General features: G+C 70.1%; 55 protein-coding genes (1 of these 55 cut by a window edge). 38 read left to right on the plus strand and 17 right to left on the minus strand.

Annotated features, from left to right (window positions below; all coding sequences use genetic code 11):
• Nucleotides 1-30 precede the first annotated feature (30 nt).
• Nucleotides 31-1,389 carry an HNH endonuclease signature motif containing protein gene (locus B3S45_RS07780; protein ID WP_286718712.1) on the minus strand — a complete coding sequence of 453 codons (1,359 nt, stop codon included), beginning with the start codon at nt 1,387-1,389 and terminating at the stop codon, nt 31-33.
• Between the two features lie 194 nt (nt 1,390-1,583).
• Between B3S45_RS07780 and B3S45_RS07785 the strand changes: the two genes are divergently transcribed.
• The 4 genes from B3S45_RS07785 (at nt 1,584) to B3S45_RS07800 (ending at nt 4,617) form a co-directional block, all read left to right on the plus strand.
• The gene (locus B3S45_RS07785; RefSeq protein WP_071043972.1) at nt 1,584-2,171 is read left to right on the plus strand and encodes a phosphoribosyltransferase family protein; all 588 of its coding nucleotides are present in this window, start codon (nt 1,584-1,586) and stop codon (nt 2,169-2,171) included.
• Nucleotides 2,168-3,463, plus strand: coding sequence for an amidohydrolase family protein (locus tag B3S45_RS07790; RefSeq protein ID WP_286718717.1), 1,296 nt, complete (start codon nt 2,168-2,170; stop codon nt 3,461-3,463). Before B3S45_RS07785 ends, B3S45_RS07790 begins: the two co-directional genes overlap by 4 nt.
• Before the next feature lie 84 nt (nt 3,464-3,547).
• Nucleotides 3,548-3,763 (plus strand): hypothetical protein, encoded by a 216-nt coding sequence (locus B3S45_RS07795; protein WP_071043970.1) that lies wholly within the window; start codon nt 3,548-3,550, stop codon nt 3,761-3,763.
• Nucleotides 3,764-3,783: 20 nt separating this feature from the next.
• On the plus strand, nt 3,784-4,617 hold the full coding sequence (locus B3S45_RS07800) for an aldo/keto reductase (protein ID WP_143003666.1): 834 nt from the start codon (nt 3,784-3,786) through the stop codon (nt 4,615-4,617).
• A gap of 20 nt (nt 4,618-4,637) precedes the next feature.
• On the opposite strand, the gene B3S45_RS07805 is transcribed toward B3S45_RS07800, so the two are convergent.
• The 3 genes from B3S45_RS07805 to B3S45_RS07815 form a co-directional block, all read right to left on the minus strand.
• Nucleotides 4,638-5,081 carry a hypothetical protein gene (locus B3S45_RS07805; protein WP_414683077.1) on the minus strand — a complete coding sequence of 148 codons (444 nt, stop codon included), beginning with the start codon at nt 5,079-5,081 and terminating at the stop codon, nt 4,638-4,640.
• Between the two features lie 100 nt (nt 5,082-5,181).
• Nucleotides 5,182-5,973 carry a siderophore-interacting protein gene (locus B3S45_RS07810; protein ID WP_286718720.1) on the minus strand — a complete coding sequence of 264 codons (792 nt, stop codon included), beginning with the start codon at nt 5,971-5,973 and terminating at the stop codon, nt 5,182-5,184.
• Nucleotides 5,974-6,025: 52 nt separating this feature from the next.
• Nucleotides 6,026-6,250 (minus strand): hypothetical protein, encoded by a 225-nt coding sequence (locus B3S45_RS07815; protein WP_071043967.1) that lies wholly within the window; start codon nt 6,248-6,250, stop codon nt 6,026-6,028.
• A 96-nt stretch (nt 6,251-6,346) separates the two neighbouring features.
• Between B3S45_RS07815 and B3S45_RS07820 the strand changes: the two genes are divergently transcribed.
• Complete coding sequence (locus tag B3S45_RS07820; RefSeq protein WP_286718724.1) at nt 6,347-7,279, plus strand: aldo/keto reductase; 933 nt, start codon at nt 6,347-6,349, stop codon at nt 7,277-7,279.
• A gap of 2 nt (nt 7,280-7,281) precedes the next feature.
• Here B3S45_RS07820 and B3S45_RS07825 read toward each other — a convergent pair whose 3' ends face one another.
• From B3S45_RS07825 to B3S45_RS07835, 3 genes are read right to left on the minus strand one after another with little or no spacing between them, the layout of a single operon-like run.
• The gene (locus B3S45_RS07825; protein WP_286718727.1) at nt 7,282-7,653 is read right to left on the minus strand and encodes an STAS/SEC14 domain-containing protein; all 372 of its coding nucleotides are present in this window, start codon (nt 7,651-7,653) and stop codon (nt 7,282-7,284) included.
• 53 nt (nt 7,654-7,706) lie between these two features.
• Nucleotides 7,707-8,690 (minus strand): DNA-3-methyladenine glycosylase family protein, encoded by a 984-nt coding sequence (locus tag B3S45_RS07830; RefSeq protein ID WP_414683078.1) that lies wholly within the window; start codon nt 8,688-8,690, stop codon nt 7,707-7,709.
• Nucleotides 8,691-8,748: 58 nt separating this feature from the next.
• On the minus strand, nt 8,749-9,486 hold the full coding sequence (locus tag B3S45_RS07835; protein WP_071043965.1) for a winged helix-turn-helix domain-containing protein: 738 nt from the start codon (nt 9,484-9,486) through the stop codon (nt 8,749-8,751).
• A gap of 525 nt (nt 9,487-10,011) precedes the next feature.
• On the opposite strand from B3S45_RS07835, the gene B3S45_RS07840 reads away from it, so the two are divergent.
• The 15 genes from B3S45_RS07840 (at nt 10,012) to B3S45_RS07910 (ending at nt 28,260) form a co-directional block, all read left to right on the plus strand.
• Entirely contained in the window at nt 10,012-11,034 is a 1,023-nt protein-coding gene (locus B3S45_RS07840; RefSeq protein WP_286718730.1) for a LacI family DNA-binding transcriptional regulator, read from the plus strand.
• Nucleotides 11,035-11,036: 2 nt separating this feature from the next.
• Nucleotides 11,037-13,100 carry a beta-galactosidase gene (locus tag B3S45_RS07845; RefSeq protein ID WP_286718732.1) on the plus strand — a complete coding sequence of 688 codons (2,064 nt, stop codon included), beginning with the start codon at nt 11,037-11,039 and terminating at the stop codon, nt 13,098-13,100.
• A gap of 20 nt (nt 13,101-13,120) precedes the next feature.
• Complete coding sequence (locus tag B3S45_RS07850; RefSeq protein ID WP_071043962.1) at nt 13,121-14,431, plus strand: ABC transporter substrate-binding protein; 1,311 nt, start codon at nt 13,121-13,123, stop codon at nt 14,429-14,431.
• Entirely contained in the window at nt 14,428-15,369 is a 942-nt protein-coding gene (locus B3S45_RS07855; protein WP_071043961.1) for a carbohydrate ABC transporter permease, read from the plus strand. Before B3S45_RS07850 ends, B3S45_RS07855 begins: the two co-directional genes overlap by 4 nt.
• Complete coding sequence (locus B3S45_RS07860; protein WP_286718736.1) at nt 15,366-16,301, plus strand: carbohydrate ABC transporter permease; 936 nt, start codon at nt 15,366-15,368, stop codon at nt 16,299-16,301. Before B3S45_RS07855 ends, B3S45_RS07860 begins: the two co-directional genes overlap by 4 nt.
• A gap of 4 nt (nt 16,302-16,305) precedes the next feature.
• Nucleotides 16,306-18,645: a glycosyl hydrolase family 95 catalytic domain-containing protein gene (locus B3S45_RS07865; protein WP_286718738.1), complete on the plus strand. Its 2,340-nt coding sequence runs from the start codon at nt 16,306-16,308 to the stop codon at nt 18,643-18,645.
• A complete protein-coding gene (gene yicI, locus B3S45_RS07870) occupies nt 18,642-20,873 on the plus strand; it encodes an alpha-xylosidase (protein WP_286718740.1) in 2,232 nt (743 codons plus the stop codon). The genes B3S45_RS07865 and yicI overlap by 4 nt, the downstream gene beginning before the upstream one ends.
• On the plus strand, nt 20,870-22,303 hold the full coding sequence (locus B3S45_RS07875; protein ID WP_286718742.1) for a GH1 family beta-glucosidase: 1,434 nt from the start codon (nt 20,870-20,872) through the stop codon (nt 22,301-22,303). The genes yicI and B3S45_RS07875 overlap by 4 nt, the downstream gene beginning before the upstream one ends.
• A 99-nt stretch (nt 22,304-22,402) precedes the next feature.
• Nucleotides 22,403-22,720 carry a hypothetical protein gene (locus tag B3S45_RS07880; protein WP_071043957.1) on the plus strand — a complete coding sequence of 106 codons (318 nt, stop codon included), beginning with the start codon at nt 22,403-22,405 and terminating at the stop codon, nt 22,718-22,720.
• A gap of 82 nt (nt 22,721-22,802) precedes the next feature.
• Nucleotides 22,803-23,093: a GNAT family N-acetyltransferase gene (locus B3S45_RS07885; RefSeq protein WP_071043956.1), complete on the plus strand. Its 291-nt coding sequence runs from the start codon at nt 22,803-22,805 to the stop codon at nt 23,091-23,093.
• Nucleotides 23,094-23,179: 86 nt separating this feature from the next.
• Nucleotides 23,180-23,419 (plus strand): hypothetical protein, encoded by a 240-nt coding sequence (locus B3S45_RS07890; RefSeq protein ID WP_286718747.1) that lies wholly within the window; start codon nt 23,180-23,182, stop codon nt 23,417-23,419.
• Nucleotides 23,416-23,862, plus strand: coding sequence for a hypothetical protein (locus B3S45_RS07895; protein ID WP_286718749.1), 447 nt, complete (start codon nt 23,416-23,418; stop codon nt 23,860-23,862). The genes B3S45_RS07890 and B3S45_RS07895 overlap by 4 nt, the downstream gene beginning before the upstream one ends.
• 48 nt (nt 23,863-23,910) lie before the next feature.
• Nucleotides 23,911-25,065 carry an exonuclease SbcCD subunit D gene (locus tag B3S45_RS07900; RefSeq protein ID WP_286718751.1) on the plus strand — a complete coding sequence of 385 codons (1,155 nt, stop codon included), beginning with the start codon at nt 23,911-23,913 and terminating at the stop codon, nt 25,063-25,065.
• Nucleotides 25,062-28,058 (plus strand): AAA family ATPase, encoded by a 2,997-nt coding sequence (locus tag B3S45_RS07905; protein WP_286718753.1) that lies wholly within the window; start codon nt 25,062-25,064, stop codon nt 28,056-28,058. Before B3S45_RS07900 ends, B3S45_RS07905 begins: the two co-directional genes overlap by 4 nt.
• 28 nt (nt 28,059-28,086) lie before the next feature.
• Nucleotides 28,087-28,260, plus strand: coding sequence for a hypothetical protein (locus tag B3S45_RS07910; protein WP_176759383.1), 174 nt, complete (start codon nt 28,087-28,089; stop codon nt 28,258-28,260).
• Nucleotides 28,261-28,270: 10 nt separating this feature from the next.
• Here B3S45_RS07910 and B3S45_RS07915 read toward each other — a convergent pair whose 3' ends face one another.
• The gene (locus tag B3S45_RS07915; RefSeq protein WP_286718756.1) at nt 28,271-29,728 is read right to left on the minus strand and encodes a phytoene desaturase family protein; all 1,458 of its coding nucleotides are present in this window, start codon (nt 29,726-29,728) and stop codon (nt 28,271-28,273) included.
• A 108-nt stretch (nt 29,729-29,836) separates the two neighbouring features.
• Between B3S45_RS07915 and B3S45_RS07920 the strand changes: the two genes are divergently transcribed.
• Nucleotides 29,837-30,415 (plus strand): hypothetical protein, encoded by a 579-nt coding sequence (locus tag B3S45_RS07920; protein WP_286718759.1) that lies wholly within the window; start codon nt 29,837-29,839, stop codon nt 30,413-30,415.
• Between the two features lie 146 nt (nt 30,416-30,561).
• Here B3S45_RS07920 and B3S45_RS07925 read toward each other — a convergent pair whose 3' ends face one another.
• The gene (locus tag B3S45_RS07925; RefSeq protein ID WP_286718762.1) at nt 30,562-31,902 is read right to left on the minus strand and encodes a D-alanyl-D-alanine carboxypeptidase family protein; all 1,341 of its coding nucleotides are present in this window, start codon (nt 31,900-31,902) and stop codon (nt 30,562-30,564) included.
• A 240-nt stretch (nt 31,903-32,142) separates the two neighbouring features.
• Here B3S45_RS07925 and B3S45_RS07930 point away from each other — a divergent pair, with 240 nt between their 5' ends.
• Nucleotides 32,143-32,709, plus strand: a complete 567-nt coding sequence (locus B3S45_RS07930) for a hypothetical protein (protein WP_071043949.1) — start codon at nt 32,143-32,145, stop codon at nt 32,707-32,709.
• Here B3S45_RS07930 and B3S45_RS07935 read toward each other — a convergent pair whose 3' ends face one another.
• Nucleotides 32,710-34,767, minus strand: a complete 2,058-nt coding sequence (locus tag B3S45_RS07935; RefSeq protein WP_286718767.1) for an NAD(+) synthase — start codon at nt 34,765-34,767, stop codon at nt 32,710-32,712. It abuts the gene before it with no gap.
• A 69-nt stretch (nt 34,768-34,836) separates the two neighbouring features.
• Here B3S45_RS07935 and B3S45_RS07940 point away from each other — a divergent pair, with 69 nt between their 5' ends.
• Nucleotides 34,837-38,433 carry a TM0106 family RecB-like putative nuclease gene (locus B3S45_RS07940; RefSeq protein WP_286718769.1) on the plus strand — a complete coding sequence of 1,199 codons (3,597 nt, stop codon included), beginning with the start codon at nt 34,837-34,839 and terminating at the stop codon, nt 38,431-38,433.
• 166 nt (nt 38,434-38,599) lie between these two features.
• Here the strand turns inward: B3S45_RS07940 and upp are convergent, their stop codons facing one another.
• On the minus strand, nt 38,600-39,232 hold the full coding sequence (gene upp / locus B3S45_RS07945; RefSeq protein ID WP_071043947.1) for a uracil phosphoribosyltransferase: 633 nt from the start codon (nt 39,230-39,232) through the stop codon (nt 38,600-38,602).
• 46 nt (nt 39,233-39,278) lie between these two features.
• Here upp and B3S45_RS07950 point away from each other — a divergent pair, with 46 nt between their 5' ends.
• A complete protein-coding gene (locus tag B3S45_RS07950) occupies nt 39,279-39,749 on the plus strand; it encodes a nucleoside deaminase (RefSeq protein ID WP_349675988.1) in 471 nt (156 codons plus the stop codon).
• Nucleotides 39,750-39,875: 126 nt separating this feature from the next.
• Here the strand turns inward: B3S45_RS07950 and B3S45_RS07955 are convergent, their stop codons facing one another.
• Nucleotides 39,876-40,802 (minus strand): LLM class F420-dependent oxidoreductase, encoded by a 927-nt coding sequence (locus B3S45_RS07955; protein WP_286718772.1) that lies wholly within the window; start codon nt 40,800-40,802, stop codon nt 39,876-39,878.
• 23 nt (nt 40,803-40,825) lie between these two features.
• Nucleotides 40,826-41,938: an alpha/beta fold hydrolase gene (locus B3S45_RS07960; protein ID WP_286718775.1), complete on the minus strand. Its 1,113-nt coding sequence runs from the start codon at nt 41,936-41,938 to the stop codon at nt 40,826-40,828.
• A 112-nt stretch (nt 41,939-42,050) separates the two neighbouring features.
• Here B3S45_RS07960 and proC point away from each other — a divergent pair, with 112 nt between their 5' ends.
• Genes proC through B3S45_RS07975 form a run of 3 tightly spaced genes read left to right on the plus strand, consistent with a single transcriptional unit; the run spans nt 42,051 to nt 45,010 of the window.
• Nucleotides 42,051-42,896, plus strand: a complete 846-nt coding sequence (gene proC / locus B3S45_RS07965; protein ID WP_286718778.1) for a pyrroline-5-carboxylate reductase — start codon at nt 42,051-42,053, stop codon at nt 42,894-42,896.
• Nucleotides 42,897-42,939: 43 nt separating this feature from the next.
• The gene (locus B3S45_RS07970) at nt 42,940-44,319 is read left to right on the plus strand and encodes a TrkH family potassium uptake protein (RefSeq protein WP_071043943.1); all 1,380 of its coding nucleotides are present in this window, start codon (nt 42,940-42,942) and stop codon (nt 44,317-44,319) included.
• Nucleotides 44,312-45,010, plus strand: a complete 699-nt coding sequence (locus B3S45_RS07975) for a potassium channel family protein (RefSeq protein WP_286718782.1) — start codon at nt 44,312-44,314, stop codon at nt 45,008-45,010. The genes B3S45_RS07970 and B3S45_RS07975 overlap by 8 nt, the downstream gene beginning before the upstream one ends.
• Before the next feature lie 9 nt (nt 45,011-45,019).
• On the opposite strand, the gene B3S45_RS07980 is transcribed toward B3S45_RS07975, so the two are convergent.
• Together B3S45_RS07980 and B3S45_RS07985 are read right to left on the minus strand one after the other, a co-directional pair.
• Nucleotides 45,020-45,691, minus strand: coding sequence for a potassium channel family protein (locus tag B3S45_RS07980; RefSeq protein WP_071043942.1), 672 nt, complete (start codon nt 45,689-45,691; stop codon nt 45,020-45,022).
• Nucleotides 45,684-47,138 (minus strand): TrkH family potassium uptake protein, encoded by a 1,455-nt coding sequence (locus tag B3S45_RS07985; RefSeq protein WP_194384664.1) that lies wholly within the window; start codon nt 47,136-47,138, stop codon nt 45,684-45,686. Before B3S45_RS07985 ends, B3S45_RS07980 begins: the two co-directional genes overlap by 8 nt.
• 84 nt (nt 47,139-47,222) lie before the next feature.
• On the opposite strand from B3S45_RS07985, the gene B3S45_RS07990 reads away from it, so the two are divergent.
• From B3S45_RS07990 to B3S45_RS08005, 4 genes are all read left to right on the plus strand, one after another.
• Complete coding sequence (locus B3S45_RS07990; protein WP_071043940.1) at nt 47,223-47,630, plus strand: ArsR/SmtB family transcription factor; 408 nt, start codon at nt 47,223-47,225, stop codon at nt 47,628-47,630.
• 115 nt (nt 47,631-47,745) lie between these two features.
• A complete protein-coding gene (locus B3S45_RS07995; RefSeq protein ID WP_071043939.1) occupies nt 47,746-47,937 on the plus strand; it encodes a helix-turn-helix domain-containing protein in 192 nt (63 codons plus the stop codon).
• A 131-nt stretch (nt 47,938-48,068) separates the two neighbouring features.
• Complete coding sequence (locus B3S45_RS08000; RefSeq protein ID WP_003792170.1) at nt 48,069-48,167, plus strand: 30S ribosomal protein bS22; 99 nt, start codon at nt 48,069-48,071, stop codon at nt 48,165-48,167.
• A 106-nt stretch (nt 48,168-48,273) separates the two neighbouring features.
• Complete coding sequence (locus tag B3S45_RS08005) at nt 48,274-48,567, plus strand: rhodanese-like domain-containing protein (protein ID WP_071043938.1); 294 nt, start codon at nt 48,274-48,276, stop codon at nt 48,565-48,567.
• Here the strand turns inward: B3S45_RS08005 and B3S45_RS08010 are convergent.
• Nucleotides 48,549-49,763 carry a mechanosensitive ion channel family protein gene (locus B3S45_RS08010; protein WP_286719603.1) on the minus strand — a complete coding sequence of 405 codons (1,215 nt, stop codon included), beginning with the start codon at nt 49,761-49,763 and terminating at the stop codon, nt 48,549-48,551. The genes B3S45_RS08005 and B3S45_RS08010 overlap by 19 nt on opposite strands.
• 117 nt (nt 49,764-49,880) lie before the next feature.
• Between B3S45_RS08010 and B3S45_RS08015 the strand changes: the two genes are divergently transcribed.
• Nucleotides 49,881-50,123 (plus strand): glutaredoxin family protein, encoded by a 243-nt coding sequence (locus B3S45_RS08015; protein ID WP_286719604.1) that lies wholly within the window; start codon nt 49,881-49,883, stop codon nt 50,121-50,123.
• Between the two features lie 7 nt (nt 50,124-50,130).
• Here the strand turns inward: B3S45_RS08015 and aspS are convergent, their stop codons facing one another.
• Complete coding sequence (aspS, locus tag B3S45_RS08020) at nt 50,131-51,474, minus strand: aspartate--tRNA(Asn) ligase (RefSeq protein ID WP_286719606.1); 1,344 nt, start codon at nt 51,472-51,474, stop codon at nt 50,131-50,133.
• A 126-nt stretch (nt 51,475-51,600) separates the two neighbouring features.
• On the opposite strand from aspS, the gene B3S45_RS08025 reads away from it, so the two are divergent.
• The 6 genes in view from B3S45_RS08025 to ccsB are tightly spaced (at most 24 nt apart) and all read left to right on the plus strand, a layout consistent with a single transcriptional unit that may run on beyond the window.
• Nucleotides 51,601-52,581, plus strand: a complete 981-nt coding sequence (locus B3S45_RS08025; protein WP_286719608.1) for a DUF368 domain-containing protein — start codon at nt 51,601-51,603, stop codon at nt 52,579-52,581.
• A gap of 24 nt (nt 52,582-52,605) precedes the next feature.
• Entirely contained in the window at nt 52,606-53,235 is a 630-nt protein-coding gene (locus tag B3S45_RS08030; protein ID WP_194384670.1) for a histidine phosphatase family protein, read from the plus strand.
• A complete protein-coding gene (locus B3S45_RS08035) occupies nt 53,232-53,852 on the plus strand; it encodes a TlpA family protein disulfide reductase (protein WP_286719612.1) in 621 nt (206 codons plus the stop codon). The genes B3S45_RS08030 and B3S45_RS08035 overlap by 4 nt, the downstream gene beginning before the upstream one ends.
• A 23-nt stretch (nt 53,853-53,875) precedes the next feature.
• On the plus strand, nt 53,876-54,673 hold the full coding sequence (locus B3S45_RS08040) for a cytochrome c biogenesis CcdA family protein (protein ID WP_286719963.1): 798 nt from the start codon (nt 53,876-53,878) through the stop codon (nt 54,671-54,673).
• Nucleotides 54,654-56,396: a cytochrome c biogenesis protein ResB gene (gene resB / locus B3S45_RS08045; protein ID WP_286719614.1), complete on the plus strand. Its 1,743-nt coding sequence runs from the start codon at nt 54,654-54,656 to the stop codon at nt 56,394-56,396. The genes B3S45_RS08040 and resB overlap by 20 nt, the downstream gene beginning before the upstream one ends.
• Before the next feature lie 4 nt (nt 56,397-56,400).
• On the plus strand, nt 56,401-56,410 hold the 5' end (the start) of the coding sequence (ccsB, locus tag B3S45_RS08050; protein WP_194384672.1) for a c-type cytochrome biogenesis protein CcsB. The gene runs 1,016 nt beyond the window's last position; 10 of the gene's 1,026 nt are visible here — the first part of the coding sequence; it begins with the start codon at nt 56,401-56,403; the stop codon falls past the right edge of the window.

A 56,410-nucleotide genomic window follows, 5' to 3' on the forward strand; every position in this document is an offset into this window, starting at 1 on the left:
CATTCACGACCATACTTAATCATCACCTGATCAGGCATAAACCCGCCTCAGGCGCGCCCAATCACCTGCAGATTCATGCGACAGCCTCAGCAGCACGCCGTTGTCGGTGTGGGTAGGTCCGCCGCGAGAGTGTTCGGTGACGTGATGGATCTCGCACCATGCTGCCGGCACGTCGCAGCCGGAAATGATGCAGTTCCCGTCACGGAGCGTGATGGCTCGGCGTTGATGCTGATCGAAGACGCGCTCGACGGTGTGGATCGCGCGGATGCGACCGTTGTCGTCGGAGAACACGCGCTGGACAGCGCCGGTGCACGCCGTGTGCCGCGCGACGCCGAGCGGAACGGGCTCCGCGCCGAGGCTCGGGATGTGGGCGGAGCCCGTGCCGGTGCGGAGGTCGTCGGCACTCACCGCGACCACGAGGGTCGGAGCCGCACCCCCGATGGTCGGCAGGTCTCCCGACCGGGCCGCGACGCCGAGGATCGAGGCGAATGCGTCGTGTTGCCGCTGCACGCGGCTGCGCAGATCCGGTCGTGACGACTCGAGAGCATCCGTCACCTGCTCCTCCAGCGATTCGCCGCCGAAGCGGGTGGTGTCTTCGTCCGGGGTGAACCTCGGCCCGTCAGGCAGCGCTGGGCCGTCGGTCTTCGGGTTGAGAATTGCATCGAAGAGCGTTCCGAGTTGGCCGGCGACCTCGGGGAGCAGGCTCCCGGAGATCGGAACGAGTCCGTCGCGACAGGCACCGAGAGTGACGCCGCGCTTGCGCATCGCCCGCGCCTCGCGTGGTTCGGCGCCGTCCTGGTCGAGCCAGATGGCCCACACCTGCGCCTGCAGCCGCAGCTCGTCGACCCCGGCCGCGGGGGCGCCGTCTGCGCCCGTGCCGCACGCGGAGGCTGCGAGCTCCTCATCCGCCGCCCATCGGGCCTCTGCCGCGCAACCGGCCGCATCGATCGTGCCCGCGACGGTCGCGACCGCGTCGATGCCGACGTCACCGCGGCTGAGCGCGGCCCGAAGTGCCGGATAGCGCGCCGGCAGTGCCTCACCGGAGGCGAGCGCGGTGGGGCGGCTGACGGCTTTCGCTGCCCGCAGCAGCTCCGTCGTCGAGCGGGAGGATCCGCGTGTGAGGCGCTGAACGAGCTCCTTCGTCGACCGGCATCCGCGCACGGTCGTGAGTCGCTCGCTCGGCACCGCGGAGTCGACGCGATCCTGTACCTCTCCCGCGGCATCGACGAGCAGCGCCTCGGCCAGCCGCGCCACGTGCGCGACCTGTTTGACGATACCCAGCAGGTCCTCATCGTCAAGCTCGCGGCATGTGCCGTCGACGAACGCATCCGCGGTGGCTTCCGCCAGCGCGATCTGCGCTCGATCGAGGCGACTCGCGAACTGTTCCATGCCCCCATTGTGCCCGGGGCCTCCGACATTCCCGCGGGGCTAAAAAGCCTCTCTGACCGGCATATACCTGTGGATAAAGCGAGGCACGGACGCGCCTGTGGAGGGCAAGACGCTGCCGCATCGACATGAGCGCGCGGTCATGCCCGCAGCGCTCCGAAACGTGTGCGACATCCCGCCTGCGTACCGTGCATTCCATGGACGAGACCCCCGGCATCCCCGAGACCTACACGGCACAGATGGGCAGCCAGCACGTGACGCTGCCGGTGATCCCGGTCTCCGAGGACCTGTCGATCGCGCTCATGATGGTGATCGACCAGCCTGTGTCGGTCATCGAGACAGCGGGACGCGAGCTGGCCGCGCACTTCGCCGGTGCCGCGCCCGATATCGTCGTCGCGCCGGCGACCCTCGGCATCCCCGTGGCGATCGAGGTCACCCGCGCCCTCGGTCTCGACGACTACGTCATCCTGCAGAAGACCCGCAAGGTGCACCTCGGCGACGCCCTCGAAGCACCCGTTCACGCCATCACGAGCACGTCGAGTGCATCGCTGCTGCTCGACCGTGCCCGGCTCGATGACATCCGCGGCCGTCGCGTGCTGTTCGTCGACGACGTGATCTCGACGGGATCGTCGTCGGGTGCGGCGCTCGCTCTCCTCGAACAGGCGGGAGCCGACATCGTCGGCGTCGGGGCGCTCCTGGCCGAGGGCGACGGGTGGCCGGATGCCCTCGCGTCCTACGCCGATCGGCTGTTCGCGCTGGGCCGCATCCCGCTCTTCCCGCGGTGACCGCCGTGCACGACCTCGTCGTCGACGACGCCGTCATCGTGACGATGAATGCGCGACGCGATGTCGTGCATGGCTGGATCGCCGTCGACGACGGTGCCGTCACCGCTGTCGGTTCCGGGCGGGCGCCGACGGCGCGGGAGAGAGTGGATGCGCGCGGCGGCATCGTTCATCCGGGATTCCTCAGCACGCATCAGCACGCGATGGACGCGCTCGGTCGGGGCGCGCGCGATGAGGCGCCGGACTTCTTCGACTGGCTGTTCGGCACCTACTACGGCACCGTGCTCGGCTACGGCGGCGCGGACGCCGGCCGGGCCGTTGCGCTCACCGGCGCCGACCTGGCGCGGGCCGGGATCACCACCGTGGTCGACTGCTGGGGTGTCGGGGGCGTGGGCAGCCGCCGCGCGGACGCCTGTCTCGTCGCCTCCGTGGCGGCGGCCGTTCGCACGGGTCTGCGGTGGATCGTCGCTCCCATGGTCTCGGACCGGCTCCCGCCGGGGTGGGATGCGCTCCTCGACCATCACGCGGTCGAACCGGCCGACCTCGTCGCGCCGACCGACGTCGCGCGGCGGTTCGCGGATGCCGCGTGCGACCTCGCGACCGGTCGTGTCGCGGTGTGGACCAGCGTGGAACTGCCCGAGATGGCGAGCGACGCGCTTCTCGCCGGCCTCGGTGACGTGGCACGCGCGCGCTCCGTCGGATTCACCACGCACGTGTGCGCATCCGAGGCGGGTGCCGTCGACGTCGGCGGTGAGCGCGCGGTCGCACGGCTCGACCGCCTCGGTCTGGTCCGACCCGGCACCGTCGCGGCACACGCCGTCTTCGCCGACGCGAGCGACCGGGAACTCCTCGCGGACCGCGGCATGGGCGCGGCCCACTGCGCTGCCGCGACGATGCTGCTCGGCGGCACGTCGAGTCCGCTCGGCGCGCTTCGCGATGCGGGTGTCGCCGTCGGACTCGGTCTCGACAACGCCACGCTGAACGCGACCGCCGACATGGGCGCCGAGATGCGCCAAGCGCTCATGTTCGACCGGGTCGCCGGTACGGGTCATGCGCGCGCGACCGCGCACGAGATCTTCGCGCACGCGACCATCGACGGCGCTCGAGCTCTCGGACGGGAGGTGGACCTCGGCTCCATCGAGCCGGGAAAGCGTGCCGACCTCGTGCTCGTCGAAACGGGCGGGTCGCACCTCCAGCCGCCGCGCGACCCCGTGCTCGCGCTGGTGTGGCAGGCGACGCGTGCCGACATCCGCCTGGTCCTGGTCGACGGTGAACCCGTGCACGATCGCCGCTAGCTCCCGTCGCTGTCGCACGCAACCCCGTCGCGCGGTCCGCGCCTCCCCTCCTACGGTGGAGGTCCGCACGGAAAGGAGACCACCATGTCCAACCTCCCGATTCCCCCGGCCCCCGGCTTCTACGGCGACGGGCATGCGCAGGACGCCGACCACGAGCGCACCGAAGACCGCGAACGACTCGAACGAGACCGGGATGCCGTGCTCGATCCCGATGTCGACGAGGACACCCAGAACTCGGCGGACGCCGATGAGCGCGCCGCTCGAGAAGGCGTGGCCGACGGCGACGTGCCGAACGAATGACTCCGCAGGACAAGCCTTCGGTGATGCAGATCCCGACGGTCACGCTCAACGACGACACGCTCTTCCCGCAGCTGGGCCTCGGCACTTACGGGCTGAACGGCGACGATGGCATCGAGGCGGTCGTGGCCGCCATCGCTTCGGGCTACCGACTGCTGGACACCGCGGTGAACTACGAGAACGAGCGGGAGATCGGGGAAGCGGTGCGCCGGAGCGGCGTGGACCGTGACGAGCTCGTCGTGGCGACGAAGATCCCGGGACGACATCACGGCTACGACCAGGCGATCGAATCGACCAACGGTTCGCTGAATGTGCTCGGTCTGGACCGCATCGATCTCAGCCTCATCCACTGGCCCAATCCGAGCGTCGACGCGTACGTCGACACGTGGAAGGCGATGATCGACCTCCGCGACGAGGGCAAGTTCAGGTCGATCGGGGTGTCGAACTTCACCCAGCCGATGCTCGAGCGCCTCATCGAGGAGACGGGCGTCGTGCCCGCGGTGAATCAGGTCGAACTGCACCCGTACTTTCCGCAGGCGGCCCTGCGCGCGTTCCACGCCGAGCACGGCATCCGCACCGAGTCCTGGAGCCCGCTGGCCAAGCGCAGCGAGCTGCTCACGGAGCCGATCCTGCGCGAACTCGCCGAGATCCACGGGAAGTCGCCGTCGCAGATCGCGCTGCGGTGGCACGTGGAGCTCGGCTCGACGCCCATCCCCAAGTCCGCCGCCCCCGATCGCCAGCGCGACAACGCCGACGTGTTCGACGTCGAGCTCACCGACGACGAGGTCGCGGCGATCTCCGCGCTCGAACGGGGACGTCTGTGGGGCGGCGACCCCGACACCCACGAGGAGATGTAGCCCTGTCGTCGCGTCGGGGGTCAGGCCACGGCGCGGCGCACGAGGTCGCGCAGGCGCGACTCGACGTCGGATGTGACCTCGACGACCGCGAATGACGTCGGCCACATCGCGCCGTCGTCGAGGTGCGCGGGCTCGTCGAAGTTGACGGTCGGGTATCGCGTGTCGAACTTCGACTTCGGCTGCACGAACATGACGACCTTGCCCTCGCCGTTGGCGTACGCGGGGAAGCCGTAGAACGTCTTCGGCGCGAGGTCCGGGGCCTCCTCGGACACGAGCCGGTGGAACATCGTCGCGACCTCGGAGTCGATTCCCTCGAGCTCGTCGATGGCGCTCACGCACGCCTCCATCTCGCGCGCCAGCTTCGCCGCGCCCTTCAGGCCCTTCGTCGATCGCAATTCCTCGGCCCGCTGCTTCATCGCGGCCTTCTCGTCGTCGGAGAATCCGCCGTTCCCGTCGTTGCTCACCACCGGCTCCCTTCGCTCACCGCTGCCTTCGGACCTTACTCCGACGATGCGCAGCGTGCCCACTCGCGGAGGGATCTCCGGAACGGTATCGACAGCCGGTTCAGTGGGGCGCGTGGTACTCGGCTTCGCCGCGCTTCCAGTAGCCCTTGACGACGATCTGCTCCGCCGGAAGCGCCCAGCGCTCGCGCAGAAGCGCCCGTCCGCTCTTCACGATCGCCTGCTCGGCGGCGACGAACCCGAACACCGCGCCATCTGGTCGCTCGTCCGCACCGATCCCCTCGAGCGTCGCGGCGAGAGCCGTGCCGGAGGGACCGTCGCCCCGATGGACGAACGAGACCGACACTCCCGCGGGCAGGTTCTGCAGCGGCAGCTCACGGTCTGGCCCCGCCACTTCGATCAGGATGCGGCCGACCGCGTCGGCATCCATCAGTCCCACGAAGCGGCGCATCGCGGGAACGGCCGTCTCGTCGCCGGCGAGGAACCAGGCGTCGGGTCGTCCGGCCATGACCGCGGAGCCGCGCGGTCCGCCCACGCCCGCCGGAGAGCCGAGGGGAGCGTGGGCCGCCCAGGGCGCGCCGACGCCCTGATCGCCGTGGACGGCGAACTCCAGGTCGAGCCATCCCTCGTCGGCGTCCCATGCGAGGGGGGTGTACTCCCGGCTCGGCGCGGCACGGAGCTCTTCCACCGTCGAGGTCTCGCCGTCGGGGAAGAAGACGCGGATGTGGTCGTCGGCGCCCAGCGAGGCGAACCCGACCAAGTCGTCGCCGGTCAGTCGCACGCGCACGTAATCGGGAGTGACCCACTCCCGGGCGGTCAGCGTCGTCCACCGGAACCGGAGCTCGAGTGGCCGGCGTTCGATGCGGAAAGTGGGTGTCTCAGTCGAGGAATTCATTGCGACTTAGGCTAGCCTAAGTCGGCTCGCGCGCGCCTCTCCGGGGGAGAACTCAGACCTGTGCGCCGTCGTCATCGGGATCGTCGAGGCCGACCCGGCGACCGCGCCAGGATTCGTACGCGATGAGCCATCCGATCGAGATCGCCCCGGCGAGGATCACGCCCAGCCACACGTTCTGCAGGATCAGCCCGATCAGCACGCCGACGACGAACAGCAGAACGGTGCCGAGCAGCCACTGGAGCCGGCCGCGCGGAAACCCGGTGCGAGGTTCAGACATGTCGCCAGCCTACGGGCACGCCGGCCACGGAATGCCGGCCGTGGGATGCCGGCCGCGGGGTGACGGGCCGCCGGCATCCGTGGGAGTGTGGAGCGCATGAGCGCCGTGATCACTCCCGCACCGTCCGCACTGACCCTGGGCACATCCGGACTCGGGCGAGACACGGAGGTCGGCTCCGTCGAGGAGGCGACCGCGGTCGACCTCGTGGTGGCCCTGCTGCGGAGCGACCACGCGCTCCTCGACACCTCCAACGCCTACGCCGGGGGCCGCTCGGAAGCCGTGATCGGCAAGGCGCTGGCCACGCTCAGCCCGGACGAGGTCGGCTCGGCCGGGCAGCCACCGTTGGTCACGAAGGTCGATTGCGATCCCGAGACCGGAGTCTTCGACCGTGACCGCGTGCTGCGCTCCTATGAGGAATCCCTCGCGCGGCTCGGCGTGGATCGCGTCTCCCTGGTGCACCTGCACGACCCGTTCACGATCACCTTCGAGCAGGCGGTCGCCCCGGGCGGTGCACTCGACGGGATGCGGCATCTGCGCGACACCGGTGCCGTCGATGCGATCGGCATCGCCGCCGCGCCCGCATCCCTCGTCCAGCAGTACGTCGATACCGGCGCCTTCGACGCTGTGCTGTGCCACAACCGCTTCACGCTCGTCGACCAGACCGGGCGCGCCCTGTTCGAGGACGCGAAGTCGCGGGGGATGACGGTCTTCAACGCTGCGCCCTTCGGCGCCGGGCTGCTCGCCAAGGGGTCGGCCTCCGGGGCTCGCTACGGCTATCGCGAGGTGCCCGACGACCTGCGGCGCTGGGTGCAGGCGGCCGAAGAGGTGTGTGCGTCGAACGGGGTCTCGCTGCGGGCTGCGGCGCTCCACTTCTCGCTGCGGTCACCGCTGGTCGATTCGACCGTCGTCGGGGTCTCGTCTGCGTCGCGCCTCGCCGAGCTCGACGAGCTCGCGGCGACGCCCGTGCCCGATGACGTCTGGGGCGCGCTCGAAGACCTCGGGCCCGCGCCGTCGAACGTGGACGCCTGAGGTCAGTCGTCGCCTCCGGCCGCCCACGCGATCGCCGCTTCCTCACGGTCGACGGCGAAGAAGCGCAGGTCGCCGGGGAAGAGGAACGCGAGGCTGTGGATGATCTCGGCGATCACGGAGTGTCCCGTGACGACGGCGCAGCGCCCCCACACGCGGCGCGGCTTGCCGGAGAGAAGCGTGTCCTGCCACATCGCGCCGAGCGAGTAGCGCTCGAACCGGTCACCCAGCACCATCACGAGGTTCACCTTCTCGTGGGAGGCCAGCGCTCGGTCCAGGGCCGGATCCAGCACCTTCTCGTAGTCTTCGGCCGTCACGTCGCCGACGGCGCGAAAGCCGAGGACGCCGTCGGGAACATCGTCGATCGTCTCGATCATGACCTCATCGTCGCGCGGACGAGGCGCCGCGTCCACCCCTCCTGCGTCAGCCGTCAGCGGTCGCGATGGTCTTCCGGATGCAGCCGGGGCGCGCGACGCGGCTCACGGACCCCGCCGGCGGCGAGGAGCCGGATGACGCGCTGCCGGTGGCCCGGCCATGCGGACAGCAGCTGCAGCATCCCGTCGTCGTCGGTGCGCGAACCCGTGAGGGCGTAGCCGACGTGGTGAGCGAGGTGATAATCGCCCACGCTCACCGCATCGGAGTCGCCGAGCGCGCGGATGCGCGTCTCCGCCGAAGTCCACGGCCCGATACCCGGCTGTGAGATGAGGATGCGGTCGACCGCCTCGCCGTCGGCGGCGTCGGCGATCGCGTGCTCGAGGGCATCGCCGCGGCGCGCGGCTCGGACCACCGTCTGCGACTGCGGCGGCTCCAGTCCCGCACGGTGCCATGCCCACGACGGGATGCGCCGCCAGCCGTCGGTCGACGGCGGCGCGAACATCGGCACCGGTGTCGGTCCGGGGGCGCGCTCGCCGTACCAGGTGACGATGCGACGCCAGGCCGCGAAGGCCTGCATGCCGGTGACCTTCTGCTCGAAGATGGCGCTCGCCAGGGCTTCGAAGACGAGATCGGTGCGGCCGAGCCGCAGCCCCGGATGGCGATGATGCACGGCGGCGACCAGTGGGTGGGGGGACGGATCGAAGCCGTCGGTGGTGTCGTGCTCCCCGCACAGTCCGGGCACCTGCGCCAGCGCCCACGATGAGCCGGGGCCCCATGCTGCCGCACGGATCGTCCCGGGGGAGGTTTCCCGGAGCGCGAGTGTCGCGATGCCGATCGGGGTGCGGCTCGCGCGCCAGATGACGGTGCCGGCGAGGACCATCGTCGGGTCGTTGGCGCCGTGGCGCTGGAACAGCACCGTGCGACGCAGATCGAGGGGACGCCGGGGGCGGTACTCGGTCTCGATGGGGCGGCCGCCGTGAGCGACGCGCAGGCCACGCACCGGTGTGCGCGACGTCGTCGCGCGGACCGGCATGCTCATGGTGCACACCCTATGTCGTCACGCCGACACGCAGCCGGATGCGCGAGGCGCGAAGGTGTCAGAAGCGGTCGGGCGAGGGGGTGCCGTGGCTGTAGCGGATGACGACGTCGGCGTGTCGGTCGAAGCGATAACCGACGCCGCGCACGGTGCGGACGATGTCTTCGTAGCGACCGAGCTTGGCGCGAAGGCGACGCACGTGCACGTCGATGGTGCGCTCGCCGGGTGCTTCCTCGTCGGATGACGCGCGCCACAGCGACGACACGAGCTCGGCACGCTCGATCGTCGATCCCTCGCGCAGCACGAGGTACTGGAGGAGCTCGAACTCCTTGAAGGTGAACGCGGCCGACTCGCCGTCGATGAGCACACGCTTGCGGGAGATGTCCACGACGACGCCGCGCACGGCATCCTTCTCGGCTTCTTCTTCGTCGCGCTTCGTGCGGGCGACGGCGGCCGGCTCGTGCAGGGCGAGGCGCACGACGTCGACGTCGCGGCCACCCGCGCCGATGGGGGAGAGGGCGACGGTCGCGTAGGTCTCCGCCGACGGCGCGAGGTTGGCGACGGTGCGGCGGAGCGCATCCACGAGCACGCCGAGGTCGACCCCCGCGGCCGCAGCCTTCGCCTCGTCGAGTCCGACGTAGAGGGCGAATCCGCGCGGCTCGGTGCCCGGCGGGAGGGTGCGCGCGGCCGGTGCGGCCGGCGCCGGTTCGGGATCGGCGACGGTGGGGACGGGCCCGGTCACGGCGCGCAGGTGGCGGGCGGGAGGGGTTGGGCGGTCGAGGAGAGCGGTGGTCGACATGATGGGTCCTCAGCGGTGGGAATCCGGCCGGGTGCGGCTCAGGGGATTCACGTGTGTGTTGCGATGCGGCCCGTCGAATGGGCCGGAAGCGACGCCTTCGAGTACCCGGGGTCGGGGTACGCAGTGGTGCGTCGGGGACTCGGGTCGGAGCGAGAGAAGACCGTCGAGTCCAGCGGGGGTCACCGAATCAGCGACACATTCGACAACACATGACAGCGCGACCGGCAACCATCATGCCGGCAGTCCCGTTCGCCTCCAAGGCGGACAGAGAGCGTGCGTCGTCAGTCATGCGCCCGATTATGACCGAACGTGTCGGTATGCGTCAAATCGCGAAGGACGACGACGCTCCGCACGGATGTATGTGGCAGATCGCTCAGTCCCGCAGCGGCAGGGAGGCGGGGCGAGGGCCCACACGTTTGTTGTTTATGGCGCGAAACTACTTGCGAGAAGCCGTCACATGTGTTTCGATGTCGTCGAAGCGTTTAGCGAAGCGCTTCGATAAGCAATGTGGACGACGGAGTCGGAATGGCGAACATCAACGAGGTGGCGAAGGCTGCCGGTGTGTCGATCAGCACCGTCTCGTATGCGCTGAGCGGAAAGAGGGCGGTCTCTCCCGACACGCGCCGTCGCATCGAGAAAGCCGTCCAGGATCTCAACTATCTTCCGAACGCCGGGGCTCGCATGCTCGCCGGGCGGCGCACGCAGATCTTCGCCCTCACCGAGCCTCTTCGCAAAGACACTCACGCACCGACGCACATGGCGTTCGTACTCGCAGCCAGCGTCGCCGCACGCCGTCACGACTACGACGTGCTCCTCCTGACCGAGGAGGAGGCTCAGCAGGGGATGCGGCGCGTCGCCACCAATCGACTGGTCGACGCTATTCTGGTGCTCGACGTCGCACCCGACGATCCACGGGTGGGGCTCGCGCGATCCATCTCGTCGCCGACGGTGTTCATCGGCGTTCCTCGCGACCATGCGGGTCTTATTTGCGTCGACCTCGACTTCGAGGCGGCAGCCGCTCGCGCGGTCGACCTTCTCGCAGACGCCGGCCACACGTCGATCGGCCTCGTCGGGCAAGCCGAAGCCGCCTACGAGAAGTCAAATTTCCCGCCACGCGTGAGGGGAGCCTTCCTTCGCCGCGCCGAGGAGCGGGATGTCGAGGCTGTGCATGGCACGTCGGGCGGGGCGCGGGCGAGTCGCACGGCGGCACGGCGGACCGTAGCCGACATGATCTCCCGTGGCGCGACGGCTCTCGTGCTCCATACGGCGGAGGAAGCGCACGGCTCCATCCTGGCGGAGCTGTCCGAGCGCGGCCTGCGGGTGCCGGAAGACATATCGGTGGTGTCGGTGGGGGCGTCGTTCGACACCGCCGCCCTCGAAACGCCGATCGACTCGTTCCCGCTCGATCCGCAGGCGTCCTGCGATGCGGCCGTCGACCTCGCACTCGCCGCTGTCGACGGTCACCCGGAGCCAGCAGTGCACCTGATAGCGCCGCGGTACCACGCGCACGGGTCCATCGGCCCGCGACACGAGAAGGCGGTGGCCTGATCATGGTGGAGCGGAAGACGCCCACGCCCGCAATCGAAGCGCTTCGACGATCGACCTCCCACGTATGGTTCGGCGGCGATTACAACCCGGAGCAGTGGCCGGAGGCGGTGCTGCTGGAAGACATCGATCTCATGCTGCAGGCTGCGGTGAACACCGCGACGGTCGGCGTCTTCTCCTGGGCTGCCCTCGAGCCGCAGCCGGGGGAATACGACTTCGGCTGGCTCGACGCCGCGCTCGACCGCCTGCACTCCGCGGGCGTCAAGGTCATCCTCGCGACGCCGACCGCGTCTCCTCCGCCGTGGTTCTCCCGGCTGCACCCTGAGGCGTTGCCCGTTACGCCCGACGGCGTGCGGCTCATCCACGGCAGCCGCGACACCTACAATCCCGCCGCTCCGGCGTATCGAGACGCTGCCCGCCGCATCACCCGAGTGCTGGCCGAGCGCTACGGCGACCACCCGGCGCTGGCGATGTGGCACCTGCACAACGAGTACGGCACAGTCTCCTATGGCCCGGTCACCGACGTCGCCTTCCGTGAGTGGCTGCAGGATGCCTACGGAGACCTCGACCGTGTGAACGCGACCTGGAACACGGCCTTCTGGTCACAGGTGTACTCCTCGTGGGAGGACATCCACGCCCCGCAGAGGACGCAGTACATTCCGAACCCCTCGCACCTCCTCGATTTCAAGCGCTTCAGTTCGGACATGCTGCTGCGCTGCCTGCGCGACCAGCTCGAGATCGTGCGAGAGGTGACGCCCGGGATACCGACGACCACGAACTTCATGCTTCCGACGTGGCATCACTACGACGAATGGGACTTCGCGCGCGAGCTGGATGTCGTCTCGATCGACCACTACCCGGAAGACGGCCCCTCGGGCGACGCGCAGGTGGCATTCGCGGCGGATCTGGCCCGGTCCTTCGCGGGCGGTCGGCCGTGGCTCCTGATGGAACAGGCGACATCGTTGGTCTATGACTACGCCGGCGGTCGCATGCTCGCCAAGGCGCCCGGGCGCATGCGCCGCAACACGTATCAGTACCTGGCGCGCGGATCCTTCGGATCGCTGTTCTTCCAATGGCGTGCGCCGCGCGTCGGGGCGGAGTTCTTCCACTCGGCGATGGTGCCTCACGTCGGTCCTGACTCTCGCATCTTCCGAGAGATCAGCGACCTCGGCGCCGAGCTCGCAGGCGTCCCCGAACTGTCGGCCGGTCCGATCGAGGGGTGCGTCGTCGAGGCGCGCACGGCGATCGTGTGGGACTCGACGGCGTGGTGGGCCACCGAGACGCGGATGCTGCCCTCTGCCGACGTCGCTTATCTCCCGGCGCTTCGCCGCGTGCACGAGGCGCTGTGGCGGTCCGGCGTGACGGCCGACTTCGTCGACCCGAACGGCGACCTCTCGCAGTACGACCTCGTCCTGGTACCCAGCATGATCGCCGTGAGCGACTCCCAACGGGGGGCGTTCGACCGTTTCGTCGCGAACGGCGGCCACCTGGCTGTCTGGTACCTCTCCGGATCGACCGACGAGCACCTGCGCGTGCGTGAGGGAAGCTATTCGGCGGCGTTCGCCGAACTCGCCGGCGTGCGAGTGGAAGAGCATGCGCCGCTCCGGGACGGCGAAAACCTCACTCTCAGCGAGGGAACATGCGCGTCGGCCTGGAGTGAGGTCCTCCACGTACGCGGGGCCGAGGTGGTCGCGTCCTATGGCGCCGACGCGCCGGCGGTCATCGCACCGGGCTCGGCAGCCATCACCCGCAACGTCCGCGGCTTGGGAGTCGTGCACTACTTCTCCACGCGTCTGGAGGGCGACGATCTGCAACGCCATCTTGCACGCATCGTCGCCGACGCGGGCATCGAGACCGCAGTGCTTCCCGACGGCGTCGAGCACGTCGTGCGACGCACGAAGACTGGCGCGCTGCGCATCTTCATCAATCACACCGAGCGGGCGCAGACCGTTCGGGCCGCCGGCAGGAACGTCCTGTCGAACACGGATGTCGACGGCGACGTCGCCGTCGCACCGGGCGATCTCCTCATCGTCCGGATCGAGACCTCACCCGAGGGTTCACGCAAGTGAGTGAGAAAGGAGTGCCGACGATGGCACACAGCAGTACCTGGAGAAAGCGCGGCCTGACCGCGACCGGACTGGCGGCGGCAGCTGCGCTCGCGCTCGCGGGATGTTCCGGAGGAAGTGATGGCGGTTCCGGCGACGACGGCGCCGCGGAAGACGTGACGATCGAGTTCTGGGGCTGGGTCCCGGGCCTCGAGGACGCGGTCGCCGAATGGAACGAGAACAACCCCGCCATCCAGGTGGAGTTCTTCCGGATGACCGGCGACGACGGCGACAAGATCCCCGCCGCGATCGACGCAGGCACGGCCCCCGACGTCGTCCAGATGTCCGCGCACTCGCTGCCGGGTCACATCATCAACAATCGGCTCACCGACCTGACCCCGTACGTCGACGGCCTGGCTGAGGACTTCACCGCCAGCTCGTGGGGCACGGTCTCCTTCGGAGACGCGGTGTACGGCATCCCACAGGATTCCGGCCCGACCGGTCTGATGTACCGCACCGACATCTTCGAGGAGTATGGCATCGAGGTTCCCACCACGTGGGAGGAGTACGTGCAGGCAGGCCGCGATCTGAAGGCTGCCAACCCCGACATCTACATCGCTCAGTTCTCGCCCAATGAGGCGGGCCTGTGGATGGAGACCGTGTGGCAGAACGAAGGCAGCTTCTTCCAGATCGAAGACGACGCCTGGGACGTCACCGTCAACGGGCCGGAGAGCCTGGAGGTCGCCGAGCTCTGGCAGACGCTCCTCGACGAAGACCTCGTGAAGGTCGTCGAGATGTGGACGCCCGAGTACTGGGCCGAGGTGAACGCGGGCACGATCGCCACCATCAACTACGCGGCATGGTTCCCGGTGCTGCTCGAGGAGAGTGCTGAGTCGACCAGCGGGAACTGGGCGGTCGCGGACACCCCGCTGTTCTCCGGCAAGAACACCGCCGGTGAATCGGGCGGAAGCGTGAACGTGGTCACGGCGAACTCCGACCACCCGGAGCAGGCCGTCGAGTTCATCACGTGGCTGAACTCCAGTGAGTCCGGAGTCGAGTACCTCATCGACGGCGGGGTCTTCCCGTCGGCGGTCACCGGCCTGTCGAGCGAGTCGCTCCTGCAGCCGTCGGAGTTCTACGGCGGTCAGGTCATCAACGAGGTCTTCGCGGATGCCGCGGAGCGCGTGCCCGGCACGTGGACGGCCGGTCCGACCCATGACCTCACGGTCAACGCCCTCAAGGACGAGTTCGGGCGCGTCGCCAACGGCGAGATCACCTTCGAAGAGGCTCTCGACAACGTTCAGGACATGACGGTCGAGGAGCTCGAGGCGATGGGCCTCAACGTCGCATCATGACCTCGACAGCCGTCCCGACGCGCACGTCCCCCCGCCGCATCCGCGGCGGGTGGGGCGTGCGCCTCGCCCCGTACCTCTTCCTCGCGCCGTTCATCATCCTGTTCGTCGTCTTCCTCATCCTCCCGATCCTGACGGCGCTGTGGATGAGCTTCTTCTCGGTGCAGCGCGGCGGACTCGGTTTCGACAACAGCAACGACCTGGCCTTCGTCGGCCTGGACAACTACATCCGCGCGTTCCAGGACCAGGGATTCCTCGAGAGCTTCGGGCGTGTGCTCCTGTTCGGCGTGGTGCAGGTTCCGGTCATGATGATCCTCGCGATCACCCTGGCGCTCCTGTTCGATTCCGCCGTCGTTCGCGCCAAGCGCTTCTTCCAGCTCAGCGTCTTCCTGCCGTATGCGGTCCCATCCGTCGTCGCTGCGCTCGTGTGGGGCTTCCTCTATCAGCCGCGCGTGAGCCCGATCGTCGAGGGACTGGCCTCCATCGGCATCTCGGTCGACTTCCTGGCGCCGGGAACGGTGCTGTGGTCGATCGCGAACGTCACGATCTGGACCGTCACGGGCGTGAATGTCATCATCATCTTCGCCGCCCTGCAGACCGTTCCGCGCGAGATGTACGAAGCCGCGCGCATGGACGGTGCGGGTGAATTCCGCACGGCTCTGCAGATCAAGCTCCCGATGGTGCTGCCGGCCGTCGTGCTGACCACTCTGTTCTCGATCATCGGCACGCTGCAGCTGTTCAACGAGCCGATGACCCTGCGCTCGATCACCTCGAACGTCACCGGCGACTACACGCCGAACATGGCGATCTTCCAGGCGACGACACTCGGCGGCAACATCAACCTCGGCTCGGCGATGGCCATCATCCTGGGCATCGCGACCTTCATCCTCTCGATCGTCCTGTCGGTGTTCCAGAACCGCAAGAAGGGAGCGTCGGCATGACCACGCAGATCGCTCCTGCGCCCGAGACGGCCGCGCACCCCTCGGTCGCACCCTCGCCCCACAGACGTCGGCAGGTGTATGCCGAGGGCGAGCGACCGAGCCGCACAGCCCGCACCGTGGGCTGGATCTTCATGATCGCCGTGACGCTCTATTTCCTGGTGCCCGTCTACTGGCTCATCGTGGCGTCCACCAAGTCCACCGGAGACCTCTTCTCCACCCCGGGCTTCCTCTTCGCCGAGTTCAACCTGTGGCAGAACCTGGTCGATCTCACCGAGCAGGCCGACGGCATTTACTGGCGGTGGATGTTCAACTCGCTCATCTACTCCGGCCTCGGCAGCGTGCTCATGACCTTCATCAGCGTCATCTCCGGATACGCGCTGGCGATGTACCGCTTCCGCGGTCGGACCGTGATCCTCGCGGCGGCACTGGGCAGCATGCTCGTGCCGCAGACCGTTCTCGCGCAGCCGACCTACGTGCTCCTGGTCGAGATGGGGTTGAACAACACCATGTGGGGCGTGCTGCTGCCAAGCCTCGTGTACCCGTTCGGGGTCATGCTCGGCTTCATCTACGCCCAGACGAGTGTGCCGATGGAGCTGCTCGAGGCGGCCCGTCTCGACGGGGCGAGCGAGTGGCGAGCGTTCTGGTCGATCGCGCTGAAGCTCCTGACGCCCGGCGCGGTGACTATCCTGCTGTTCGCGTTCATCGGCAGCTGGAACAACTTCATGCTGCCGCTGCTGGTGCTCAGCGATGCGCGGCTGCAGCCGGTGACCGTGGGTCTCTCGGGATGGAGCCAGGCGGCGATCACGATCCCGGGACTGCAGACCCTGGTGATCGTCGGCTCGCTGCTGTCGATCATCCCGATCATCATCGTGTTCGTGTCGCTGCAGCGCTACTGGCGCTCGGGGCTCGCCGCGGGCGGGATGAAGTTCTGACCCGATGACGGTGCTGAGATACACCACGGCGAGCGATACCTGGCTCGACCGTCTCCCGCTGGGGGACGGTCGAGTCGGCGTGATGGTCGGTGCCGACGCGTCCGCGCGTCGCCTCGGTCTGAACGAGGCGACCGCGTGGTCCGGAGGCCTCGCCAGTGCTGACCGCGACCTCGTCGACCCGGCGTCGGCGGCAGAAGCGCTCGCCGCGGCGAGGGCTGCCGTCTCGGCGGAAGATCCACAGCGCGCGGAGACCGCGATGCGGGCACTCCAGCACGGCTACGCTCAGGCGTTCCTGCCTGTTGGAGAAGTGACGATCACGACCGCCGGGCATCCTGATCGGTCCCCGGAGATCATCCGCGAGCTGGACCTCGACACCGCCGTGCACGTATGCCGCGCCGAGGGCGTCACCGCGACGTCCATCGTGTCGTGGCACAGCGGCCTCATCGTTCACCGGGAGTCGTACGCGCGGCCGACGGACGCCGTGGTCTCCTTCGACACGCCACTTCGCCGCGTCGAAGAGGAAAGCGCGGGCGCCCGCGCCGTCGTCGTGCTGGACCTTCCCGCCGATGTCGCCCCCACGCACGAGCCCGACGCGCCGGCCGTCACCTGGGAGGCCGATGACGTGTCGACGGGCACCGTCGTTGTGATCGTCGACGTCGAACATGACGGGGCCGCCCGTTGGTCCGGCGGCGATCTCGTCGTGTCCGGTGCGAACCGTCTTGACATCCGCATCGCGTTGACCACGACGATCCGAGGCGTCGCGGCCCCTCCGGAACCTCGCGAGAAGGCCCGATCGCGCGCGGAGGTTCTCCTCGCTGTCGCCGACTCGCGTGAGGCGATCGACCGGCACGAACATGCGTTCCGCGCCTCCGCTTCGAACTTCGACTTTGAGCTCGCCGGCGACCTCAAAGTCATCGGCGACCCGCACCGGGCCATCATCGAAGCCGAGCGACGCGACGTACTCCCAACGGGCGTCCTGTCGGCCCTCATCTCCTACGGTGTGTATCTGCTTCGGTGCGCGAGCACCGAGACGGGGCCCCCGGCCAATCTCCAGGGCATCTGGAATGCCCAGATGCAGCCGCCGTGGTCCTCGGCATACACCCTCAACATCAATCTGCCGATGAACTACTGGGCGGCCGAGAGTGTGGGGCTCTCGGGTCCCCATACGGCGCTCCTCAACCTCATCGAAGGCCTCGCGAACCGCGGACGTGACACCGCCCGGCGGCTCTACGGGATCGAGGGCTGGGTCTCCCACCACAACACGGATCTGTGGGCGTACACGCTGCCGACGGCAGGTGATGCGGCCTGGTCGCACTGGCCCCTCGGCGGGGCCTGGCTGGTGCGGCAGTTCGATGAACAGCGTCGCCACGGGGCCATGACGCCCGAGGTTCGCGCCCGTTTCCGGCCGATCGCGCGCGAGTGCGCCAGATTCCTCCTCGGATGGCTCCGCACCGATGCGACCGGAGCGGCGACCACGTCGCCCTCGACGTCGCCGGAGAACCGCTACCTCGTGGAAGGCAGGCCGGCCGCGCTGACCGAAGGCTCGGCCCTGGACCTCGCCCTCATCCGAGAGGTGCTCCGCCTCGTGATCGATCTCGCCGACGACGCCGGTGAGCCGGAAGATCCGGTGGCAGCCGCCGCCCGGGAGGCCCTCCCGCGGCTGGCTCCCGCGCGTGTGCAGGCCGACGGACGCATCCTCGAATGGGGGTCGGAGGTGGAAGACGAGGACCGCGCCCACCGCCACCTCTCTCACCTCTACGAGTGGTACCCCGGCGACGGGGGCAGGGACGACCTCCATGCCGCCGTGGCGCACACGCTGGACACGCGCGGCGACGATTCCACGGGGTGGTCCCTCGCATGGAAGATCGCGCTCCGCGCACGACTGGGTGACGCCGCGGCCGTCTCGCGCCTCCTGCGATTGGCCATGCGTGCCGCTTCGCCCGAGGGCGGGCACCGCGGCGGTCTCTATCCCAATCTCTTCGCCGCGCACCCGCCGTACCAGATCGACGGCAACTTCGGTCTGGTCAGCGGCGTGCTGGAGGCACTCGTGCAGAGTCACCGCCTCGGCCGGATCGACCTCCTGCCCGCCCTGCCGGCCGAGATGGGTACCGGCCGGGTGCGCGGCTTGATCGCCCGGCCGGGCATCCGTCTCGACCTCGACTGGTGCGATGGCGAGCCCGTCGCTCTGACCCTGGAGGCGGTCAAGCCGTCAACGGCCGGTCCGGTCACGATCGCGCACGGCAGTCGTCGCGCGGTAATTGATGTGCCCGCCCGTGGGGTGATCGAGGTCCCCCTCCCCCTTCCCCTTCCCCCGACGACACCCATCGACAGGAGTACCGCGTGAAGTTCACCGACGGGTTCTGGCAGCTGCGACCCGGCGTCACCGCCCTGTACGCCCAGGAGGCGTACGACATCTGGCACACGGCCGACACGGCCGACGGCGAGGGATTGGTGGTCACTGCGCCGACGGCGCGCATCGCCAAGCGCGGCGACACGCTCAACCGGGCGGTGCTCACGACCACCCTGTCCTCGCCGATGGAGGGTGTCGTACGGGTACGCATCGCCCACCATGACGGCGGCGCCTGGCACGGCGGATTCGAGCTTCCCGGCGCGACCGGCGCCGGGAAGGCATCCCTCGACGAGTCGGGCGGCGTGCTGGAAACGGGCGCGCTGACGGCCCGCATCACCTCTGGTGCGCCGTGGGACCTCTCCTTCGAGGTCGACGGACGCCGCGTGACCGGCAGCGGACACAAGGCGCAGGGATACGTGCAGCTGAGCGAGGATGCACAGGTCGATCCCGGGATCGTCGGCGACGCGCGCACGGGCACGACCGTGCCCCGCGGCGGCGCTTATGTACACGAGCAGCTCGACCTCGGCGTCGGTGAGCTCGTCTACGGGCTCGGAGAGCGGTTCGGTCCGCTCGTGAAGAACGGGCAGAGCGTCGACGTGTGGAACGCCGACGGCGGCACCTCGAGCGAGCAGGCCTACAAGAACGTCCCGTTCCACCTCTCCAGTCGTGGCTACGGCGTTCTCGTGAACGACTCCGGACACGTCTCCTACGAGATCGGCTCGGAGGCCGTCGAGCGCGTGCAGTTCTCCGTCGCGGGGGAGGTGCTGGAGTACTTCGTCATCGCCGGTCCGACCCCGAAAGACGTGCTCTCGCGCTACACCGCGCTCACCGGGCGGCCCCCCGTGGTGCCCGCGTGGTCTTACGGGCTCTGGCTGTCGACGAGCTTCACCACCGACTACGACGAGGCGACGGTGACGTCGTTCATCGACGAGATGTCCCGGCGCGACCTGCCGGTGTCGGTGTTCCACTTCGACTGCTTCTGGATGCGCGAATTCAACTGGTGCGACTTCGAATGGGACCCGCGCGTGTTCCCCGAGCCCGACGCCATGCTGCAGCGCCTCCACGAGAAGGACCTGCGCGTGAGCGTGTGGATCAACCCCTACATCGGCCAGCGCTCACCGCTGTTCCGCGAGGCCGCCGACCAGGGATTCCTGGTCACACGGCCGGATGGGTCGGTGTGGCAGTGGGACATGTGGCAGGCAGGCATGGCGCTGGTCGACTTCACGAACCCCCATGCGACCGCGTGGTACCAGTCGCACCTGCGCCGACTCGTCGAGCAGGGAGTCGACTGCTTCAAGACCGACTTCGGCGAGCGCATCCCCACCGACGTGGTGTACTTCGACGGCTCCGACCCGTCGCGCATGCACAACCTCTACACCCACCTGTTCAACGCCGCGGTCCACGAAGTGCTCGTCGATGCTCGGGGAGAGGGTGACGCCGTGCTGTTCGCCCGTTCGGCGACGGCCGGCGGGCAGACCATGCCGGTGCACTGGGGCGGCGACTCCACCTCGACGTATGCGTCGATGGCCGAGACCCTCCGCGGCGGCCTCTCGCTCGCGGCCAGCGGGTTCGCGTTCTGGAGCCACGACATCGGCGGCTTCGAGGGCACCCCGGATGCGGGGGTCTTCAAGCGCTGGACCGCATTCGGGCTCCTGGGGAGCCACTCCCGCTTCCACGGGTCGCAGTCCTACCGGGTGCCGTGGCAGTTCGACGAAGAGGCGGTGGATGTCACGCGCATCTTCACCAAGCTCAAGATGCGTCTCATGCCGTACCTGTTCCAGCAGGGCGTCGACGCGGCGGCCACCGGCGTGCCCGTCATGCGCCCGATGATGATGGAGTTCCCCGACGATCCCGCCGTCGCCTACCTCGACCGGCAGTACATGCTCGGCTCCGAGCTGCTCGTCGCGCCGGTGTTCAGCGCCGAGGGTGAGGTGGAGTTCTATCTCCCCGCCGGCACCTGGACGAACCTGCTCACGGGAGACGAAGTCGAGGGCGGGCGTTGGCGCCGTGAAACCCACGGGTTCGACTCGCTGCCGCTCTATGCCCGGCCGGGTGCGGTGATCCCGTGGGGCGCGCGCGACGACCGGCCGGACTACGACTACCGGGAAGGACTGCGGCTGCGCGTGTTCCCGGGCGGCGAGGGCACCCGTACGGTGACCGTCACCACCCCGGACGGGCAGCGCGCATCCTTCGACATCGATCTCGACGAGGTGACCCGATGAGCATTGGCAACTCCGACTACCGCGACTCCGGACTGGTCTTCCCCGAAGGCTTCGTCTTCGGCTCTGCCACGGCGTCGTACCAGGTGGAGGGCGGCTTCGACGAAGGCGGTCGAGGACCCTCGATCTGGGACACCTTCAGCAAGACCCCCGGAAACGTCTGGAACGGCGACACCGGCGACGTCGCGTGCGATCACTATCACTGCTGGGAGCACGACCTCGATCTCATGAAGGATCTCGGGCTCGGTGCGTACCGCTTCTCGATCGCCTGGCCGCGCATCCAGCCGACCGGCACGGGTGCGCCGAATCAGGCGGGCATCGACTTCTACTCCCGGCTCGTCGACGGTCTGCTCGAGCGCGACATCCGCCCCGTGGCGACGCTGTACCACTGGGACCTGCCGCAGGCTCTCGAAGACGCCGGTGGGTGGCCGGCCCGCGCGACCGCCGACGCGTTCGAGCAGTACGCGGCCATCATGGGCGCCGCGCTCGGCGACCGCGTCCACACCTGGACCACCCTCAACGAGCCGTGGTGCTCGGCCTACCTCGGATACGGCCAGGGCGGCCACGCACCCGGACGCCGGGAGCCGGCATCCGCCCTCGCCGCGGTGCACCACCTGAACCTCGCCCACGGGCGGGCCGTGTCGGCACTGCGCGAGACCTCGACCGGCGACCCGCAGTACTCGGTGACGCTGAACTTCCACGTGCTGCGCGGACGCGGCGATCGCGCCGATGAGGCGATCCGACGGGTGGATGCGCTCGCCAACCGCGCCTTCACCGGTCCCATGCTGCGTGGAGAATATGCGCCGGATCTTCTCGAGGACACCGCAGCGGTCACCGACTGGTCGTTCGTGCTCGACGGCGATCTCGCGCAGATCAATCAGCCGATCGACGTGCTCGGCGTCAACTACTACTCCACGGTGACCGTGCAGATGTGGGACGGGGTCTCGGAGCGGCAGCAGAACGACGGCCACAAGGCCGCCGGCGGCGGCACGGCGTGGCCGGGCAGCGACACGTCGGTGGAGTTCCTCGAGCAGGCCGGGCCGTACACCGCGATGGGCTGGAACATCGCCCCCGACGGCCTGGAGGAGCTGCTCGCATCACTGTCGCACCAGTTCCCGGACCAGCCCCTCATGGTCACCGAGAACGGCGCGGCGTTCGACGACGTCGTCGCCGCCGCCGACGGATCGGTGCCCGATCCGGAGCGACTGGACTACCTGCGCCGGCACTTCACGGCGGCGCACCGCGCGCTGCAGCGGGGCGTCGACCTGCGCGGCTACTTCGTGTGGTCGCTGCTGGACAACTTCGAGTGGGGCTACGGATACGCCAAGCGCTTCGGCATCGTGCGGGTCGACTTCGACACCCTCGAACGCACGGTGAAGGATTCCGGACACTGGTATCGCCGGCTCGCGACCACCGGCGTGCTGCCCGAGTGACCACGATGCCCGGGTGAAACGGGGCGTTGGGCGGGCGTGTCAACCCCGTGACCGCGCGCCTCGACGGCGCGAAGCTGGAGTCGACGGAAGGAGACCCGCATGAGCGAGAACGACGAGAAGAAGGCGTCCGGCGACGACGTCGACCACGTGGCGGTCGGCATCGGCGTGATCGGCGGACACGACATCGGCGAGGCGCCGACCGAATCGGGGTCTGCGGGCGCCGACGATGTCTCGGAGGCCGGGGGCGACGTCGACGACGTGGCGAGCATCGTCGCGCAGGTGCGTTCGGATTCCGGCGACGCCTCGCGCGAAGAGGTCGCGCAGACCCTCCGCGAGCGGTTGGGACAGGCCGGCCAGGATCTGTCCGACGAGGAGGTCGACCGGCTGGTCTCGCAGGTGACGACCGGAGACGGGTGACCCCCGGCGCGCAATCTGCGCGCGCGATGCGAGCCGAGCGTGTTCCGGCGCCGCCGGCCCGCGGCAGGCGTACGCTATCGCCGTGACAGACCTGCGCTTCACCCGACAGAACGACGCTTCGCGCTACACGCTGCACCGCGGCGACGACCTCGTCAGCGTGCTCGACTACCGCGACGACGGCCGGACCGTCGCCCTGACGCGCGCCTACACCGTGCCGACGTTCCGCGGGCACGGGTACGCGGCCGAGATCGTCGAGCGCGCGGTGGATGACATCGAGAGCACGGGGGACCGCCGCGTGAGTCCGGTCTGCTGGTACGTCGCCGACTGGTTCGCCGCGCACCCGGCCCGCGCGGGCATCCTGCAGCCGCGCTGACGCCTACCCGGCCCGCGCCTGCCGGTCAAGCCCTCGAGACGCATCCGAGGCACCCGTCACGCTGAAGGGAGACGGAAGGAGTCGGCATGGATGAGGAACGCGACCTGCCGGAAGGCGTGATCGACGCGGATCCCGCGGGCGGGTGGGAGAGCGGCGCCGTGGCCGACGGCGAAACCGCCGAGGCCGACCGCGAAGCCACGGGCAGCCCGGACCTGACACTCGAGCACCAGGAACCCGACCCGGGTGTCGACGTCGGACCGGTCGAGGGCGCGCAGCCCGGCACCGATCCCGACCTCGCCCCCGACGACGCGGAGGAGACCTCGTGAGCACCAGCGGAAACGAGTTCGACGAACCGGGCGTGAACTATCCCGATCGCCGAGACGCGGAAGACGCGAACGACACGACCACCTCGACCGGTGAGGCCGACACCCGGAGCAGCGATTCGCCCTCACCGGCGGGTGCGACACCGGACGGTCACCACTACGGGCACGATGGCGGACGCGACACGATGACCGTCGATCAGGCGCAGCGCTCCGGTGCTCTCGACGAGCGCGGCGAGCAGTCCCGCCCCGCGATGTCGGAGAACAACGCATCCGCGTCGGAGAAGCTCGACGGGCTCGTCGAGCAGATGCGCGCCGATCTCGCCGGAGAGCCGCTCGCAGCCGTCGAGCATGCCGTGCGCGGCCGCGTCGCGCAAGCCGGCCTCGACGTCTCCGACGCCGACATCGCCGCTCTCTCCCGGCGGATCGCGAGCGACACCGAGGTCTGAGCGGAGCGCCTCGACGACCGTGTCGGAGGGTCGATCTACCCTGTCGGCATGCGCATCCTGCACACCTCCGACTGGCACATCGGGCGATCCTTCCACGGTCACTCGACGCTCGATGCGCTGCGCGGCGTGCTGGAGCACCTCGTCGAGCAGGTGCGCGAGCATGACGTCGACGTCGTGATCGTCGCCGGTGACGTGTTCGATTCCGCGGCACCGGCGGCGGCGTGCTACACGCTCCTCAGCGACGCGCTGCGCGGCCTCGCCGACACCGGCGCGAACGTGATCGTCACCAGCGGCAACCACGACTCGGCGGCACGCCTCGGATTCCAGGCGGGGCTCCTGCGTGAGGGCATCCACGTGCTCACCGACCCGCTGACACTCGACGACCCCGTCGTGATCGACGATGCGGACGGACCCGTGCGCTTCTACGGCATCCCGTACCTCGAACCGGGCATCGTCCGCCACGTGTGGCCGGGCGCCGTGATGCGCACGCAGGCCGATGCCATCGACCATGCCATGACCCTCGTGCGGGCCGACCTGCAGGAGCATCCGGCACGCAGCGTCGTGATCTCGCACTGCTTCACCGCCGGCGTCGAGGCGACTCCGGGCGTAGAGCGCGAGATCCGCCAGGGGAGCCTCGATGTGGTGCCGCTGTCGAGCTTCGACGGCGTCGACTACGTCGCCCTGGGCCACATCCACGGCCGGCAGCAGCTCGCGCCCACGGTGCGCTACGCCGGGGCGCCGCTGCATTACAGCTTCGGTGAGGGGGCGAAGCCGCGCGGATCGTGGCTCATCGACATGGATGCCGCGGGCGAGGTCGCGGCGACGTGGCTCGACCTTCCGATCCCGCGCCGTCTGGTGACCCTTCGTGCGACGTTCGACGAGCTGCTCGAGGCGGAGGACTACGAGGTCCACGTCGACGACTGGGTGTGCGCGCAGTACACCGACGCCACGCCGCAGATCGACGCGATGCGCCGCCTGCTCGCCCGCTTCCCGTTCTGCGCGACGGTCATGCACACTCCGGCGACACCGGCCGCGGATGCCTCCGGCGGATACGCGCGCCGGGTGCGCGCGGTGCGCAGCGACGCGGAACTCGTCGACGCCTTCCTCGCGCACGTGCGCGACGGCGAGGGCGCGAGCGAGCTCGAGCACGAGCTCATCCGCGACATCATCGACCAGCGCAGCCTCGCGGAGGCGACGGCGTGAGACTGCACCGTCTCGAACTCGAGGGGTTCGGGCCGTTCCGCGACCGCCAGGTGGTCGACTTCGACGCCTACGAGGGCGACGGCATCTTCCTCATCACCGGCAGAACCGGTGCCGGCAAGTCGAGCGTGCTCGACGGCGTGTGCTTCGCGCTCTACGGCTCGGCCCCGCGCTACGACGGCGCCGAGAAGCGACTGCGCAGCGACCACTGCGCTCCCGAGGATCCGACCCGCGTGAGCGTGGAGTTCACCGTCGGCGATCGCCGATGGAGGGTCACCCGATCCCCGGAATACCAGCGGCCGAAGAAGCGCGGCGAGGGCTTCACGACGCTCGCTCCCGACGCGCACCTCGACGAGTACGTCGAGGGCGAGTGGATCGGGCGGCAGCGGGGTCCCCGCAACGTCGCGCTCGAGCTCGACGAGATCGTGGGGCTCAGCCAGCAGCAGTTCCTCCAGGTCATCCTGCTCGCCCAGAACCGCTTCGCGGAGTTCCTGCTCGCCAAGAACGACGAGCGGCAACGGCTGCTGCGAACGCTCTTCGGCACGAAGACCTACGAGGACTATCAGAATGCGCTCGAGCAGCGCCGCCGAGACGGCGAACGTGCGCTGTCGACGGCGCTCGAGACGGCCGTCGTGCTCCTCGACGAAGCCGAGCGCGTCGCCGACGAACTGTGGCGCGATGACGACATCGACGGCGCCGAGGCGACCGACGTCGCGGCGCGATCGGCGCTCGCCGCGCGCGCGCAGGCCCGTCTGGACTACCGTGCCGATGCGCTCGTGCGCGAGCGCGACGACGCCGACGCCGCGCACCGCGCTGCCGAGGCCGCGCACACGGCCCGTCGTGGGTTGCGGGAACGCCACGATGCGCGTACACGATCGCGGCAGGCGCTCGTGCACCTCGAGGCACGTGCGCAGGAGATCGCCGACCAGCGGCACCGCCGCGATCGAGCCGCGGCCGCGGAAGCGCTGCGTGCCTCGATCGACGCCGCCGACGCGGCGCACCGGACCGCGGCGGCGGCCGCAGCCGCGTGGCGCGGTGCGCAGGGTGAGTGGGCTCGGCTGGGTGAGGCGGAGGCCGACGACGCCGGCCTCGCGGCGATCATCGAGCAGTGCACGGGAGAGATCGCCGTCGCGGAGAGCGCCGCGGATGACGAGACGGCCCTCCCCGGGCTCGTCGCGCGCCTCACCACCGCGCGCGAGCGCCTCGACGAGCTCGACGGGCTCCTCACGACGATCGACGCGGGCCGGGCCGAACTGCCGGTGCGTCTCGCGCAACTCGAGGCCGATCTGGCGGCCGCGACCGAAGCGGCCGGGGCACGCGACGCCCTCGCCGAGCGGCGCGCGGCGATCGCTGCGCGCCTCGATTCCGCCGCCACCCTCGATCGACGCGCCGCCGACCTTCGCGCCGCAGAGGCCGCTCACGCCGACGCGCTGGGCCTGCTCGAATCGGCCACCGCCGCCGTGCGAGCGCTGCTGCGACGCCGTCTCGACGGTCATGCCGGAGAGCTCGCCGCCGGCCTTGTCGCGGGTGAGCCCTGCGCCGTGTGCGGGTCACGTGAGCATCCGGCTCCCGCGGTCGGTGCCGACGAGCCCGTGAGCGACGAGGACATCGCCGCGGCGGAGACGCGTCACGCGACGGCCCTCGACGCCGAGCGCGACGCCGCGACGGCTGCATCGGATGCGCGGGCAGCCGTCGCCGAGGTGCGCGGCGCGGTCGGCGACGCCACCGTCGACTCGCTCACCGCGGATCTCGAACGCGCCGACCTTGGCCTGGGCCTGGCCGAAGCGGCCGACACGCGACGTCGCGAGTTGTCCGAGCAGCGCCGCGGCCTCGTGGAAGCCGACGCGCAGGCGGCGGCCGAGCGAGAGCTGCTCGCCGCGGATGCGGTGGCACGGCGGCAGGAGATCGCCGTCGCCGACCGGGAGCTGGCGCAGACGCGCAGACGCGTCGACGCCGCCCGGGGCGAGCACGACAGCGTCGCGTCGCGACTGGCCGCCGCGCGCCGGCGGCGCAGCGCGGCCGAGGCGCTGCGCACGGCCTCGCGCGAGCACCTCGCGAGCGTCGACGCCGAGTCGGTCGCTTGTCGCGACCTCGATGGCCGGCTCACTGACAGCGGCTTCGAGTCGGCCGACGATGCCCGTGCGGCGCTGCTGCCGGCATCGGAGCGTCGAAACCTCGACGCGGCCGTGACGGATCACGAGGTGCAGCTGCGGAGCGAGCGCGACCGACTCCGCGAGTTGGAACTCGAACTCGCCGGCGTCGGCGACGAACCGATCGACACCGACGAGACCGCGGCCGCCCTCGGCCAGGCGCGAGACCGATGGAGCGCGGCCGTCGACGCGGCGGCCGCCGCGACGCAGCGCCGGGAGCGGCTGGCCGATCTCCGCGCCCGTGCCGGCGAGGCACTCACGGCCACGTCGGATCTGGCGCAGGAGCAGGCGCTGATCGCGCGGCTCGCGAACACCGTGGCGGGCCGCGCCCCCAATACCCACCGCATGTCGCTCGAATCCTTCGTGCTCGCCGCCGAGCTGGAGGAGATCGTCGAGGCGGCCAACCTGCGCCTGTCCGACATGTCATCGGGACGCTACACGCTCCGGCACAGCGATGCCGTCGCGGCCCGCGGCGCATCCAGCGGTCTCGGCCTCACGGTGCTCGATGCACACACCGGACAGGCCCGTCCCGCGCAGTCGCTGTCCGGCGGGGAGACCTTCCTCGCCTCGCTGGCTCTCGCGCTCGGTCTCGCCGAAGTGGTCACGTCCCGCTCGGGCGGGGTCCGCCTGGACACCCTCTTCATCGACGAGGGCTTCGGTTCCCTCGACGCCGAGACGCTCGACCTCGCGATGCGCACGCTCGACGAGCTCCGCCAGGGCGGACGCACCGTGGGCCTCATCAGCCATGTCGCGGCCATGAAGGAGCAGATCCCCGCGCAGCTGATCGTGGAAGCCACCCGCGAGGGGCCCAGCACGCTGCGGCAGGGTGTGGCCTCGATCACGTGATGCGGCTCCCGGCACGTAGGCTGGGGACATGACGAAAAGCACGATCTGGACCATTCTCGGCGTCATCGCGGCGGTGGTCATCGCCTGGATCCTCGTCGAGTTCGTCTTCACGGCGATCGTCTTCTTGTTCAAGCTCGTCATCGTCGCGATCGTGGCGCTCGTCGTCTTCTTCCTCCTCCGCGCCGCCTTCTCGCGGTCTTAGGACTTCGCGGTCAGCAGAAGAGATCGTCGAGCGAGACCGGCACACCGGTTCGATCGGTGAGCGCCTGGCGGGCGGCGCGCCATCCGGGCATGCCCGTCACCCCGGGACCCGGCGGAGTCGACGCCGACGCGAGGTACACGCCGGGCATCGGTGTGCGCCACGGCGTGCGTGAGACGACCGGGCGCCGCACCGCCTGTGTCAGGGTGAACGCGCCGCCGAGGATGTCGCCGTCGATGTCCGACGGGTTCAAGCGGGAGCGCTGGGCGGCCGTCACCGCATGCGAGGCCCGCACGCGGCGACGGAACCCCGGCGCGAACCGCTCGACCTGTCGGGCCACCAGCTCCGTCGGATCGAGCGTCGACGCCGGCGGCACGTGGATGTAGGCCCACAGCACGTGCGTGCCGTCCGGGGCCCGCGAGGGGTCGACCACGGTGGGCTGCACGGCGAGCACGTACGGATGCCCGGGGATCCGGCCGGCTGCCACCGCGTTCTCGCCCGCCTCGACCTCTGCCCGTGTGCCGCCGAGATGCACCGTGGGGGCGCGTTCGACGTCGGCCGCCGCCCATGGCACGGGGCCGTCCAGAGCGAAATCGACCTTCGCGGCCGCCGACCCGTGCCGGTAGGCGCGGATCGCGCGGGCATAGCGGTCGGGGATGTCCGGGTGGGTCAGCAGCAGCCGCGGGGCGGTGTCCAGCAGCAGCAGGTCGCCGGCGCCCGGGTCGCCCCAATCCAGGTCGGCGAGGCTTCGCACGTGAGACCCCGTCTCGACGCTGCCGCCGTGTGCTCTCAGGTCGTCCACGAGCGCGTCGGCGATGCGCTGTGCTCCACCGCGCGGGAGAGACCACCCTTCGGGGGCGTGTGCGTGCGCGGCGAGGAACAATCCGGAAGCGGCGGCGGCCAGGGAAGGGAGAGGGGTGTTCCCGTGCGCGAGCACGCCCGCGAGCAGAGCCTGGACGTCGTCGGAGAACGCCGTCCGCCCGGCCCTCGTGCCCGTCAGAAGCATCCTCGCTCCGAACCCCGCCATCACGAGGGGATGACGCGGCACCCGCAGGAGCTGGTCGCCGGTGACCGCCACCAGCTCGTGGATGCGACGGGACAACGGCTCGATCAGCCTGCGGTAGGCGGCACCTCCGGCTCCGAGACCGTCCACCGTGCGGTCGAGGTCATGCCACGCGATCGCCGCCCGTCCGCCGTCGAGCGGCTGCGCGTAGGAGGCCTCGGGCGTGATCCACTCGATGCGCTCGCTGAGCCCGAACGCGCGGAAGAACGGCGAGCTTCGCGCCGCCGGATGCACCGCCGATCCGACGTCGTGCCGCACCCCGGGCAGGGTGAGGCCGGCCGTGCGCACGCCGCCGCCGATGGAGCTCGAGGCCTCGAGCACGTGGACGTCGTAGCCGGCGCGCGCGAGCGAGACCGCCGCGGCGAGCCCGTTCGGGCCGCTGCCCACGACCGTCGCACGCCTCGCCATGGCCCCAGTGTGGCACTGCTCCGAAGGGGCGATCTCTCCCACGCGCCGGAGACGGTTCCTTCGCGCGACTCGGCGCGGCAGGATGGAGGCATCGAGCGAGGAGGTCTCATGGAATCGGTGGTCCTGGATGCGCCGGAGGGGATCGCGATGCGACTGGGCTGGCACCCGGCGATGAGCGAGCACCACCGCAAGCGCGCCCTCGCACGGGAGATCGTCGCCGATCACCTGGGTCTGGAGCCGAAGAAGGTGCGCGTCGAGCGCGAGGCGCCGGCGCAGTTCGGCTTCCACACGCAGCTCATCGCCGAGGTCGACGGGGCCGACGTGCCGCTCGGCATCCGGAACGCGAACTTCCGTGCCGCGACGGTCGTCGCCGTCGCCGACCCCGCGGTGCCGCTGGGACTGGACCTTCGCGACAACCGGCCCGACGACGTGACGCTGCACGAGATGCAGCGTCACTCCCATCTCTTCGATGAGAACGACGTCGAGGCCCTGGTGCGGCACTGGACCCGCGTGCAGGCCGTCCGCGACGCGGACGGACGCGGAACCCGCGTCCGCGGCGAGCACGTGCGTCTGGACGCGCCCCAGACGAGGGGGTGGATTCCCGACCGGCGGGTGCACTACCAGCTGGCGGACCTCTCCCGTGACGGCTGGATCATCACCCTCGCCTACGGAGCCCTCCCGGCCTGACATCGCGCCGCCTGACACTCGCTGCAGCCCTGCCGGACCCCACCGCCCCTGCCGGGCGCGCGCACGTGCGGAGGAGATCGCGCGCGGAGAGGAGGCTTCGGCCGGTGCGATCCTCTGGGGGCGGGATCTCCTCTCGAGGTGCCGGGTCAGCCGAGCTGATCGGGATGTGTCAGGCGCCACCACGCGGTGGGTTCGGGGATGTGGCCCGCCACGACGACGTCGGAGGTGGCGGTCTCGGGTCCGGCGGTCCACGTGATCGTGCCGACCACGGCGCCGTCGCGGTAGACCTCCGGTGCGCGCGTGTCGACGGTCACCTCGACCGGGGTGTCCGACCACGTGCGCAGCGCGGCGTCGCGCGCCACGACCGCCTGAGCGGACTCGCCCCACGGCGTCGTGATCGTGCCGACGACGTCGCCGGCGTCGGCGAGGGCGACGTCGTGGAACCCCGCCCGGATGCTGGCGAGCGTGCGCAGCGCGACGTCGTTCGTCGCCTCTCGCGTCTGGCTGCCCACGACCGCTCCGGTGACGGCGAGCGGCTCACCGAGTCCGACGTCGAGCGATGCCGTGTACAGCAGGGTGAAGGTGCCGTTGCCGAGGTTGCCGGTCTTCAGACCCGTGATGCCGTCGACGCCGAGCAGCTCGTTGGTGTTGCGCATCGGACCGGTCGCGGGGAGCGTGAGCGAGGGCGTCGCCGCGAGCTCCGCGATCGTGGGGTCTGCCGCGGCCAGCGCGCCCAAGCGCAGCAGGTCGGCGGTGGTGCTGACGTTCCCCGGATCGAGACCGGTGGGATCGACGATCCTCGTCGAGGTGAGTCCGTTCGCCTCGAGCCAGGCGCGCGCCGCGCCGAGGAACGCGGACTGCGAGCCGTAGGCCCACGTCGACACCGCATGCGCGTAGTTGCTCGCCGACGGGATGAGCATCGTCGCGATGGCGTCTCGCAGCGTCATGGTGCTGCCCGCGGGCATGGCCGCGATCGTCGCACCCCGCACGTAGTAGGCGTCGTAGAGAGCGTGGTCGGCGGCGCCGAAGGTGAGCGTGGGGCCGGCATCCCCCTCGCCCAGGGGATGGGCGTCGAGCACGACGAGAGCGGTGATGAGCTTGGTGATGCTCGCGATCGGCACGGCATCCGTGGTGCCGCTCGCAGCATGAAGTCCGTCCGCGCCGAGATATTCCGGCGCGCCCGACACCGTCACCGCCGACGCCCCCTGTGACGGTTCCGCGACCGCGACCGGCTCGGATGCGGCGACGGCCCGATCCTGCAGCTGTGCCGTCGGTGCCGGGAGCGGAGCGCTGAGCGCCCACGCCGCGTATCCGCCCGCCGACAGCGCACCGAGGGCGATCACGAGCACCATCGCGAGCAGGATGCGACCGAGAACCCTCCGGGTGCGCCCGCGATCGGCCGCGGTGTCGGCGGACACCGTCCCGGATCCCGCCATCAGATCCGCGAAGTCCGACAGCGCATCCGTCGAATCGCGATGCGTCGTCATCCCGCCCCCATCGGTCGTCCGCCACTCGCCCTCCCATCATGCACGCCCGCCACCAGAACCGCACGCGGGCGTCCGGATCGCGTCGATTCGGTTGCCGCCGGATGTCGTCACGCCGCCCGATGGCGACACCCGGCGACAGGTGAAGGCAACGCGACGGGTGAAGGCACCCCGTCAGGTCACGAAACGCAGACGATCGTCGCGTGTCACGCGCTCGCAACGATCCACGACATATCGTGAAGCATGGAGCACACAGCCGACAGGGGAACGGTCGTCGCGGTCGTCGGCGACGCGGCGGAGGATGCGATCGAGACGCTCGACGGGATCCGAGGGGTCGAGATCCTGACGCTGCGGGGGAGCGAGCCGGCCCTCGCCGCCCGCCGCATCGGAGCCACGCGCACCCCGTGGATCGTGCACGACGCCGATCCGCTGGAGCACGTCGCCGCGGCGTGGGTGGAGCTGTACGAGGAGCGATCCACCCTCGGCGCCCTCGAGCTGGAGGTCGAGACCGCGCTCGCCCACTTCGCCGCGGCGGAGGCGGTGATGCCCGACTACTACATCGTGCTCGATCCCGAGGACGTCGACACCACGTGGCGCCACTGGTGGTGCGGCGCGCTCGGGCACCACGCCCCGCGCCGGGTGATCCCCGCCGCCCGTCCGGTGTCGGCCGGAGACGACGGACTGCGGCGGATGCTGACGGCGCTGCCGACCTCGCCGCCCTGGCCGGATCCGTCGGCGTGGCTGCCGCACATCCCGTTCGAGATCCCCGACCGCGTGGGCCTGCGGGATCGCACCGACTCGGCGGCGTGATCAGCTCGGCGGAAGCGCCGCATCGAGTTCGGCGAGCCACACGCGCGCGTTGCCGTCCGACGGCGCCCGCCAGTCCCCGCGCGGGGAGAGCGAGCCGGCAGGGGAGACCTTCGGTCCGTTGGGGATCGCCGAGCGCTTGAACTGCGCGAACGAGAAGTAGCGGGTGAGGAACACCCGCATCCACCGGGCGATCTCGTCGAGCGTGAAGGCGTAGCGTTCGTCGTGGGGGAATCCGGGCGGCCACGCGCCGGCCTCGGCGTCGCCCCACGCGTGCGCCGCGACGAACGCGATCTTCGACGGACGCATCCCGAACCGCAGCACGTGGAACAGGGTGAAATCGTGCAGGGCATACGGCCCGATGCGGTCCTCGGTGGACTGGATGTTGCCGTCGGCGTCGGCCGGAACGAGCTCGGGACTGATCTCGGTGTCCAGCACACCCTGCAGGATGGCCGCGGCCGCGTCGTCGACGCCTTCGCGGTGGGAGATCACCCAGCGGATCACGTGCTGGATGAGGGTCTTCGGCACACCGGCGTTCACCGCGTAGTGGCTCATGTGATCGCCGACGCCGTAGGTGGCCCAGCCGAGGGCGAGCTCGGACATGTCGGAGGTTCCCACGACGAAGCCGCCGTTGCGGTTGGCCAGGCGGAAGAGGTAATCGGTGCGCAGCCCCGCCTGCACGTTCTCGAAGGTGATGTCGTGCACCGGCTCTCCCGCCGCGAACGGGTGCCCCAGCTTCTCCAGCATCTCCGACGCTGCGCCCCGGATGTCGATCGTCTCGATCGACGCGCCGATCGCCCGGGACAGGGCGATCGCGTTGGACTTGGTGCGCTCGCTCGTCGCGAAGCCCGGCATCGTGTAGGTGAGGATGTCCGAGCGGGGCCGACCGAGCAGGTCCATCGCGCGCGCGATGACCAGCAGCGCGTGGGTCGAGTCGATGCCGCCGGAGACGCCGAGCACGGGCTTGGGGTTCCCGATCGCCCGCATCCGCTGCACCAGACCGGACACCTGGATGTTGAACGCCTCGTAGCAGTCCTGCGCCAGCCGTGCCGGGTCATCGGGCACGAACGGGAAGCGGTCGACCGGCCGCGCGAGGCCGGTCGGCGACGCCGGGGGCGCGAGGTCGAACTCGACGGTGCGGAAGACGGTGTCGGCGGCGTGGGTTCGGCGGTTGTCGTCGAATGTTCCCTGTCGCTGGCGGTCCTGTCGCAGGCGGTCGAGATCGATGTCGGCGACGGAGCGGCGCGGCCCGTCGGGGAAGCGCTCGGTCTCGGCGAGGAGGTTGCCGGCCTCGTAGATCATCGTCTGGCCGTCCCAGGACACGTCGTTGGTCGACTCGCCCGCGCCGGCGGCGGCATAGACGTACGCTCCGAGGCAGCGCAGCGACTGCGACCGGCACAGCTCGTGACGGTCCTCGGCGCGCGCGATCGTGATGGGGCTTCCCGAGAGGTTCACCATCACCGTCGCGCCCGCCAGCGCCGCGCGGGAAGAGGGTGGGATCGGCACCCAGACGTCTTCGCACACTTCGGCGTGCACGACGAGGTCGGGCACGTCACGGGCGCGGAACAGCAGGTCGGGCCCGAAGGGCACGTCGGCGCCGGCGACGCGGATGACGCCACCGGCCTGGTCGTCGCCGGGCGCGTACCAGCGGCGCTCGTAGAACTCGCGATAGGTCGGCAGGAAGGACTTCGGAGCGACGCCCAGCACGCGACCGCGGTGGATGACGACGGCGCAGTTGTACAGGCGGTTCCGGTGGCGGAGCGGAGCTCCGACGACGAGCACCGGCAGGAGATCGGCGGTCTCGGCGGCGAGGTGCTCGATCGCGCCGTCGACCGCGTCGAGCACCGCATCCTGGAGCACGAGGTCATCGATCGCGTAGCCGGTCAGTCCGAGCTCGGGGAAGACCGCGACGGCGGTGTGGTCGTCGTGGCACGCGCGTGCGGCGTCGAGGATCGCCTCGGCGTTTGTCGCCGGATCGGCGATCGCGACGGGCACGGTGCACGCCGCGACGCGCGCGAACCCGTGGCGGTAGGCGCTGTCGAACGGGAGAGGAGTGCTCACCCGCCCAGTCTGGCAGGTGACGCCGTGTCGGCGGTCCTCGCTACTGTCGGAGACGACCAAGAGGAGAGCATGCGCTACATACCTGACCAGGGCCGGATCGTCTGGAGCGCCAGCGATCTGAAGGCGGCCGCGGAATGCGAGTTCGCGTGGCTGCGGGCGATCGACGCCAAGCTCGGCCGCGTCGCCGTGGTCGAAGACCCCGAAGACCTCACCCTGGAGCGGGCCGGTCGCCTCGGTGACGCGCACGAGCAGCGTGTGCTCGAGCGGTACCGCGAGGAGTACGGTGCTGGCGTGTGGGAGATCGACGCCACCGAATCGCGCGACGCCGACGGACTGCAGCGAGCCGTCGCCGCCACGGCGGCAGCCCTCGCCTCCGATGCCGACATCGTCTACCAGGCGGCCTTCTCGACCGACGAGTTCGTCGGGTTCGCCGACTTCCTCGCGCGCGACGAACAGGGGCGCTGGCTGGTGCAGGATTCCAAGCTCGCGCGTCGCGCGCGGGTGACCGCCCTCATGCAATTGGCGGCATATGTCGCGCAGCTCGACCGGCTCGGCGTCCCCAGCTCGGACCGCGTCGAGCTGCTCCTGGGCGACGGCACCGTCAGTACGCACGCCGTCGACGACCTGCTGCCCGTGTTCGAGCTGCGCGCCGCGCGCCTGCGCGCCCTGGTCGCCGATCGCGATCTCGCCGCCGGCGCCGACGGCGCACCGGTCGCCTGGGGCGACCCGCGAGGCGACCTCGATGTCGTCGCGTGCGGTCGCTGCGCGACGTGTGAGCTCGAGGTGGTCGCCTCGCGGGATCTGCTGCTCGTGGCCGGCATGCGACCGGTGCAGCGTCAGCGGCTGCGGTCGGCCGGCATCCTCACCATCGACGATCTCGCCGCGACGCCGGCCGGCCCCGCCGGAATGAATCCCGACACGTTCTCGATGCTTCGCGTGCAGGCGCGACTGCAGCTGGAGAGCCCCGCCGGCATCGAGATGTCGCGACCGCAGGTGCCGACCTACCGCGTGGTCGCCCCGAAGGCGCTCGGGGCGCTGCCCCGGCCGAACGCGGGCGACATCTTCTTCGACTTCGAAGGCGACCCGCTGTACACCGAGGCGCCGCGCGACGGGCGCGCCGAGTGGGGCATCGACTATCTCTTCGGCTGGGTGGATCTGGGAGAGCGCTACACCGCGCTCTGGGCGCACTCGTTCGCCGAGGAGAAGGTGGCGCTGGAGACATTCCTCGACATCGTGCGGATGCGTCGGCAGCAGCATCCGGGCATGCACATCTATCACTACGCGCCGTACGAGCCGACTCATCTCCTGGCGATGGCCGCTCGACACGGCGTGCGGGAGGGCGAGGTCGACCAGCTGCTGCGGGACGGCGTCTTCGTCGACCTCTATCCCGTCGTGCGGCGCGCTCTGCGGGTCGGATCGCGCTCGTACTCCATCAAGAAGCTCGAACCGCTCTACATGGGCGATGAGATCCGCACCAGCGACGTGCAGAAGGGCGACGACTCGATCGTCCGCTACGTCGAGGCGAGGTCGCTGCACGACCGCGGCGAGGAGGCGGCCGCGCGCGTGGTGTTCGATGATCTCGCCGACTACAACCGCTACGACTGCGTATCGACCCTGCGGCTGCGCGACTGGCTGGTGGACCGTGCGCGCGAGGCGGCCCTGCGCCCCACCCCCGACGCCGATCCGGCCGAGAACACCTACCGCCCGTCTCACCGCGCCACGACGCTGGCCGAGATGGCCGCGTCGCATCCCGTCGATTCGGTGCCGGCGCGGTCGTTGCGGTTGGGGGCCGCGGCGATCGACTACTACCCTCGCGAGGCGAAGACCTTCTGGGCGACGCACTACCTGCGGCTGCGGGAGCCGGTGTCACTGTGGGAGGACAGCCGCGACGTGGTCGTGATCGATGCGGCCCGCTGCCGCGTCGTCGAGGACTGGCATCGGCCGGAGGGGGCGCGCACGGACCGACGCGTCCTCGAGATCCGCGGCGAGCTGGCCCCGGGCACACGGCTCAGCGAAGGATCCTCGCCGTTCGCCCTCTACGACCTGCCCGCCCCCTACCCGTTCGATGCGGCTCCGCGCTGGATCCACGCGGACCACCGGGTGAGCATCGTGGAGGTGCTCGACGACGGCGTGATCGTCTCGGAGAGCGCGGTCCAGGGGTTCACCTGGTCCGAGCTTCCGGTCGCGCTCACGCCGGCTTCGCCGCCGCCCGCGGCCAACCAGCAGGTCGCGATCGACGCCTGGGCCGATGCCGTCATCGCCGCGGCGCCGCAGCTTCCGGAGGAGCCCGCGACGGACATCCTGTGCCGTCGGCCGCCGCGCACCCGCTCCGGCGCCCTCGCGGTCTCCGACGGCGACGACGTAGACGCCATCGTGCGCAGCGTGCTCGACCTCGACCGCAGCTACCTCGCCGTTCAGGGCCCGCCGGGAACCGGGAAGACCTACGTCGGATCGCGCGTGGTGGCGCGGCTCGTCGCCGAGCACGGTTACACCGTGGGCGTTGTGGCGCAGTCGCACGCCGTGGTAGAGAACATGCTCGATCGCGTTATCGCCGCGGGCGTCCCGGCGGCACAGGTCGGAAAGGCGCCGAAGGATGCCGCGGTCACGCCGTCGTTCACCGCGCTCGCCAAGAACGGCATCGCCGAATTCACCGCGGCGCACGCCGATACGGGGTACGTCATCGGCGGAACCGCGTGGGATTTCGCCCACGAGGGCCGTGTGCCCCGGGGGAGCCTCGACCTGCTCGTCATCGACGAGGCCGGGCAGTTCTCGCTGGCCTCCACGATCGCGGTGTCACGGGCAGCCTCGCGGTTGCTGCTGCTCGGCGACCCTCAGCAGCTGCCCCAGGTGAGTCAGGGCACGCATCCGGAGCCGGTCGACACGTCCGCGCTCGGGTGGGTGATCGACGGCGCAGACGTCATCCCGGCGGAGTACGGCTACTTCCTCGCGCGCACGTGGCGGATGCACCCCGACGTGGCGGCATCGGTGTCGACGCTGTCCTACGGCGGGGCGCTGCGCGCGCACCCGTCGACCGCGCGGCGAACACTGGAGGGCATCGCTCCCGGGCTTCACGCGCATCCCGTGCGGCACCGCGGGAATGCCACGTGGTCGCCCGAAGAAGCCGCGGTCGTCGCCGGCATCGTCACCGACCTCATCGGTCGATCGTGGCAGCCGGTGCGCACCGATGCATCCGGTCGGTCCGTCTCGGAGCCTGCGCGTCCCTTGAGCGCCGCCGACGTCATCGTCGTCACGCCGTACAACGCGCAGCAGGTCGCGGTCGAAGAGGCGCTCGAGGCCGCCGGTCACGGCGACGTGCGCGTCGGCACGGTCGACCGGTTCCAAGGCCAGGAGGCGGCGGTCGCGATCGTCTCCCTCGCCGCGTCGGCCGGGCGCGACGCCCCGCGGGGGCTCGAGTTCCTGCTGCTGCGCAACCGCCTCAACGTGGCGGTCTCGCGTGCGATGCACGCCGCGTTCGTGGTGTATTCACCCGGGCTGCTCGACGACCTGCCCCGCACGCCGGAGGGCGTGGCGCGCCTCAGCGCGTTCGCGCGACTGGTGGGCGCCGACCCGGATGCGTCGTTCGGCGCCGGGCCGGGCGGCGACGCGCAGATAGGGTCCGCCGTCGGCGATGTCAACCCCGTTCAGGTCGCCTCGGCCCGATCGTAGATTGGCGAAGCGCCTCAGGGCGCGGCGGCACCCGTTCGGCGAGGGGCGGGTGCCGCTCCCTCGGGCTCCGGTCGTCAGCCCTGGTTCATGCCCGGTCGTCAGCGCATCGCTGTCAGCGCGTCGCCGGCTGTCAGCGCGTCGCGGGTCGTCAGCGCGCCGCTCGCTGTCAGACCGTTCCGTAGAGGCGATCTCCGGCGTCGCCGAGACCGGGCACGATGTAGCCCTTCTCGTTGAGCCGCTCGTCGAGGGCCCCGAGGACCAGGGTCACGTCGCGGTCGCCGACCTGCGCCGTGATGGCCTCGACGCCCTCCGGGGCGGCGAGGAGGCAGATCGCGGTGACATCCTGCGCGCCGCGGGCGAACAGGAAGTCGATCGCGGCGCCGAGCGAACCGCCGGTGGCGAGCATCGGGTCGAGCACGAAGCACTGACGATCGCTGAGGTCGTCGGGAAGGCGCTCGGCGTAGGTCTGCGGCTCGAGGGTCTCCTCGTTGCGCACCATGCCCAGGAAGCCCACCTCGGCGGTGGGCACGAGCTTGGTCATGCCCTCGAGCATCCCGAGCCCCGCACGCAGGATCGGCACCACGAGCGGCCGCGGTTCACTGATCTTCACGCCCATCGTCTCGGTGACCGGCGTCGTGATGCGAATCGGCGAGACGCGCACGTTCCGGGTCGCCTCGTACGCCAACAGCGTCACCAGCTCCTCGGTGAGCTGACGGAACACCGGCGACGACGTCTCGCGGTTGCGCAGCACGGTGAGCTTGTGGGTGATGAGCGGATGGTCGGCGACATGCAAGCGCATGAGTCCCAGGGTATTCCACTCGCTCGCCCCGCCCTACGCTGGGGGCGTGAGCCTGCCCCCGTCCGCTTCCGACGCCGCCGCGATGGAGCGCGCACTGGACCTCGCGTCGGGGGCGCTGGATGCGGGCGAGGTGCCGGTCGGCGCCCTCGTGCTCGATGCGACCGGTGACGTGATCGGGCAGGGTCGCAATCTCCGCGAAGCCGGCCACGATCCGACCGCCCACGCCGAGATCGTCGCGATGCGGCAGGCCGCGGCATCCCTCGAGACGTGGAACCTCGCCGGCTGCACGCTCGTGGTCACCCTCGAACCGTGTCTGATGTGCGCGGGTGCACTCCTGCAGGCGCACGTCTCCCGCGTCGTGTTCGGCGCATGGGACGACAAGGCCGGGGCCGTCGGATCGATGTACGACGTGGTGCGCGATCGCCGCCTGCCCGTTCGCGCGGAGGTCGTCGCGGGAGTTCGCGCCGCCGAGGCCGCCGCGCTGCTGCGCACGTTCTTCGACGCGCGCCGCGCCTGACCCGCGCCGAGAAACACCTCCGCGCACGAGACATCGCGCGATGCGTGGTTTCTCGCGGCGGAAGTGGTTTCTCGCGGCTCGTGCCGGCTCGGGCCGGCCGGACCGGGGCCGGACGGGTCGGGAGTGTCAGCGCGGAAGGAGCGGGAGCACCTCGCTGCCGAGGTATTCCAGGTGGTCCAGGTCGCCGAGATCGAACAGCTGGAAGTAGATGCGCTCGGCTCCCAGCTCCACCAGACGGTGCACCTTCTCGGCGATGACGGATGCGTCGCCCATGAAGTGGCTGTCGGGGGAGATGTCGGCGACGTCACGACCGAGGGCCGCCGCGTGTCGTCGCACATCGGCGGGCGTGCCGGCCAGCGTCGTCAGCGCGACCGAGCGCTTGAGCGAGGCCGGATCGCGGTCGATCCGCTCGCACGCGGCGGAGACCGTGGCGAACTTGTCGGCGACGGTCGGTTCGTCGACGAACCCGATGTTGTACTCCGTGGCGAAGCGCGCGGCGATCGCGGGCGTGCGTCGGGGGCCGCCCCCGCCGACGATCACCGGCAGGGGGGATTGGACCGGCTTCGGAAGCGCCGGCGCATCCTCGAGGCGATAGTGCGCTCCCTCGTGGCTGAAGGTCTCGCCGTCCGGCGTGGTCCACAGCCCCGTGACAACCTCGAGCTGCTCCTCGAGCAGGGCGAACCGCTTGTCGGGGAAGGGGATGCCGTAGGCGCGGTGCTCCCGCTCGAACCATCCGGTTCCCAGGCCCAGCTCGGCGCGTCCGTTCGACATGGCATCGACCTGCGCCACCTGGATCGCGAGCACGCCGGGGTAGCGATAGGTCACCGAGGACACCAGGGTTCCGAGGCGGATGTCGGTCGTCTCGCGTGCGAGGCCGGCCAGCGTCGTCCACGCGTCGGTGGGACCGGGACGGGGATCACCGTCTCCCATGCGCAGGTAGTGGTCGCTGCGGAAGAAGGCGTCGAAGCCGTGGCGCTCGGCCGCGAGCGCGATGGCGAGCTGGTCGTCGTAGCTGTAGCCCTGCTGGGGCTCGGTGAAGATGCAGTACTCCATGAGCCCCAGTCTGGCAGGGCTGTTCAGTCGGCCGAGCGGATGATGATCGCCTCCGTCGGCGGGGAAGGATCGGCCGGTGTGCCGACGTAGCCGATCGCGGTCAGCAGCGCGCGCCGGAATTCGATCGGGCTCTCCAGGTGCGGGGAGTGTCCGACCCCCTCGAGGTGCAGTTCGTTGACGATGCCGCCGGCCTGCGCGTAGGCGCCCAGCACATCCCGGGTCTGCGAGACCATCTCCTGGGCCGGCGCGACGTCGGCTCCGGGCCAGTCGGGGACGACCCCCGCTGCGCCGAGGTGATTGAGATCGAAGAACGACGCGTCGGAGACGATCGCGTCCATGTCGCCGTGCACCCACAGGATCGGCGGCTTCTCGGCGATGTCGACGATGCCCGACACGTCGAAGTGCTTCGGCGCCATCGTGTTGAGCACCCCGAGGTCGCCGGCCCCGAAGCCCGGCCAGTGGGGGCTCGCGACGGCATCTCCGGGGTAGTTGCCCGTCGCGGTGGAGGTGGACAGCATCGACGCGACCCACACGTCCTCGTGCTCGGATGCGTACCCGGCGGCGACGTAGCCGGAGCGGAAGACGTTCCGCGGCGAGGTCGGCGCCTCGTCGCTGGCGTCGCCGGAGGTCAGCCGCTCGACGAAGTCGGGATTGGCGCCGCCTGCGCCGCAGCCGGCATCGTCGTCGGTCAGTCGCGAGCCGTCGCGGCGCGTGCCGCCGAAGCCGTACGGCGAGACCGGGGCCTGCAGCGTGAGGCTGAGCGCGCCGTGGTCGATCGCGTACTGCATGACCACACCCCCGCCCATCGACCAGCCGACGAGATGGGCGGTCGGGATCTCCAAGGCCTCCAGCGTCGCGTGCAGGTCGTCGCTGAAGTCCCGCACGCCCCGGGTCGCATCGACGGGCAGGCTCTCGGTCCCGCCGAAGCCGCGCAGGTCGACGGCGATCACGCGCAGCTCAGCGGGAAGATCCAGCATCGTCTCCTGCCAGAAGAGCGACGACGAGACGTTGCCGTGCACGAACACGACCGTGTGCTCCGGCGGTCTCGCGGCGTCGTCCCCCTTGCGCTCGAGCACGTTGACGGTCAGGCGCGGCGTCTCGACGAGGCGAGACGTGATGCCGTCGAAGAGGGTCATTGGGGGTCCTCCGTGGGTCGTCGTGGGGCGTCACCGTCCCACGATCCTCGACTATATCCGGGCACTCCACGCTGCATCGAGGGACTTTTCAGACGGCTCGTAGGATGGCCACATGATCGACGTCGCCGCCCCCCTTCCCGCCATCGCCATCCTCGGAGCCGGGTCGATGGGAGGGGCCATCCTGCACGGGCTGGTGTCGTCGGGACTCGCTCACGGTGGTGTGACGGTGACCAACCGCACGGCCGCGAAGGCGGATGCGTTCGCCGGGCTGGGCGGCGTGCGCAGCATTGCCCTCGAGCGCGATGCCGACGGCAACGCCGCGGCGGTCGCGGGGGCGGACGTGGTGCTCGTGGGCGTCAAGCCCGCCATGGTCCCCGACCTGCTGCGCGAGATCGCGCCCCACCTGCGCCCCGGCACCGTCCTCGTCAGCCTTGCCGCCGGTGTCACGGTCGCCACGTTCGAGTCGATCGTGCCCGCGTCGGTCGCGGTGGTGCGCTCGATGCCGAACACCCCCTCGCTCGTCGGGCGGGGCGTGACCGGGATCGCGCCCGGAACGCACGCCTCCGACGAGCATGTCGCCCTCGTGCGGCGGCTGTTCGAGACCGTCGGCCGTGTCATCGAGGTTCCGGAGGACAAGATCGACGCCCTCTCGACGATCTCCGGATCCGGCCCCGCCTACGTCTTCCTCCTGATGGAGGAACTGACGCGCGCTGCCGAAGGGAAGGGCTTCGACCGTGCCGATGCGCGGCTCATGGCCGAGCAGACCTTCATCGGGGCCGCGGCGCTGCTGGAGGCATCCGACGACGAACCCGCCGAGCTGCGGCGTCGCGTCACGAGCCCGAAGGGCACGACCGAGCGCGCCATCGCCGTGCTGCAGGATGCGCATCTGGGCGCCGTCTTCGTCGAGGCGACCGACGCGGCACTCGCCCGCGCGAAGGAGCTCGCCGCCGGCGCCTGAGATCCGGATCGCGCCGGTCTTGCGCTCCGGCCGGATCGGCGTAATGTTTCCGCTCGTGACATCACGCGTCGCTGCGTCGGACACGCGGCCGCGCCGATCGTTCCGACTGAGCCCGGCACAGACCATCGTCGCCGGCTTCGGCCTCGCCGACCTCGTCGGCACCGGCCTGCTCATGCTTCCCGCCGCCACTCGCGACGGCGAGGGGGCGTCGTTCGTCCACGCCCTGTTCACCTCGACGTCGGCGGTCTGCGTGACAGGGCTGGTCGTCGTCGACACGGAGACATACTGGACGCCGCTCGGCCACCTCGTGATCCTGGCGCTCATCCAGATCGGCGGCATCGGGATCATGGTGTTCGCCTCGCTCGTGGGTGTGCTGCTGGCCCGCAGGCTCAGCGTGCGGTCGCGCGTGCTGGCCGCGACCGAGGCGAAGGCGCTCTCGCTCGACGACGTGCGCGGGGTCGTGCGGAGGATCGTCGTGACCTCGCTGCTGATCGAGGCGGCGCTGTTCCTGGTGCTCTTCCCGTCGTTCGCGCTCCGCTACGGTCACGGCTGGGCCGAGGGTGCGTGGTACGCCCTCTTCCACTCGGTCTCGGCGTTCAACAACGCCGGCTTCGCGCTGTACGCCGACAACCTCGTGCGCTTCGCGGCCGACCCGTGGGTCTGCCTGCCGATCTGTGCGGCCGTCATCCTCGGGGGGCTCGGCTTCCCTGTGCTCATGCAGCTGCGACGAGAGATCGGCCGCCCCCTGCTGTGGAGCATGAACACGCGCCTGGTGCTGTTCGGGTCCGTCATCCTCCTCGTTGGGGGAACGGTCTACATCACCGCTCTGGAGTGGACCAATCCCGCCACCCTCGGCGCGTACGACCCGGCGGCCCGCGTGCTCATCGGGTTCTTCCATTCGGTGCAGACACGTACGGCCGGGTTCAACAGCATCGACGTCGGGGCGATGCACGATGAGACCTGGCTCGGCATGGACGTGCTGATGTTCATCGGCGGGGGACCGGCCGGCACCGCCGGCGGCATCAAGATCACGACCTTCGCCGTGCTGCTGTTCATCCTCGTCGCCGAACTCCGCGGCGCCGGTGCCGTCAACATCTTCGGCAAGCGGCTCTCCCGGGCGGTGCATCGACAGGCCATCGCCGTCGTGCTCATCGCGGTGGGCGTCGTCGTCGCCTCGACGATCGCGCTCATGATCGTCACCGGCGGCTCGCTCGATCGCATGCTGTTCGAGAGCGTGTCGGCGTTCGCCACCGTGGGTCTGTCCACCGGAGTCACGGCGGACCTGCCCGAGGCGGCGGAGATCATCCTGTCGCTGCTGATGTTCGTCGGGCGGCTCGGTCCGCTCACGATCGGCACGGCACTGGCACTGCGCGAACGGCGCGTGTCGTACGAGTTCCCCAAGGAAAGGCCCGCCATTGGCTAGCTTCACCCACCTGTTCGGTGCGTCCTCGCATCGCATCGCCGAGGCGGACTCGGTGGCGGTGATCGGGCTCGGTAGGTTCGGCAGCTCCCTCGCCGTGGAGCTCATGGACGCCGGCACCGAGGTGCTCGGCATCGACAGCGACGAGGAGATCGTGCAGTCCCTCAACGGGATCCTCACGCAGGTGGTGCGAGCCGACAGCACCAAGCGGGAGGCCCTCGAGCAGCTCGCCGTTCCCGAGTTCGACCGCGTGGTCATCGCCATCGGCGACGATGTGCAGGCCTCGATCCTCACCGCGTCGCTGCTGCTGCAGATGCGGATCCCGGTGGTGTGGGCGAAGGCGGTGAGCGAGCAGCACGGGCTCATCCTGGAACAGCTCGGCGTGCATCACGTCATCTATCCGGAGAAGGACATGGGGCGGCGCGTGGCGCACCTGGTGCGCGGTGCCGCGATGGACTACCTGGAGATCGACCGCGGCTACGCCCTCGTCAAGACGAGCGTCCCCGCGCGTCTGCGCGGCACGCCGCTCGGAGCCACGAACACGCGCCAGGCGCACGGGGTCACTGTGGCGGCCTTCAAGCGAGGCCAGCAGGGATGGTCCAACGCCGACGCCGCGACGGTCCTCGACGAGGGCGACACGGTCTTGGTCGTCGGTCCCACCCGGCGCGTGGAGGAGTTCGCTCAGCTGCGCTGAGAGCATCCGTCACCGATCGAGGGCGGCGAACCTCTCGATGTCGCTGTTGGTGCCCGAGACGATGATGAGGTCGTGGTTGGTGACGACCGTGGCCGCCTCGGCGTAGCGGAACGGCTTGCCCGGGCTCTTCACACCCACGACGGTGACGTTGTACTTGGTGCGAACGCCCGACTCGTTGAGCCCGACGCCGCGGATGAACTTCGGCGGGTACATCTTGGCGAGCACGAAGTCGTCGTCGAAGCGGATGAAATCCAGCATGCGACCGCTGACGAGGTGGGCCACGCGCTCGCCGGCCTCGCGTTCGGGGTAGATGACGTGGTTCGCTCCCACGCGCGCGAGGATCTTGCCGTGCGACTGCGACACCGCCTTCGCCCAGATCTGCGGCACCTTCAGGTCGACGAGGTTGGCGGTGATGAGCACCGACGCCTCGATCGAGGAGCCGACGGCGACGACCGCGACCTGGAAGTCCTGCGCGCCGACCTGCTTGAGCGCCTCGAGGTTGCGGGCGTCGGCCTGCACGGTGTGGGTGACGCGCTCGGACCACTTCTGCACGAGGTCGAGGCTCTCGTCTATGGCGAGCACTTCGCGGTCGAGCCGGTCGAGTTCGCCGGCGCAGGCCGCACCGAAGCGCCCGAGACCGATCACGAGGACGGGTGCGTCGCCGCGGATGCGCTCAACCAACGATGGGCCTTTCGACGGGCAGCGAGTACAGCTGCGATCGGGATGTCGCGGCCACGGCCGCGGCGAGTGTCACTGTACCAATGCGCCCCATGAAGATCGTCGCGGCCATGACGTAGACGGCGGGGTCGGGCAGGGACTGCGTGAGGCCGGTGGACAGCCCGACGGTGCCGAAGGCGGAGATCACATCGAACAGCACGTGCGCGACGGGGGCGTGGGTGATCTGCGCGATCACGATGGTCGACAGCGCCACGATGGTCGATCCCCACGCGACGACCGAAAGCGCCACACGCTGCACGTCGCTCGGGATGCGGCGGCTGAAGACCTCCACGGTGGTGCGGCCCTTGGCCTCCGACCAGACGGCCAGGGCGAGCACGGCGAGCGTCGTCACCTTGATGCCGCCCGCGGTGGACGCCGAGCCGCCGCCGACGAACATGAGCATGGATCCCACGACCTGCGACGACCCGTAGAGCTCGCCGATGTCGATGACGGAGAACCCACCCGATCTCGTCATCGCGGACAGGAAGAAGGCCTGGAAGGTGGTGTCCCACGCGTCCATCGAGCCGAACGTGCCGGGGTTGTCGTACTCCAGCGCGAGGAACGCGATGGCACCGGCGACGAACAGCAGCGTGGTGGTGATGAGGGTGAGCTTGGTGTGCAGCGACCACCGCCCCACGTGCCACACGTGCCGGGAGAGTGTGTAGATGACGGGGAAGCCGATGCTGCCGAGGAAGACGCTGGTCATCAGCACGGTGAGCAGGAAGTAGTCGTCGGCGAAGGGCTCGAGGCCGCCGACGTTCGGGGTGAAGCCGGTGTTCGTGAATGACATCGCCGCGTAGTACGGCGCCTCCCAGAGCGCCATGAGCGGGTCGACCTCGGCCATGACGAGCGCGGGGTACAGCAGCACCGCGACGATCGCCTCGATGACCAGCGTCGACAGCGCCACGGTGCGAAGCAGCTGGCCCACTTCGCCGAGCCGCACCGTCTGGCCCTCGTTGACCGGTCCACCGTGAGCGCGCATGGGGTTGGTGTCGCCCGCGGCGATCAGCTTGGCACGCAGACCCAGTCGCTTCGAGATCACGAGACCCAGGATGGAGGCGAGCGTCAGCACGCCCATCCCGCCGATGTTGACGCCGAGGAAGATCACCACGTTGCCGAAGGGCGACCAGTGGGTGGCCATGTCGACGGTGACCAGCCCCGTCACGCAGATCGTCGACACCGCCGTGAACAGGGCGTCGGCCAGCGGCGTCGCGCGGCCGCTGGCCGAAGCGATCGGGAGCGAAAGCAGGCTCGTGAAGATCAGGATGAGCGTGCCGAAGACGAGGATGGCGAAGCGCGAGGGCGACGAGGTGGCGAAGTCGCGGCCGAACTCCCCGACCTGACGCAGGCGGTGACGCCACCCCGCCGACGGTGCGCGGCGTTGCGGCGCAGCCGGTCGGCTCGTCGCCATGCACCGCCCCCTCGTCTGTGTCGTCTTCTCCGAGCGAAAGTCGACCTCATGGTACTCCGGTGCGCGTCCGGCTAACCTAACCACATGGCGGACATCTTCGACGTGATCGCAGACGGAACGCGTCGCGACATCCTCCGACTGCTCCTCGATCGCGCAACCTCCGGCCAGGACGGCACGAGCGTTTCGAACATCGTGGGCGAGCTCGGCGTGAGTCAGCCGACGGTGTCGAAGCACCTGAAGGTGCTGCGCGAGGCGCACCTGGTGTCGGTGCGGGAGGAGGGGCAGCACCGCTACTACAGCCTCTCCGCGGAACCGCTCGACGAGGTCGACGACTGGCTCGTGCCCTTCTTCACGCACAGCGACGACCTGCAGGCGGTCGCCTCCGGGGCCCTGCCGGATTCCGCCGCCCACGCCGCGGAGGTCGTGGGGAGGGCCGCCGCATCCGCCAAGCACGTGGTCACGAACGCGTGGCGCCGGCTGCCCGGACGCTGAACGCGCCGACGCGCTCGAGTCACACGAGTCACACGGGTTTACACGCGTCGCGCGCAGGTCATAGACTCCTCCCAGGATCAGGGAGATCCGACTGGGACGCACGAGAGGGGACATCGTGGCCGAACTTCCCGACGTGCGCTTCCTCACCGTCGCAGAGGTCGCTGAACTGATGCGCGTATCGAAGATGACCGTCTATCGACTGGTGCACTCCGGCGAGCTGCCGGCGGTGCGATTCGGGCGCAGCTACCGGGTGCCGGAGTCGGCCGTGACGGCCGCCATGGAGCGGCCGATCGCCGACGCGGGCTGATCGCTGCCGGCGCGCGCGAGGACCGCGCGCGCATTTGATAAGCTGTTCCGAGGCATTTTTCGCATCTGCCCGTTCCCGGACGCGATCCGACCGTGGATGTGCGTCCAGACTTCGACTTAGTGAGGTTTTCCGTGGGTTCTGTCATCAAGAAGCGCCGCAAGCGCATGGCGAAGAAGAAGCACCGCAAGCTGCTTCGCAAGACTCGTCACCAGCGCCGCAACAAGAAGTAAGCGGCTTCCACACCGAGCGCCTGTCCTCCGGACGGGCGCTTCGTGTTTTCTGACAGAATTGCTGGCGGCCATGACGGCCGTATGCACCATTTCGACCCGAGGCACCATGCAGACCATCACCGTCCATGAGCTCACCGAGCGTGGATCCATCCCCGTCATCGACGTGCGCGAACCGCACGAATACGCCGCCGGCCACGTGCCCGGCGCCGTCAACATCCCCATGTCGGTCTTCGGCGAGCGGCTCGCGGAGCTGCCCGACGGGCCGATGAACATCATCTGCGAACTCGGCGGACGCTCCGCGAGCATCGTGCAGGCGCTCGAACAGCGCGGCTACGACGCGACGAACGTCGAGGGCGGCACGTCGGAGTGGATCGCGGCGGGCTACCCGGTCGAGCGGTGACCCGCCCCCGCAGCGGACTCGGCGGAGGCATCGTCGGCGTCGTCCTCCGGTGAGACGATCGGCACGCCCTGCGTGAAGGTGCTCGCGCGCTGCTGGGCGGCGACGCTGCCGGTGAACAGCCCATCGACGTCGCCGCGCGGGGCCTCGGCCTCGACGTGGCCGGTGTCGGCGGTCATCATGACGCGCTGCACCGGCAGGGCCGTCGGCATCTGGCGCTGCACCCAGTCGACAAGCGCCTCGCGCACGAAGCAGCGCAGATCGAACAGCGTCGGGGCGTCCTGCGCGGTCACGAGCACGCGTACGCGCACGAGCCCGCCGGTCGCCTCGGTGACCTGCAGCACCGACGCGCGGCCGTCCCACAGCTCGGTCTCCGCGAGCACGCGCTCGAGGTGCTCGCGCATCCGCGTGGGAGAAACGCGCCAGTCGAGGTCGAGCTCGATCGATCCGAGCAGCTCGCTGCCCTCGCGCGTCCAGTTCTGGAACGGCGTGGTGGTGAAGTAGGTGCAGGGGAGCACCAGCCGTCGGTCGTCCCACAGGTCGAGCACGACGTAGCTGAGGGTGATCTCGCCGACCCGCCCCCATTCGCCCTCGACGACGATGACGTCGTCGACCCGCAGAGCCTCGCTGAAGACGAGCTGGATGCCGGCGAACATGTTCGCCAGCACGGACTGCGCCGCCAGGCCCGCGACGATCGACGCGATGCCGGCAGAGGCGAGCACGCTCGCGCCGATGGTCTGCACCGCGGGGAAGGTCAGCAGGGCCGCGCCGACCGCGATCACGACGATGATGGCGATGGCCAGCCGCCGGAGGATGAGCGTCTGGGTGCGGATGCGCCGTGCGACACGATTGTCGGGGATGTCGATGCGGTACTGGCCGATCGCGAGGTCGGTCGCGAAGAGCACGGCGGCGATCATCAGCCAGCTGCCGGCGGCGATCACGAGGATCGTGAAGAGCTGGTTGATGCCCGGCATCCACTCCTCACGCGGCCCCGGGAAGGCGGTCAGGAGCGCGATCCACACGGCGATGACGAGCAGCAGCGTCCGGAACGGGCGTCGCCCCCGCCGGATCATCAGGGTCGACCACGCGCGCCGGCGTCCGGCGGTGCGCACGGCCAGGGCGACCAGGGCGGCGACGACGACGGCGCCGATGAGGGCCGAGACGAGGACGATGGCGAACTGCAACCAGGGATCGAGCATCGGGCACTCCTGCGGATCGGGGGATCGGGACGTGACGCGACGCTGCGAGGGCGTCCAGATTACGGGTGAGACCCCTCAGGCGACGAGCCCTTGACCGCTCCTGCCTAGGATTGTCAGGTGACGACGATCACTCTCATAGGCAAGCCGGAGTGCCATCTGTGCGACGTGGCGCGCGAGGTGGTCGACCTCGTGGTCGCCGAGTCGGGGCAGGATGTCGTGATCGAGGAGCGCTCGATCCTCGACGACGCCGAGCTCTACGCGCGATGGTGGGAGAAGATCCCGGTCGTTCTCATCGACGGCGAGTTCCACGCGCACTGGCGCGTGTCGGCCGATCGCCTGCGCGCCGCGCTGACGCCCTGACGATCGGTCAGGGAGCCAGGCGCGTGGGGCCCCGGAAGAGGTAGGTCACCTCGCGGATCGACTCCTGACCGAGCAGGAGCATCAGCACGCGGGCCAGGCCCATCCCGAACCCGCCGTGGGGCGGAGCGCCGTAGCGGAAGAAATTCAGGTAGAACTCGAGGTGCTCGGGCTCGAGTCCCTTCTCCTTCGCCTGCTCGATGAGCACCTCGACGCGGTGTTCGCGCTGTGCGCCCGTGGTGATCTCGACGCCGTTGTAGAGCAGGTCGTAGCTCTTGGTGAGCCCCGTCTCCTCGTCGCGCATGTGGTAGAAGGCGCGGATCTCGGGGTGGTAGTCGGTGATGAACACGAACGGGTGGCCGTAGGTCTCCGCCACGTGCGCGGCGATCTGACGCTCGCCCTCGGGGTCGAGGTCGCCGTCGGTGCGGGGGATCTCGTATCCGCGGGCGGCCACGATCTCGCGTGCCTCCGCGAGCGGGATGCGCGGGAAGGGCACCGTGGGCGCCACGACGTCGAGGTCGAAGAGCTCCTTGATCTCGTCGCCGTGCTTGTCGGCGACGGCCTGGATCGCGGTGGCCAGGAACTCCTCCTGCATCGCTGCGACGTCTTCCCAGCCGTCGATCCAGCTGATCTCGGCGTCGATCGAGGTGAACTCGGTCGCGTGGCGGCTCGTGAAGGAGGGGTCGGCGCGGAAGGCGGGCGCGATCTCGAAGATCTTGCCGAAGCCGGCGACCTGGGCCATCTGCTTGAAGAACTGCGGCGACTGCGCGAGGTAGGCCGTCTTGTCCTCGAAGTAGGGCACCTCGAAGAGCTCGGCGTTGGACTCCGACGCCGACGCCATGAGCTTGGGGGAGTGCACCTCGATATAGTCGCGCTCGATCCAGTACGAGCGCATCGCGTGCTCGAGGGTGGTCTGCACGCGGAAGACGAGGTTGTTGCGGCGCTGGCGCAGGTCGAGGAAGCGCCAGTCCATGCGCTTGTCGAGCCCGCTGTCGGCGGCGATGGGCGTCTCGGGAAGCGCCTCGCTCGCGATGTCGAGACCGGCGATCTTCACCTCGACGCCGCCGAGCTTGACGCGCTCGTCGTGCTTGAGCGCACCGTGCACCGTGAGGAACGTGCCGTGCGTGAGGGCGGAGATGGTCTCGGTGAGGGCGAGGGCTGCCGCCTGCTCGGCGGTGGCGTCCTCGCTGATCTCGCGCGTTGCCGGGTTGACCAGCTGCACGGCACCGGATTCATCGCGCAGGATGACGAACTGCACCTTCTTCTGATCGCGGACGGTCTCCACCCATCCCGAGACGGAGACGGAGCCGTCTTCGCGGGCCTGCAGATCTTTGACGAGAACGCGTTCACTCACGATGACCGAGTCTAGACGCCGCGGCCGTCGCGCCCCAGCGGGCTGTCGCGGGCGAATCCCCAGGTGCGCGAGGCCCGGGCGCTCTAGCATCGGAGGGCACCTTCCCGTTTCCGACCGCGAGGCACGATGACCACCACCGACACCGGCCGCTCCTCCTCACGCGTGCGCGCCGTCCTCATCGCCCTGCTCGACGTGGTGCGGGGTGGCCTGATCGGTCTCGCCGAACTCATCCCCGGCGTCTCGGGCGGCACGATCGCCCTCATCACCGGTGTCTACGAGCGGCTGATCGCCTCGGCGGACAGCGTCGTGACCGCGATGAAGCGCCTGCTGCTCGGCCCGGACCGTCGCTCCGGCTTCGTCGAGGGCATGCGACGGGTCGACTGGGTGCTCGTGGTCCCCGTCCTCATCGGGATGGCGGCGATGGTGCTCACCCTCGCGGGAACGGTCGAGGCGTTCGTCACCGAGAACGTCGAGGCCTCGCGCGGACTGTTCTTCGGCCTCGTCGCCGCGAGCATCCTCGTGCCCCTCCAGCTGGTGCCCCGCGCGCACCGCACCGCGCGGGCTCGGATCGGCGGCGTCCTGCTCTTCCTCGCCGCCGCAGCCGTGGCGTTCGTCGCCATCGACTTCGCGGGGGGCTCCTTCGACGCCGATCCGCCGCTGATCGCCGTCTTCTTCGCCGCTGCCGTGGCGGTGTGCGCGCTGGTGGTGCCCGGCGTCTCCGGGTCGTTCTTCCTGCTCGCCATCGGCCTGTACTCCCCGACCCTCCGGGCCGTCGACGAGCGCGACCTCGGGTACCTCGCCGTGTTCGCCCTGGGGGCCCTCGTGGGCCTGGTGACGATCGTGCGCGTGATCACGTGGCTGCTGCGTCACCACCGGCGCCTCACCCTCATCGCCATGGCCGGTCTCATGTTCGGATCGCTGCGCGCGCTCTGGCCGTGGCAGGATCTGCCGGCCGGGGAGGACCACGGGATCGGAGCGCTCGCCCTTCCGTATGAGCCGGTGGTGCTGCCGATCGTGCTCGCCGTCGTCGGGGCGGCCGTCGTGCTCGGCCTCGTGGCCGTCGAGCGGCACTTCGCCCGGTCCAGCCGACGCTCAGCCCGTCCATAGCGGGCCCCCACGTAGACTGAAGCGGTGCCTGCCGAACGCCTTCATCTCGTGCGCCATGGGGAGGTCGACAACCCCCGCGGCGTGCTCTACGGACGACTGCCCGGCTACCCGCTGAGCTCCGCCGGGCGCGACATGGCGCGGGCCGCCGCCGAATGGGTGCAGGCGTCGGGGCGCGACGTGACATCCCTCACGTGCTCGCCGCTGGAGCGCACGCAGGAGTCGGCGGAGCCGTTCACCGAGGTCTTCGGCGTCGCTCCCCGCATCGACGAGCGCGTCATCGAGCCGACGAATGTCTTCGAGGGCCGTCGCATGCGGATCGCCCTGATGAACCCGCTGAACTGGCGCCATCTGCGCAAGCCCGCCCTGCCGAGCTGGGGGGAGCCCTACGCCGAGGTGATCGTGCGGATGAACCAGGCGATGACCGATGCCTGGAAGCAGGCGGAGGGCGGCGATGCCGTCATCGTCTCGCACCAGCTGCCGATCTGGGTGACGCACCTCGCGGCCGCGGGCGAATCGTCCCGGCACGACCCGCGGCAGCGCCGCTGCGCGCTGTCGAGTGTGACCTCGTTCGAGATGCGCGACGGCCTGTGGACCGAGATCGGATACGCCGAGCCCGCCCAGACCTCGGGCGCGAGCGACGTGGGGGCGGTATGAGAGACCGCCGTGCCGCGCGCACCGGCCGCGTGGCCGCATCCATCGTCGCCGCCCTGGCGCTCGCGGGGGCGCTGGTGGCCTGTTCGAACGACCCGCTCGCGGAGCAGTACCGCGCGGGCGACAACAAGGGCTTCATAGCCGCGGACGGACTGCGCGTCGTCGAGATCCCGGTCGCGGAGCGCGGCGAGCCGGTGACGTTCTCGGGTGAGCTCGACACCGGTGCCACGATCACCGACGCCGATGTCGCCGGCGACGTCGTGGTCGTGAACTTCTGGTACGCCGCGTGCGGTCCGTGTCGCGCGGAGGCCCCCGCACTGGAAGAGGCTCACGGCGCCTTCGACGGCGAAGAGGTCACCTTCCTCGGGATCAACACCACCGACTCCGCCGGCACCGCGCTCGCCTTCGCCGAGACCTACGGGGTGACCTACCCGAGCGTGCTGGCGTCGGTGACCCCGGAGGTCAAGCTCGCCTTCGCCGAGAAGACGCCGATCAGCGCGACGCCGACGACCCTCGTGCTCGACGCCGAGGGGCGGGTGGCCGCGCGCATCATCGGCCAGCTGCAGGACGCGTCGGTGCTCGAGACCCTCGTGAGCGACGCGCTCGCGGAGACGTCGTGACCGAACTCGTCTTCGGCGGCGCGATGTGGCTCGCCGTGCCGGTAGCGGTGCTCGCCGGCCTGGTGTCGTTCCTCTCGCCGTGCGTGCTGCCGCTCGTGCCCGGCTACCTGGGGTTCATCGGCGGAGCCGCCGCCCCGCGTCGCGTCGCGCCTGCGTCAACACGACAGGAGATCTCCGCCTCGAGCGCCGCTCCTGCCGCGCCGAGCGGCGGGAGCGGGTCGAATTCTCCTGTCGAGTTCACGCCGCGCGGTCGGCTGGTGCTGGGCGTCGTGCTCTTCATCGCCGGCTTCACGGTGGTGTTCATGGCGGTGACGATCCTCGGCGGCACGCTCGGGCGGTTCTTCCTGCAGTACGCCGATCCGATCACCCGCGTGCTGGGCGTGGTCGTGATCCTCCTCGGCCTCGTCTTCATCGGCGTCTTCGGGTTCGCCCAGCGCACGGTCCACCCGCACGTGCGGGGCAATCTCGGGCTCATCGGCGCCCCCCTGCTCGGCCTCGCGATGGGCGTCGGCTGGACGCCGTGCATCGGCCCGACCCTCGCGGCGATCATCTCCGTCTCGTGGAACCTCGGCGACCCGGTTCGCGCCGGCATCCTGGGCCTGGCCTACTCGCTCGGGCTCGGGCTCCCCTTCCTCCTCCTCGCCCTCGGGTTCGGATGGGCGACGCGGTCGGTGGCGTTCCTGCGCCGCCACATCCGCGCCGTCAACATCGTCGGCGGTGCGCTCCTGGTCGCCCTCGGCGTGCTGATGGTCTCCGGCGTGTGGACGCTTCTCATGACCGGCCTGCAGGGGGTGCTCCTCGATGTCCCGCTCCCGCTCTGAACCCGCCGCCGAACAGGCGACGCTGCGTCCCGACGACCACGCCGATGCGCCGAGCGGCGGCTCGGACCCGGTGCAGCCGGCCCTCGGCCCGGTCGGATGGATGCGCTGGGGCTGGCGTCAGCTGACCTCGATGCGCACCGCGCTGGTGCTGCTGCTCCTCCTTGCGATCGCGGCCGTCCCCGGCTCCCTCGTGCCGCAGCGCAGCGCGGATCCGAACGGCGTCACGCAGTACTACGCGGACAATCCCGACCTCGCACCGATCCTCGACTACCTGAGCATGTTCGACGTCTACACGTCGCCCTGGTTCTCGGCGATCTACATCCTGCTGTTCATCTCCCTCATCGGATGCGTGATCCCGCGCACCCGGCACCACGCGAAGGCGCTCCGCGCCAAGCCGCCGCGCACGCCCGCCCGGCTGTCCCGCCTCGACGACCATCGCACTGTCTCCGTTCCCGTCGTGGCGGGCGCGGACACCGCCGCGGCGGCCGAGGAAGCCGTCTCGCTTGCCGAGGCGCAGCTGCGGCGCTCGGGCTATCGCGTCGAGCGCTACGACGCGCGGGGGCGCCTGTCGGTGTCGGCCGAGCGCGGCTACGCCCGCGAGACCGGCAACCTCGTCTTCCACGGTGCGCTCGTCGGCGTGCTGATCGCCGTGGGGGTCGGCGGCGGATTCACCTACACCGGCCAGAGCGTCATCGTCGAAGACGACACGTTCGTCAACACCATGCTCGACTACGCCTCCTTCAACCCGGGGCGTTTCGTCGACACCGACGGTCTGTCGCCCTATGCGCTCACGCTCGACGAGTTCGAGGTGACCTACGAGCCGGCAGGGTCCACGGCCGCCGGTCAGGCGGGGGATTTCTCGGCGAACCTCACGGTCCGGAACGGCGATGACACATCCACGGAGTCGGTGCGCGTGAACCATCCCGTCGACATCGACGGCGATCGCGTCTACCTGATGGGCAACGGTTACGCCCCGACGATCACGGTGCGCGACGCCGACGGCGAGATCGTCTTCTCCGAGTCCGTTCCCTTCCTGCCGCAGGACACCAACATGACCTCGCTCGGCGTGATCAAGGTGCCCGATGGACTGCCCGATCAGCTGGGCATGACCGCGTTCTTCTATCCGACGCAGTTCGAGCTGCCCTCCGGCGCGTTCACCTCCGCGTATCCCGCCCTGGTGAACCCTGTCATGACGATCAACGTCTACGCCGGCGACCTCGGCATCGACGACGGCACGCCCCGGTCGGTGTACACGCTCGACCCGACCGACATGACCCAGCTCGCCGGGCGCGGCGTCGACGAGCCGGCGCTCGAGCTCGCTCCCGGCGACACCGCTCAGCTGCCGGACGGCCTCGGCACCGTCACCTTCGAGAACGAGTCGCCCGCCGGGGCCGAGGGCTACGAGGAATCGGTCAAGCGCTTCGTCTCGCTCTCCCTCCACCGCGACGTCGGCGCGCCCTGGGTCCTCGCGTTCGCCGTGCTCGCCACCCTCGGTCTGCTCGCCGGACTGTTCGTGCCGCGCCGCCGCATGTGGGTCACCGCGACCGCCCGCGACGGGTCCGTCGATCTCGAGTACGCGGGCCTCGCCCGCGGCGAGGACCCGACCCTCGCCGCCGCCGTCGACAAGCTCGCCACGTCGCACGAGGCCGCGGTGCGCGAGCGGGTGTCCGCCGAGCGGACGGACGCGGCCGCATCCACCCCCGACACGCCGAAAGTAGACTGACGCCATGACCGACA

The organism is Microbacterium sp. UBA1612 (genome assembly GCF_002321605.1).
Classification (GTDB): domain Bacteria; phylum Actinomycetota; class Actinomycetes; order Actinomycetales; family Microbacteriaceae; genus Microbacterium; species Microbacterium luteum.

What these genes read in the sequence shown, in the direction of transcription:
- B3S45_RS07780 (WP_286718712.1), bottom strand. Translation starts at nt 1,389, where the DNA reads ATGGAACAGTTCGCGAGTCGCCTCGATCGAGCGCAGATCGCGCTGGCG.
- B3S45_RS07785 (WP_071043972.1), top strand. Translation starts at nt 1,584, where the DNA reads ATGGACGAGACCCCCGGCATCCCCGAGACCTACACGGCACAGATGGGC.
- B3S45_RS07795 (WP_071043970.1), top strand. Translation starts at nt 3,548, where the DNA reads ATGTCCAACCTCCCGATTCCCCCGGCCCCCGGCTTCTACGGCGACGGG.
- B3S45_RS07810 (WP_286718720.1), bottom strand. Translation starts at nt 5,973, where the DNA reads ATGAATTCCTCGACTGAGACACCCACTTTCCGCATCGAACGCCGGCCA.
- B3S45_RS07815 (WP_071043967.1), bottom strand. Translation starts at nt 6,250, where the DNA reads ATGTCTGAACCTCGCACCGGGTTTCCGCGCGGCCGGCTCCAGTGGCTG.
- B3S45_RS07820 (WP_286718724.1), top strand. Translation starts at nt 6,347, where the DNA reads ATGAGCGCCGTGATCACTCCCGCACCGTCCGCACTGACCCTGGGCACA.
- B3S45_RS07825 (WP_286718727.1), bottom strand. Translation starts at nt 7,653, where the DNA reads ATGATCGAGACGATCGACGATGTTCCCGACGGCGTCCTCGGCTTTCGC.
- B3S45_RS07830 (WP_414683078.1), bottom strand. Translation starts at nt 8,690, where the DNA reads ATGAGCATGCCGGTCCGCGCGACGACGTCGCGCACACCGGTGCGTGGC.
- B3S45_RS07835 (WP_071043965.1), bottom strand. Translation starts at nt 9,486, where the DNA reads ATGTCGACCACCGCTCTCCTCGACCGCCCAACCCCTCCCGCCCGCCAC.
- B3S45_RS07840 (WP_286718730.1), top strand. Translation starts at nt 10,012, where the DNA reads ATGGCGAACATCAACGAGGTGGCGAAGGCTGCCGGTGTGTCGATCAGC.
- B3S45_RS07845 (WP_286718732.1), top strand. Translation starts at nt 11,037, where the DNA reads ATGGTGGAGCGGAAGACGCCCACGCCCGCAATCGAAGCGCTTCGACGA.
- B3S45_RS07850 (WP_071043962.1), top strand. Translation starts at nt 13,121, where the DNA reads ATGGCACACAGCAGTACCTGGAGAAAGCGCGGCCTGACCGCGACCGGA.
- B3S45_RS07855 (WP_071043961.1), top strand. Translation starts at nt 14,428, where the DNA reads ATGACCTCGACAGCCGTCCCGACGCGCACGTCCCCCCGCCGCATCCGC.
- B3S45_RS07860 (WP_286718736.1), top strand. Translation starts at nt 15,366, where the DNA reads ATGACCACGCAGATCGCTCCTGCGCCCGAGACGGCCGCGCACCCCTCG.
- B3S45_RS07865 (WP_286718738.1), top strand. Translation starts at nt 16,306, where the DNA reads ATGACGGTGCTGAGATACACCACGGCGAGCGATACCTGGCTCGACCGT.
- B3S45_RS07875 (WP_286718742.1), top strand. Translation starts at nt 20,870, where the DNA reads ATGAGCATTGGCAACTCCGACTACCGCGACTCCGGACTGGTCTTCCCC.
- B3S45_RS07880 (WP_071043957.1), top strand. Translation starts at nt 22,403, where the DNA reads ATGAGCGAGAACGACGAGAAGAAGGCGTCCGGCGACGACGTCGACCAC.
- B3S45_RS07890 (WP_286718747.1), top strand. Translation starts at nt 23,180, where the DNA reads ATGGATGAGGAACGCGACCTGCCGGAAGGCGTGATCGACGCGGATCCC.
- B3S45_RS07900 (WP_286718751.1), top strand. Translation starts at nt 23,911, where the DNA reads ATGCGCATCCTGCACACCTCCGACTGGCACATCGGGCGATCCTTCCAC.
- B3S45_RS07910 (WP_176759383.1), top strand. Translation starts at nt 28,087, where the DNA reads ATGACGAAAAGCACGATCTGGACCATTCTCGGCGTCATCGCGGCGGTG.
- B3S45_RS07915 (WP_286718756.1), bottom strand. Translation starts at nt 29,728, where the DNA reads ATGGCGAGGCGTGCGACGGTCGTGGGCAGCGGCCCGAACGGGCTCGCC.
- B3S45_RS07920 (WP_286718759.1), top strand. Translation starts at nt 29,837, where the DNA reads ATGGAATCGGTGGTCCTGGATGCGCCGGAGGGGATCGCGATGCGACTG.
- B3S45_RS07925 (WP_286718762.1), bottom strand. Translation starts at nt 31,902, where the DNA reads ATGACGACGCATCGCGATTCGACGGATGCGCTGTCGGACTTCGCGGAT.
- B3S45_RS07930 (WP_071043949.1), top strand. Translation starts at nt 32,143, where the DNA reads ATGGAGCACACAGCCGACAGGGGAACGGTCGTCGCGGTCGTCGGCGAC.
- B3S45_RS07940 (WP_286718769.1), top strand. Translation starts at nt 34,837, where the DNA reads ATGCGCTACATACCTGACCAGGGCCGGATCGTCTGGAGCGCCAGCGAT.
- upp (WP_071043947.1), bottom strand. Translation starts at nt 39,232, where the DNA reads ATGCGCTTGCATGTCGCCGACCATCCGCTCATCACCCACAAGCTCACC.
- B3S45_RS07955 (WP_286718772.1), bottom strand. Translation starts at nt 40,802, where the DNA reads ATGGAGTACTGCATCTTCACCGAGCCCCAGCAGGGCTACAGCTACGAC.
- B3S45_RS07960 (WP_286718775.1), bottom strand. Translation starts at nt 41,938, where the DNA reads ATGACCCTCTTCGACGGCATCACGTCTCGCCTCGTCGAGACGCCGCGC.
- proC (WP_286718778.1), top strand. Translation starts at nt 42,051, where the DNA reads ATGATCGACGTCGCCGCCCCCCTTCCCGCCATCGCCATCCTCGGAGCC.
- B3S45_RS07970 (WP_071043943.1), top strand. Translation starts at nt 42,940, where the DNA reads ATGTTTCCGCTCGTGACATCACGCGTCGCTGCGTCGGACACGCGGCCG.
- B3S45_RS07985 (WP_194384664.1), bottom strand. Translation starts at nt 47,138, where the DNA reads ATGGCGACGAGCCGACCGGCTGCGCCGCAACGCCGCGCACCGTCGGCG.
- B3S45_RS07990 (WP_071043940.1), top strand. Translation starts at nt 47,223, where the DNA reads ATGGCGGACATCTTCGACGTGATCGCAGACGGAACGCGTCGCGACATC.
- B3S45_RS08005 (WP_071043938.1), top strand. Translation starts at nt 48,274, where the DNA reads ATGCAGACCATCACCGTCCATGAGCTCACCGAGCGTGGATCCATCCCC.
- B3S45_RS08010 (WP_286719603.1), bottom strand. Translation starts at nt 49,763, where the DNA reads ATGCTCGATCCCTGGTTGCAGTTCGCCATCGTCCTCGTCTCGGCCCTC.
- B3S45_RS08025 (WP_286719608.1), top strand. Translation starts at nt 51,601, where the DNA reads ATGACCACCACCGACACCGGCCGCTCCTCCTCACGCGTGCGCGCCGTC.
- B3S45_RS08035 (WP_286719612.1), top strand. Translation starts at nt 53,232, where the DNA reads ATGAGAGACCGCCGTGCCGCGCGCACCGGCCGCGTGGCCGCATCCATC.
- B3S45_RS08040 (WP_286719963.1), top strand. Translation starts at nt 53,876, where the DNA reads ATGTGGCTCGCCGTGCCGGTAGCGGTGCTCGCCGGCCTGGTGTCGTTC.
- resB (WP_286719614.1), top strand. Translation starts at nt 54,654, where the DNA reads ATGTCCCGCTCCCGCTCTGAACCCGCCGCCGAACAGGCGACGCTGCGT.